Here is a 56112-nt window from a genome sequence, read left to right on the forward strand (position 1 = left end):
TCGGCGTCCCCGACGCCTACGTCCTGGGGATCCCGCCCCTCGTCCTCGTCTTCGCCGCCGTCACCGGCGCCGGATGGCTGCTGCTCAACCGGACCACCTTCGGCCGACGCACGATCGCCGTCGGCGGCAACCCGGAGGCGGCCCGCCTCGCCGGCATCGACGTACGCCGCCAGCGGCTCTTCCTCTATCTGCTCTCCGGGCTGTGCTGCGGCATCGCCGCGTTCCTGCTCGTCGTCCTCGCCGGCTCCGGCCAGAACACCAACGGCAATCTGTACGAGCTCGACGCCATCGCCGCCGCCATCATCGGCGGCACCCTCCTCAGCGGCGGCCGGGGAACCATCGTCGGCTCCGTGCTCGGCGTCCTGGTCTTCACGACCATCACCAACATCTTCGCGCTCAACAACCTGCAGAGCGACGTCCAGCAGATCGCCAAGGGCGCGATCATCGTCGCCGCCGTCCTGGTCCAGCGCCGCACCGTCCGCGACGGCGACGGCTGACCGGACACCCCCGTCCAGAACCCGCCTCACCGCCACCCCTTCACCACCACCCCCTCGGAAGGGATCCACCGCCATGCCCGAAACCAGCCGCAGACACCTCCTCTTCGGCGGCGCGGCCGTCTCCGCCGGCGCCCTGCTGACCGCCTGCACCAGCAACGAGCCCAAGAACCAGGCACCCGTCGCGAGCGCGGCGCCCGCCGCCGACGACAAGCCCGGCACCCCCGTCACCATCGGCTTCGCCGGCCCGCAGGCCGACCACGGCTGGCTCAACGCCATCAACGACAACGCCGAGCGGCGCGCGAAGAAGTACTCCGACGTCACCCTGGAGATCACCGAGGGCTCCAACGACACCGCCACCCAGATCGGCCAGGTCCAGACCCTCATCAACAAGAAGGTCGACGTCCTCGTCATCCTCCCCGCCGACGGCAAGGCCCTCACCCAGATCGGCCTCCAGGCCATGAAGGCCGGCATCCCCGTCATCAACCTCGACCGGATCTTCGCCTCACCGCAGGCCTACCGCTGCTGGATCGGCGGCGACAACTACGGCATGGGCCTCAACGCCGGCAACTTCATCGGCGAACAACTCAAGGACAAGCCCAACGCCACCGTCGTCGAACTCGCCGGCATGGACAGCCTCGAACTCACCAAGCAGCGCACCCAGGGATTCGACGACGCCCTGAAGAACTACCCCAACATCCGCAAGGTCGCCCGCCAGGCCGCCGACTTCACCGTCGAGTCCGGCCAGGCCAAGATGGCCCAACTCCTGCAGGCGCAACCCAAGTTCGACGCCCTGTGGAACCACGACGACGACCAGGGCGTCGGTGCGCTGCGGGCCGTCGCCCAGGCCGGCCGCAAGGACTTCCTGATGGTCGGCGGCGCGGGTGCCAAGGCCGCCATGGACGCCATCAAGGCCGACACCGGCGTCCTCAAGGCCACCGTCCTCTACCCGCCGACCATGGCCGCCTCCGCGATCGACCTCGCCCGCGCCCTCGGCCAGAAGAAGGGGATCGGCGGCATGTCCGAGCTGGAGATCCCCGCCTCGATCACCCTCTACTCGGCCGTCGTCACCAAGGAGAACGTCGACGAGTACCTGCCCACCGGCTTCAGCTGACCGGCCCGAACCCGGGCGGTCCGACCGGACCGGCCCCCGGCGGCCCGACCGCCCCCGGGGAGCAGCACCTCGCCGCACCACGAAACGGAGGAACCGTATGGAACAGACGGAGAGCGGGGCCGCACCGCCGACGCTCGGCATCGGCATGGTCGGCTACGCGTTCATGGGAGCCGCCCACTCCCAGGGCTGGCGCACCGCCGGCCGCGTCTTCGACCTGCCGCTGCGACCCGTCCTCGCCGCCGTCGCGGGCCGTGACGCCACCGCCGTCCGGGCCGCCGCCCGACGGCACGGCTGGGCCGCTGCCGAAACCGACTGGCGCGCCCTGATCGCCCGCGACGACGTCCAGCTCGTCGACGTCTGCACCCCCGGCGACAGCCATGCGGAGATCGCCGTCGCCGCCCTGGAGGCAGGCAAACACGTGCTGTGCGAGAAGCCGCTCGCCAACTCGGTCGCCGAGGCCGAGACGATGGCCGCGGCCGCCGAAGCGGCGGCGGCCCGAGGCCAGATCGCCATGGTCGGCTTCAACTACCGTCGGGTGCCCGCCCTTTCGTACGCACGGCAGCTCGTCGCGGACGGACGGCTCGGCACCCTGCGGCACGTCCGCGTCACCTACCTCCAGGACTGGCTCGTCGACCCCGCGTTCCCGCTGACCTGGCGCCTGGAACGCGAACACGCCGGCTCCGGCGCCCTCGGAGACCTGGGCGCCCACGCCGTCGACCTCGCCCAGTACCTCGCGGGGGAGCCGCTCGTCGGTGTGTCGGCGCTCACCGAGACCTTCGTACGGAAGCGTCCCCTGCTCGCCGGCACCGGCGTCGGCGGACTCGGCGGGGGAGCGGGATCGGAGGCGTACGGACAGGTCACGGTCGACGACGCGGCCCTGTTCACCGGGCGGCTCGCCTCCGGCGCACTCGCCTCCTTCGAGGCCACCCGGATGGCCGCGGGCCGCAAGAACGCGCTCCGGCTGGAGATCAACGGGGAGCGCGGCTCGCTCGCCTTCGACCTGGAGCGGCTCAACGAACTGTCGTTCCACGACCACACCGAACCGGCCGTCTCGGCGGGCTTCCGCCGCATCCTCGTGACCGAACCCGACCACCCGTACCTGGAGGGCTGGTGGCCGCCCGGTCACGCGCTCGGCTACGAGCACACCTTCGCCCACCAGGCCCGCGACCTGGTCCACGCCGTCGCGAGCGGCGTCGCTCCGACGCCCTCCTTCGCCGACGGCCTCCAGGTCCAGCGGGTCCTGGCCGCCGTGGAGGAGAGCGCCCGCGGCAACGCCGTCTACACCCCGGTGCCGATCCCGGCCCCCACCGCCGTCACCGCTCCCGTCCCTTCCCCCTCTCCTTCCCGCGTACCGAGCTAGGAGGCGCCCGACCGTGCCACGACCCTTCACGCTCTTCACCGGCCAGTGGGCCGACCTGCCCCTGGAGGAGGTCTGCCGGCTCGCCCGCGACTTCGGCTACGACGGCCTCGAACTCGCCTGCTGGGGCGACCACTTCGAGGTGGACAAGGCCCTCGCCGACCCGGCGTACGTCAAGGGCAGACGCGAACTGCTCGACGCGTACGGCCTGAAGTGCTGGGCGATCTCCAACCACCTGGTGGGGCAGGCCGTCTGCGACCACCCCATCGACGAACGCCACCAGGCGATCGTGCCCGCCCGCATCTGGGGCGACGGCGACGCCGAGGGGGTGCGGCAGCGGGCCGCCCGTGAGCTCGCGGACACCGCCCGGGCCGCGGCGGCACTCGGTGTCGACACCGTCGTCGGCTTCACCGGCTCCTCGATCTGGCATCTGGTGGCGATGTTCCCGCCGGTCCCCGAGCGCATGGTCGAGCGCGGCTTCGAGGACTTCGCCGAACGCTGGAACCCGATCCTCGACGTCTTCGACGCCGAAGGCGTCCGCTTCGCCCACGAGGTGCACCCCAGCGAGATCGCCTACGACTACTGGACCACCCAACGGGCCCTGGAGGCCGTCGGCCGGCGCCCCGCCTTCGGGCTCAACTTCGACCCGAGCCACTTCGTGTGGCAGGACCTCGACCCCGTCGGCTTCCTGTGGGACTTCCGCGACCGGATCTACCACGTGGACTGCAAGGAGGCCCGCAAACGGCTCGACGGCCGCAACGGGCGGCTCGGCTCCCATCTGCCCTGGGGCGACCCGCGGCGCGGCTGGGACTTCGTCTCCGCGGGACACGGCGACGTGCCCTGGGAGGACGTCTTCCGGATGCTCCGGGCCATCGGCTACGCCGGTCCCGTCTCCGTGGAGTGGGAGGACGCCGGCATGGACCGGCTGACCGGCGCCCCCGAGGCGCTGTCCTTCCTCAAGCGGTACGACTTCGACCCCCCGGCGGCCTCCTTCGACGCCGCCTTCGGGAGCGCCGACTGAGGTGAACGCGCAGGTCCGCGCCTGGCGGCGGTGACGCCGCCGGGCCGGTCCGCGCTGCCCGCGAGAGCCTTTGTCCTCTCGCTGGGAAAAGTTCGACCGTACTGGTGCGCAAGGGCTTTCCGTGGTGGACGAAGCCGACTACGGTCCCTGATGTGTACATGACGTAACTGTGGGACGTAACCGCATGACGCGACCAGCGTGACGGCGCACGCCGGTCCCCGGACAACCCGCACACCCGGCCCGACTCCGGAGGACACCCGTGCACAGAAAACGACTCCGAACCAGGAAGTCGCTCGCCCTGCTCACCATCGGACTACTCGCCCTCGGCACACCCCAGAGCCTCGCCGCCGAACCGGAAACCCCCGCCGCAACCGCCGCCGCCGAAGAGTTCCAGCAGATCACCCTCGCCAAGGGCGGCGAAGAAGTCGGCGAACCCATGTCCCTCGCCGTACTCCCGGACCGCAGCGTCCTCCACACCTCCCGCAACGGCGAACTCCGCCGCACCGACGCCGCCGGCAACACCACCGTCATCGGCACCGTCCCCGTCTACTCCCACGACGAGGAAGGCCTCCAAGGCATCGGCCTCGACCCCGACTTCGCCCGCACCAAGGCCATCTACCTCTACTACGCCCCACCCCTCGACACCCCCACCGGCGACGCCCCCGAGAACGGCACCGCCGCCGACTTCGCGAAGTACGACGGCGTCAACCGCCTCTCCCGCTTCACGCTGAAAGCCGACGGCACCCTCGACAACGCCAGCGAGAAGAAGGTCATCGACATCCCCGCCACCCGCGGCATCTGCTGCCACGTCGGCGGAGACATCGACTTCGACGCCCAGGGCAACCTCTACCTGTCGACCGGCGACGACTCCAACCCCTTCGCCTCAGACGGCTACACCCCCATCGACGAACGCCCCGACCGCAACCCCGCCTTCGACGCCCGCCGCACCTCCGGCAACACCAACGACCTCCGCGGCAAGATCCTCCGCATCAAGGTCGCCGACGACGGCACGTACACCGTCCCCGAAGGCAACCTCTTCGCCCCCGGCACGGACAGGACCCGGCCCGAGATCTACGCCATGGGCTTCCGCAACCCCTTCCGCTTCAGCGTCGACAAGGCCACCGGCATCCTCTACGTCGGCGACTACGGCCCCGACGCCGGCGCCGCCGACCCCAAGCGAGGCCCCGCCGGACAGGTCGAATTCGCCCGCGTCACCAAGCCCGGCAACTTCGGCTGGCCCTTCTGCACCGGCAACAACGACCCCTACGTCGACTACGACTTCGCCACCAAGACCTCCGGCGCCACATACGACTGCGGAGCCCTCAAGAACGACTCCCCGTACAACACCGGACTCGTCGACCTCCCGCCCGCCGAACCCGCCTGGATCCCCTACAACGGCGGCTCCGTACCCGAGTTCGGCACCGGCTCCGAATCACCCATGGGCGGCCCCGTCTACCGCTACGACCCCGCCAACACCTCCCCGGTGAAGTTCCCCGAGACGTACGACGGGGACTTCTTCGCAGGCGAGTTCGGCCGCCGCTGGATCAAGCGGATCGACCAGGACACCAACGGCACCGTCGCCGCCATCAACCCCGTCCCCTGGACCGGCACCCAGATCATGGACATGGCCTTCGGCCCCGACGGAGCCCTCTACGTCCTCGACTACGGCACCGCCTGGTTCGGCGGCGACCACAACTCCGGCCTCTACCGCATCGAGAACGCCACCGGCGGACGCTCCCCGGTCGCCGAGGCAAGCGTGAACAAGACCTCCGGCACGGCACCCCTCAAGGTCGCCTTCTCCTCCGCCGGAACCACCGACGGCGACGGCGACGCCCTCACCTACACCTGGGACTTCGGCGACGGCGGCACCTCCACCACCGCCAACCCCACCCACACCTACCGCAAGAACGGCACCTACACCGCCACCGTCACGGCGAAGGACGCGAGCGGCCGCACCGGCTCCGCCTCCGTCCACATCGTCGTCGGCAACACCGCACCCAAGGTCACCCTCGAACTCCCCGCAGAAGGAGCCCTCTTCTCCTTCGGCGACGACATCCCCTTCAAGGTCACCGTCACCGACCCCGAAGACGGCGCCATCGACTGCGCCAAGGTCAAGGTCACCTACGTCCTCGGCCACGACAGCCACGGCCACCCCGTCACCACCGCCAACGGCTGCACCGGCACCATCAAGACCTCCGCCGACGGCGGACACGACGACGACGCCAACATCTTCGCCGTCTTCAACGCCGAATACACCGACGGCGGAGCCGGCGGCCAGGCCGCCCTCACCGGCAACGACCAGGCCAAACTCCAGCCCCGCCACCGCCAGGCCGAACACTTCGACGCCCAGAACGGCGTCAACCTCTTCGACAAGACCCAGGCCAACGGCGGACGCACCGTCGGCGACATCGACAACGGCGACTGGATCTCCTTCAAGCCCTACAACCTCAGCGGAGCCACCAAACTCACCGCCCGCATCTCCTCCGGCGGCAACGGCGGCTTCCTCGAAGTCCGCACCGGCTCACCCACCGGCCCCCTCCACGGCTCCGCACCCGTCCCCGTCACCGGAAGCTGGGAGACCTTCCAGGACATCGACGTACCCCTGCGGAACCTGCCCCGCAAGACCACCGAACTCTTCCTCGTCTTCAAGGGCGGCACCGGCGCCCTCTACGACGTCGACGACTTCACCTTCTCCAACACCCCGGTCAACCACCACACCAAGCGAGTCCTGGTCTTCTCCAAGACCGCAGGATTCCGCCACGACTCCATCGGCACAGGCATCACCGCCCTCAAGGAACTCGGCACCACCAGCGACATCATCATCGACAGCACCGAAGAACCACGCCAGTTCACCACCAACAACCTCGCCCGCTACGACGCCGTCGTCTTCCTCTCCACCACCGGCGACGTCCTCGACACCGACCAACAGAAGGCCTTCGAGAACTACGTCTCCACCGGCGGCGGCTACATGGGCATCCACGCCGCGGCCGACACCGAATACGACTGGAGCTTCTACGGCGGACTCGTCGGCGCCTACTTCCAGTCCCACCCCCAGATCCAGCCCGCCACCGTCCGCGCCGAAGACCACACCCACCCCGCCACCGCCCACCTCGACGGGCCCTGGCAGCGCACCGACGAGTGGTACAACTACCGCACCAACCCCCGCGACCAGGCCCGCGTCCTCGCCACCCTCGACGAAACCACCTACCAGGGCGGCACCATGAAGGGCGACCACCCCATCGCCTGGTGCCAGACCTACGGCGGCGGCCGCTCCTTCTACACCGGAGGCGGCCACACCAAGGAGTCGTACGCCGAACCCGCCTTCCGCCAACACCTCCTGGGCGGCCTCCGCTACGCCACCGGCCAGGTCAAGGCCGACTGCCGGCCCCAGACCGGCTACCGCGACCTCTTCAACGGCGAGACCCACGAAGGCTGGAAGCAGGCCGGACCCGGCGGCTTCGACATCACCGACCGCGCACTCCACTCCACCGGCGGCATGGGCATGCTCTGGTACCAGGCCAAGGAACTCCGGTCCTACTCGCTCACCCTCGACTGGAAACTCACCGGAGACTCCAACTCCGGCATCTTCGTCGGCTTCCCCGCCTCCGACGACCCCTGGTCCGCCGTGAACAACGGCTACGAGATCCAGATCGACGCCACCGACGCCGCCGACCGCACCACCGGCGCCGTCTACGGCTTCAAGTCCGCCAACCTCAAGGCCCGCGACCAGGCCCTCCGCCCGCCCGGCCAGTGGAACACCTACGAAATCCGCGTCCAGGGCGAACGCCTCCAGGTCTTCCTCAACGGCCTCAAGATCAACGACTTCACCAACACCGACCCCGCCCGCAGCCTCACCAGCGGCCACATCGGCATCCAGAACCACGGAGCCCAGGACCAGGCCGCCTTCCGCGACATCCGCCTCAAGCAACTCCCCACCTCCTGACGGAAGTCCCCCAGCCGACGGTGGGCGGGGCGGCGCCGTACCCCCCGCCCACCGTCACCACCCCCAACCCCCAATCCCCATTCCCCGGATGAGCAGGGAGGCCGACGCCATGACCCCCGCACCCCGCACCGGAATCTGGCTCATCGGCGCGAGAGGCTCCGTCGCCACCACCACCGTGGCCGGCCGCGCCGCCCTCGTCGCCGGACTCCACCCACCCACCGGCATGGCCACCGAAACCCCCGAACTCGCCGACACCGGCCTGCCCCCACTCGCCGACCTCGTCTTCGGCGGCCACGACACCACCGACTGCCCGCTCCCCAAACGAGCCGAACAACTCACCACCGCCGGAGTCCTCCCGTACGGCCTCACCCACGCCGTCACCCGCGAACTCGAAGCCGCCGACCACGAGATCCGCCCCGGCGGACCCACCCCCGGCGACACCCGCACCGACGAACAACTCGTCAAAGCCTTCACCCACGACCTGACGGACTTCCGGGCACGCATTGGCCTGGACCGCGTCGTGGTCGTCAATGTGGCCTCCACGGAGCCGGCGTCGGGGGGCGTCGGGCTCCCACCCAGCACCCTGTACGCCGCCGCAGCACTCCGCGCAGGCTGCCCGTACGTCAACTTCACCCCGTCCACGGGCCTGCGCCACCCCGCCCTCGCCGCCCCGCTCGCCGCGAGCGGACTGCCGCACGCCGGCCGCGACGGCAAGACCGGCCAGACCCTCCTCCGCGCCGTCCTCGCCCCGATGTTCCGCCAGCGCGCCCTGACCGTACGCGCCTGGTCCGGCAGCAACCTCCTCGGCGGCGGCGACGGAGCCGCCCTCGCCGACCCGGCAGCAGCCGCCGCCAAGAACGCCGGCAAGGAACGCGTCCTCACCGACACCCTCGGCACCGGCGTCGAAGGCCAGGTCCACATCGACGACGTCCCCGCGATGGGGGAGTGGAAGACCGCCTGGGACCACATCGCCTTCGACGGCTTCCTCGGCACCCGCATGATCCTCCAGACCCTCTGGCAGGGCTGCGACTCGGCCCTCGCCGCCCCCCTCGTCCTCGACCTGGCGCGCCTCACCGCCCGCGCCCACGAGAGGGGACTCACGGGCCCCCTGGAAGACCTCGCCTTCTACTTCAAGGACCCCGAAGGCACCCCACCGGCCTCCCTCGCGGACCAGTACGAGCGCTTGCTGGCCTTCGGCCGCACGCTGGGGGACCGTCCGGGCACGAGGGACATGGGTACGGAGACCCCCCGATGACCCGGCGACGTACCGGCCGGGCACAGGCCTGGGCGGAACTCCTCCGCGTATCGGCGCTGTTCTCGGTACCCGGCGACGCCCTCGCCGGCGCCGCGGCGACCGGGACCCGCCCCGGCCGGGGCACCCTCTGCGCGATCGGCGCCTCGCTCTGCCTGTACGAGGCGGGCATGGCCCTCAACGACTGGGCCGACCGGACGGAGGACGCCGCCGAACGCCCCCACCGCCCGCTGCCCTCCGGCCGCATCACACCGAGAGCCGCCCTCACGGCCTCGGTGGCCCTGACAACGACGGGCCTGGCACTGGCCTCCCGCGCGGGCCGCCCGTCCCTCGCGGTCGCCACCGCCCTCGCCACCACGGTCTGGGCCTACGACCTCGGCCTCAAACACACGCCGGCCGGCCCCGCCACCATGGCCACGACCCGAGCCCTGGACCTCCTCCTGGGAGCCACGGCCTCGACGAGCGGAAGCGGCAGACCCCACCCCCGCGCCGTCCACGCCCTCCCCTCCGCCGCCCTGCTCGGGGCTCACACCTACGCCGTCACCGCCGTCTCCCGCCACGAGACCCAGGGCGGCTCCACCCGCACCCCGCTCGCCGCACTCGCCGTGACCCTGGCAGTGGCCGGGGCGGTGGCGGTTGCAGGGGCAGGGGCAGGGGCAGGGGCAGGGGCAGGGACCGGGGCAGGGACCGGGGCGGCCTCGGGCGGCGTGACCGGCCGCCGGCCGGCCGGCACCGCCGCTTCCTCCGTCTCCCTCTCCGGGGCCCCCGCCCCCCGCCCCCACCCCGCCCTCCCCACCCGCCTGCCCCTCCCCTCCCGCGGTCTCGGCACCCTCCTCGCCCTGGCCTACGCCCGTACCCCCGCCACCCTCCTCCTCCACGCCGCGCTCAACCCGTCCGCGGCGCTCACCGAGCGGGCCGTCGGTGGCGGGATCCGGGCCACGATCCCGCTCCAGGCCGCGCTCGCCGCCCGCGCCGGGGCACCGGGAACCGCGCTCGCGCTGCTCGGTCTCGTCCCGGCCGCGCGCGCCCTCGCCCGGAAGGTGAGCCCCACATGAGCACCCCGCGTCCCGCCGCCCGCCGCCCAGCCGGTTCCGGCCCCAGGCTCTCCACGCGGCGCACCGACCACCGCGCACCTCACCCCGCGCCTCACCCCACACCCGACCTCGCGGCCCACCCCTCGGCCGGCCCCTCTGCCCGCCCCCGGCTGGGCTACGGCACCAACGGCCTCACCGATCTACGGCTCGACGAGGCACTCGGGCTCCTCGCCGATCTCGGCTATGACGGCGTCGGGCTGACGCTCGACCACATGCACCTCGACCCCCTCGCCCCCGGCCTGGCCGCCCGCACCGCCCAGGTCGCCCGGCGCCTCGGCGCACTCGGCCTCGGCGTGACCGTCGAGACCGGTGCCCGCTACGTCCTCGATCCGCGCCGCAAGCACGGCCCCTCCCTGCTCGACCCGGATCCCGAGGACCGCGCCGCCCGCGTCCGGCTGCTGCTGAGGGCCGTGCGGGTCGCCGCCGACCTCGGCGCCCACGCCGTGCACTGCTTCAGCGGCGTCCTCCCCCACGACACCCCGCCCGACGAGGCCTGGAAGCGCCTCACCTCCTCGCTCACTCCTGTCCTGGAGGCCGCGGAAGCCGCCCGCGTCCCCCTCGCCGTCGAACCCGAACCAGGCCACCTCCTCGCCACCCTCGACGACTTCCACCAGCTGCGCGGACTCATCGGCGACCCCGCACCCGCCGTACTCGGCCTCACCCTCGACATCGGCCACTGCCAGTGCCTCGAACCCCTCCCTCCCGCCGACTGCCTACGCGCCGCCGCGCCCTGGGTGCACCACATCCAGATCGAGGACATGCGGCGCGGCGTCCACGAGCACCTGCCGTTCGGCGACGGTGAGATCGACTTCCCGCCGGTACTCGCCGCCGTCGGCGAACTCACGGCCGCCGGCTATCCCGGGCTGACCGTCGTCGAACTGCCCCGGCACTCCCACGCCGGCCCCGAACTAGCCCGCACCTCCCTCTCCTTCCTGCGCCGGGAGACCCCGCCATGCTGACCGGCACCGCCACCGCCACCATCCGCGCCTGGCTGGACTCCGCCCTCGCCGAGGCCTCCGCCCGGACCCCCGGGTGGGAGGAGCGGTTCGTCACCGCCGGCCGGCACTGCGGTCGCGAGCACGCGGACGAGGCCCGCACCCTTCTCCTCCGGGCGGCCGAGGCCGACCCCGACACCCTCGCCCGCCTCTATCACCACGGCGCCACCGCCGAGCGCCGCGCCGTCCTCCTGGCCCTCCCCGCCCTCGTCACCGGCCCCGAGGCCCTTCCCCTCGTCGAGGACGCCCTCCGCACCCACGACACCACCCTCCTCGCCGCCGCCCTCGGCCCCTACGCCGCCACTCACCTCACCCCCCACACCTGGCGCCACGCCCTCCTCAAATGTCTCTTCACCGGCGTCCCCGTCACGGTCGTCGCCGGACTCGCCGAGCGCGCCGCCGGCGACACCGAACTCGCCCGGATGCTCACCGACCACGCCGCCGAGCGCATCGCCGCCGACCGCGACGTCCCAGCCGACCTGCCCCGCGTCCTCGCCCTCACCGCGCCCGCCGAGGAGTCCTGATGCGCATCTTCGACCCGCACATCCACATGACCTCGCGCACCACGGACGACTACCGGTCGATGTACGACGCCGGTGTCCGCGCCCTCGTCGAACCGTCGTTCTGGCTCGGCCAGCCCCGCACCTCGCCCGCCTCCTTCCTCGACTACTTCGACTCCCTCCTCGGCTGGGAGCCCTTCCGCGCCGCCCAGCACGGCATCGCCCACCACTGCGCCCTCGCCCTCAACCCGAAGGAGGCCAACGACCCCCGCTGCGTCCCCGTCCTCGACGCCCTGCCCCGGTATCTCGCCAAGGACGGTGTCGTCGCCGTCGGCGAGATCGGGTACGACTCCCTGACGCCCGCCGAGGACACGGCGCTCGCCGCCCAGCTCCAGCTCGCGGCCGACCACGGCCTGCCGGCGCTCGTCCACACCCCGCACCGCGACAAGCTCACCGGCCTGCGCCGCACCCTGGACGTCGTGCGCGAGTCCGTGCTCGCCCCGGACCACGTCCTCCTCGACCACCTCAACGAGACGACCGTCAAGGAGGCCGCCGACAGCGGCGCCTGGCTCGGCTTCTCCGTCTATCCCGACACCAAGATGGACGAGGACCGGACGGTCGCGATCCTCAAGGAGTACGGAACCGAACGCGTCCTCGTGAACTCGGCCGCGGACTGGGGCCGCAGCGACCCCCTCAAGACCCGCTCGGTCGCCGAGGCCATGCTCACCGCCGGCTTCACGGACGACGACGTCGACCAGGTCCTCTGGCGCAACCCCGTCGCCTTCTACGGGCTCAGCGGACGACTCCACCTCGACCTCCCCACCCCGCCGGACCTGTATGAGGGCAACTCCGTCCTTCGCGGCGGGGAATGAGGCGCCCCCATGCGCTTCCGGCACCCCGACGGCTCCACCGTCCACCTCGCCTACTGCACCAACGTGCACCCGGCCGAGACCCTCGACGGCGTCCTCGCCCAGCTCCGCGACCACTGCGAGCCGGTCCGCCGCCGCCTCGGCCGCGACCGTCTCGGCATCGGACTCTGGCTCGCCCGGGACGCCGCCCGTTCCCTGACCACCGACCCGGCCTCGCTCCGAGCCCTGCGCGCCGAACTGGATCGACGCGGCCTCGAAGTGGTCACCCTCAACGGCTTTCCGTACGAAGGCTTCGGCGCCGCCGAGGTCAAGTACCGCGTCTACCAGCCCGACTGGACCCGCCCCGAGCGCCTCGCCCACACCACCGACCTCGCCCGTCTCCTCGCCGCGCTGCTTCCCGAGGACGTCACCGAAGGGTCCGTCTCCACCCTGCCTCTCGCCTGGCGCACGGCCTTCGACGCCGATGCCGCCGCCACCGCCCGTACTGCCCTCAGGACGCTCTCCGTCCGGCTCGACGCGCTGGAGGAACTCACCGGGAGAAGCATCCGGATCGGCCTCGAACCGGAGCCGGGCTGCGTCGTCGAGACCGTCGCCGACGCCGTCACCGCACTCACCGCACTCACCGCCGTGCCGAGCCCTCGTCCTGGCCGCACTCCTGACCGCAGCCCGAGCCCGGAACCGATCCCCGGTCCGGTCCCCGGTCCGAGCTCCGCTCCGAGCCTCCGTATCGGTGTCTGCCTCGACACCTGCCATCTCGCGACCTCCTTCGAGGACCCGCGCACCGCCCTGGACTCCCTCGCCGCAGCGGGCATCCCGGTACCCAAGGCCCAGCTCTCGGCCGCGCTCCACGCCGAGCACCCACACCTCCCCGAGGTCAGGGCGGCGCTCGCCGCGTTCGCCGAGCCCCGCTTCCTCCACCAGACCCGCACCCGAACCGCCGCCGGCCTCCGCGGCACCGACGACCTCCCGGAGGCCCTCGGCACCGCCGCCCCGACGGTCCCCGGCCTCCCCGACGCGACACCCTGGCGCGCCCATTTCCACATCCCCCTGCACGCTCCGCCCGCCCCTCCGCTCAGCTCCACGCTCCCCGTACTCCGGGACGCCCTCGCCCTCCTCGTCGGCGGCCCGCACCCGCGCACCCACCACCTGGAGGTCGAGACGTACACCTGGCAGGCCCTTCCGCCCGAGAGCCGACCCCGCACCCGGGCCCGGCTCGCCGACGGCATCGCCGCCGAACTGACCCTGGCCCGCGAGCTGCTGACCGACCTCGGCCTCAAGGAACTGCCATGAACGACACCGCACCCGCACCCGCTTCCACACCCGCGCCCACCCCCCTCCTGGTCCTCGACGTCGTCGGTCTCACCCCACGGCTGCTGCCGCACATGCCCCACCTGGCCGCCCTCGCCCGCAACGGCTCCCAGGCCCCGCTCTCCACCGTCCTGCCCGCCGTCACCTGCACCGCCCAGACCACCTTCCTCACCGGCACCCTCCCGACCGAGCACGGCATCGTCGGCAACGGCTGGTACTTCCGGGACCTCGGCGACGTCCTGCTGTGGCGCCAGCACAACGGCCTCGTCTCCGGAGACCGCCTCTGGGACGCCGCCCGCCGCAGCCATCCCGGCTACACCGTTGCCAACATCTGCTGGTGGTACGCGATGGGCGCCGACACCGACATCACCGTCACCCCCCGCCCCGTCTACTACGCCGACGGACGCAAGGAACCCGACTGCTACACCCGGCCACCCGCCCTGCACGACGAACTCACCGAGAAGTTCGGCACGTTCCCCCTCTTCCACTTCTGGGGACCCGGCGCCGACCTCGTCTCCAGCCGCTGGATCGTCGACGCCACCCGTCACATCCTCCGCACCCGCCGTCCCGACCTCGCCCTCTGCTACGTCCCGCACCTCGACTACGACCTGCAGCGCTACGGCCCCGACGACCCGCGCTCCTTCCGCGCCGCCGCAGCACTCGACACCGTCCTCGCCCCGCTCCTGGCCGAAGCACGGGCCGAGGGCCGTACGGTCGTCGTCCTCTCCGAGTACGGGATCACCCGGGTCGAGCGCCCCGTCGACATCAACCGCGCCCTGCGCCGCGCCGGCCTCCTGGAGGTCCACACCCAGGACGGCATGGAGTACCTGGACCCCATGACCTCCAGGGCGTTCGCCGTCGCCGACCACCAGATCGCCCATGTCTACGTGCGGCGGCCCACGGACCTGCCGGCCGTCCGGGCAGCCCTCGCGGACCTTCCCGGTCTGGAACGGCTCCTCGACGACGAGGGCAAGAAGGAACACGGCCTGGACCATCCGCGCTCGGGGGAGCTGGTCGCCCTCGCCGAGCCCGACGCCTGGTTCACGTACTACTACTGGCTCGACGACGCCCGCGCCCCCGACTTCGCGCAGCTCGTCGAGATCCATCGCAAGCCCGGCTACGACCCCGCCGAACTCCTCATGGACCCCCTCGATCCCTACGTGCGGATCAAGGCAGCCAGGGAGATCGCCCGCAAGAAGCTCGGTATGCGGTACCGGCTGGCGGTCGTCCCCCTTGACCCCTCACCTCTTCGCGGCAGCCATGGCCGCCTTCCCACGAGCGATGACGAAGGTCCGCTCATCCTGTGCTCCACCCCCCGCGCCCTGGACGGCCGCGTCGCGGCCACCGATGTGAAGAACCTGCTGCTCAGGCTGGCCGGAGTCGCCCGAGACGCCTTTCCGAATCCAGCTGAATCCAGTGAAGCAGGCCCCTCCGACAGCCAAGGAGTTATCCACAGATGAGTCGCACCCGCCGTTCCGAAGCCGCCAACGACCCCGAGCTTGTCCACAGGCTCAGCAGGCGGAACATGCTGAGCGTCGCCGCCGGCGCGACCGCCGCCGCCCTCCTCGGCGCCGCGGCCCCCGCGGCCGCCGCGGCCCAGAACGACAGTGAGCGCCACGGCCAGGGCCATGGTCGCCCCGTCCTGCCGCCGGGCCGCCTCGGAATCCAGCTCTACTCGCTCCGCGACAAGGTCGCGACCCTCGGCTTCGCCGCCGTCTTCGCCGAACTGCAGAAGTACGGCTACGACGAGGTCGAGTACGCCGGCTACAGCCAGGGCTCCGCCGGTCCCCTCAGCCTCGCCCAGCTCAAGCGCCTCACCCGCGACCACGGTCTGCGTCCCATCGGCAGCCACGTCGGCTACTACGCCGACGACCCCGGCGCGTACACCTTCGCCCAGAACCTCGACCGCGTCCTCGACGACGCCGCCGCCCTGGGGCTGCCCCACATCGGTACTGCCTCCGGGCCCTGGCGCTACGGCTCCACGGTCGACGGTTGGAAGCGCTGTGCCGAGGAGTTCAACAGGTTCGGCGCCGCGGCGAGGAAGCGCGGCATGAAGTTCTACCAGCACAACCACTCGGAGGAGTTCTCCTTCGCCAGTGACCGCCCCGACGTACGCCTCTACGACGTCCTTCTCGCCGAGACCGACCCCGACCTGGTGCATCTGGAGATGGACATCTTCTGGGCGTACGTCGGCCAGTACCGCTACTCGACCCGCCCGGACGGCACCCCCGCCCCCTTCGACCCGCTCGACTACGTCCTCGCCCAGCCCCACCGCTATCCGCTGTTCCACGTCAAGGACGGCGACCGCGACGACACCGCCGTCCCCTACGGCTACCGGATGACGGACGTAGGGGACGGCGACATCGACTACCGGCGCTTCATCTCGGCGGTGAACCGCACCCACCACGGCAGGAACGCCCATCACTGGCAGACCGAGCGAGACAACCCCGTGGACTCGCTGAGCTTCGCCCGCAGGTCCAGCGCCCACCTCCACTCCCTGCGCGAGAAGGGCCGCTGACCCGTCCCTGTGCGAGAAGGGGCGGCCGACCCGCCGGACGGCTTCGGACCCCCTCGACCGGGGGTCCGAGGCCGCCGGGCATCGCAGCACGGCACTCTGCGTGCGCGGTCCGAGGCGTTCCGTGCGCATGGTCGGGAGATCTGGACTTGATCAAGGACTGCAAGGCGGCTTCACCCCACTGACCACGGAAAACGCTGGTGAAAGGCGCCTGGAACCCCTGGTAGAGTTACATCTGTCGCTGCGAGGGAAACCCCGAATCGACAGACACCTTGTCCGGGTGGCGGAATGGCAGACGCGCTAGCTTGAGGTGCTAGTGCCCTTTATCGGGCGTGGGGGTTCAAGTCCCCCCTCGGACACCAGCGGAAATGCCGGTCGATCTCGTATCGACCGGCATTTCGCGTTGTGCGCGGTGGCCCCCGGCGGGCCCCCCGTGGCCTGGGGTGGCGGGCCGGGAGCCCGCCTATCCTGGGGGAGTGATCGAGAACATTCCCCCCTGTCCCCAGTGCTCCAGCGAGTACACCTACGAGATGAACAATCTGGTGGTGTGCCCCGAGTGCGGCCACGAGTGGGTGCCGGCCGCCGACGGTGCGAGCGGCACCGCCGGTGCGGAGGCGGGCGGGGAGCGCGTGATCAAGGACGCCGTCGGCAATGTGCTCAGTGATGGCGACACGGTGACCGTCGTCAAGGCACTCAAGGTCAAGGGCAACCCCTCCGGGATCAAGGCGGGCACCAAGGTGCGCAACATCCGCCTGGTCGACGGCGTCGACGGACACGACATCGACTGCAGGATCGACGGCTTCGGTGCCATGCAGCTCAAGTCCAGCGTGGTCAAGAAGGCCTGAGCCGCGCGATGGCCGATGCCGTCGTGCGAGTGGCGGAGGCACGCCATGGCCGAAGGAGGGCGCCTACGTCTTCCGGGCCACCACCAGGCGGCACCGCGGGCTGCCGTCGTCTCGGCGACCGAGGGGCTCGATCGGGGTGAAGGAGACCTCGAAGCCCGCGTCCTCCAGTCGGGAGCGGACGTCCGCGAGGCGGAAGGTGCGGTAGTACATGACGAACGGCGGGCGCCAGAGCGCGTTGCGGACGCGCATCGTGGCGTCGAAGCCCCACAGGATCCAGTAGAGCCGGGAGCCGACCGGGGGCGGGGCGGGGACGGGGAAGGCGAACGTGCCGCCGGGGCGGAGCGAGCCGTGGACCTGGGCGAACAGGGTGCGCTGGTCGTCCGGGAGGAAGTGGCCGAAGGCGCCGAAGCTGACCGCCAGGTCGAAGACCGGGGCGAAGGGCAGGGCCAGGGCGTCGGCGCGGACCAGGGTGGCGGTGGGGTGGGCGTCGCGGGCCCGGGTCAGCATGCCCGTACTGAAGTCGACGCCGGTGACCGGGCCCGCGCAGACCGAGCGGAGGACGTCGAGTCCGGCGCCGGTCCCGCAGCAGACGTCGAGCCCCGAGTCGAAGGGGCCGAGGGTCTCCAGGGTGTGGGTGACCGCGGTCAGGAGGCGGTCCGAGGTGCGGAACGGGGTCGCGTCGAACTTGTCCGCGAGCAGGTCGTAGCCGTGCTCGACGGACGAGAGGGCCTGGACGGTCAGCTCGCGGAGGCTGGGACCCTGCGGGGTGAACATGTCCCCGACCCTATGCCGTCACCACCCGTGTGTGGCAGAGCGCCCGGCCTCACGTCAGAGCGCGCTGCGCACCGGAGGCGCGGCCCAGGACGGCGCGATCCCCGTCAGCTGGCAGACCAGCAGGTAGAGGGGGATGGGCGGCGTGTAGGGGGAGGTGCCGTCGGGGTGGTGGATGAGGCGGGGCAGGCGGTCCGGGATCTCGGCGCCACGCGCGTAGCAGGCGGGCAGCGGCCAGGTCACGTCGTGGTCGGAGCCCGCCGGGACCAGCCACCACCACCAGTCGGAGTCGGCGTAGACACAGCCCTTGGCGGGGAGGCGGGAGAGGATCTTGAAGCCGAAGCGGGCGGGGACGCCGACGGCGTCACAGCCGAGGCCGGTGTGGAGTCCGACGGGCACGGCGAGGCGGGTGGCGCCCAGCTCACGGGGGTGGGCGATGCCGGAGGCGCCTCGGGCGTCGGTGCGGGGCTCGGGCGAGCGGCGGGGTTCCGGCACGCGGCCGGTGAGGAGGGACCTGCGGGCCCCGGGGAGCAGCGGGATCATGCGGGTGGCCATGGACCTCAGCATGTTTCCCCCGTGCCGTGGGCCAGCTCGGCCCAGACGACCTGGGCGGTGCCGTGTCCGGTGCGGTCGGCGCCCCAGGCGGTGCACAGCGCGTCGACGATGAGGAGTCCGCGGCCGCGTTCGTCCTCGCCGCAGTCGCGTATCCGGGGGTCCGCCGGGCCGCCCTCGTCGCGCACGGCTATCCGCAGGATGTCCTCGCCCTCGCGGATCTCGCAGATGAAGCGGTCGCTGGCGGTGTGCACCACGGCGTTGGTGACGAGTTCGGAGACGACCAGGGCCACCGTGTCGCGGATGTCGGGGCCGCAGCCCCAGAGAATGAGCCGTTCCTCCGCGAGCCGGCGGGCGCGTGCGACCGACGAGGTGAGGGCGGGGAGCTCGTAGGCGAAGCGGCGGACGCCATCGGTATCGGTCTGGGGCTGTGGGCGCGGGGCCATGACTCGGGGACTCATGAGACCTGAAGGCTGCGCGTTACCAGAAGCCACGACCGGTTCCTCACAACAGTGGGCAGGACTGCCGTACGGCGCTGTCGCCGTGGCCTGGTGGGCGCACGGCGGCAGCGTGTACTGGTTCACCGGAACACTGTCCTCCTGAGTCGGACACTTGGCAAGTGGCACTCTGGAAATTGCAGAGTGCCGTGTTCTCTCTGGCCCGGCTTCGTGGCACACTCGTCGAAACAGTGCGTCGGGGAGGTCTGAGAGTGAGCGAGCCGCGGTCCGCCCCCACGGTGGGACAGGTCGTTCTCGGTAGGCGCCTGCAGGATCTGCGGGAGCGAGCCGGCCTGAAGAGGGAAGAGGCCGCGAAGATCCTCCGGGTGGCCCCGGCCACCGTCCGGCGGATGGAGACCGCCGAGGTCGCACTGAAGATTCCGTACGTGCAGCTCCTGTTGAGGGAGTACGGGATCACGGACTCCGAGGCCGAGGGGTTCATCGCCCTCGCGGAGGAGGCCAACCTCCCCGGCTGGTGGCAGCGGTTCCACGACGTGCTGCCCGGCTGGTTCTCCATGTACGTCAGCCTGGAGGGGGCGGCCGGTCTCATCCGGGCCTACGAGCCCCAGTTCGTCCCCGGTCTGCTCCAGACCGAGGACTACGCCCGCGCCATTCTGCGCAGCGGGGCGGTCGGCGGCGGCAGCGATGCCGCCAAGGACGAGGACACCGAGCGGCATGTAGCCCTACGGATGGAGCGCCAGTCCCTGCTGACCAGGGAAGACGCCCCGAAGTTCTGGGTGATCATGGACGAGACGGTGTTCCGCCGACCGGTCGGCGCCGGGCCCGAAGTGATGCGCGACCAGCTCGACCGGCTGCTCGAAGCGTCGGAGCTGCCGAACGTCACCCTGCAGATCGCGGAGTTCGCGTCCGGCCACCACCCCGGCACCTACGGACCGTTCGTCCTCTTCCGCTTCGCCATGCCCGAACTGCCGGACATGGTCTACAGCGAGTACCTGACCGGCGCCGTCTATCTCGACGCGCGCCCCGAGGTGGCATCCCACCTGGAGGTCATGGACCGCATGGCGGCTCAGGCCGCGACTGCACAACGCACGAAGGAGATCCTTCGGGATCTCCGCAAGGAGCTGTGAATGGATCGCATATACAACGGCATGCCCGCCGCTGAGCTCGGTGCCGAGGGTTGGCACAAGCCCTGGAGCGGCGGGAACGGGGGCAACTGCGTGGAGGCCATGAAGCTGGCCGACGGCAGAGTCGCCGTGCGACAGTCCGCAGACCCTGAAGGACCCGCGCTCATCTACACCCACGGGGAGATCGCAGCTTTCATCCAGGGGGCCAAATCCGGTCAGGCTGACTTTCTGCTCACCTGACCCCTTCCGTCACGCCCCTACCGTCGCGTAACTCTTGCTGTAGCGCCACTCGTTCATCCCGACCAGGAGAGCCGATGACCCAGGACCCCGCATCCCCGCGGAGTGAGATACGCATCGACACCAGCACGCCGCATCCGGCACGCATGTACGACTGGTTCCTGGGCGGCAAGGACAATTACCCGGTCGACGAGGCGATGGCGCGCCAGCTGCTCACCGTCGACGCCCGGGGCCGGGACATGGCCCGCGTCAACCGGGCCTTCATGCACCGCGCCATCCGCTGGCTCAGCGCCCACGGCGTCCGCCAGTACCTGGACGTCGGTACGGGCATCCCGACCGAGCCCAACCTGCACCAGATCGCGCAGGGGGCCGCGCGGGACTCCCGGATCGTCTACTGCGACAACGACCCGATCGTGCTCGCGCACGCGGCCGCCCTGCTGCGCTCGACCCCGGAAGGGGCCACCGAGTACATCCAGGCGGACGCCCGCGAACCCGAGATCATCCTTGAAAGGGCCGGAAAGGTCCTTGATTTCGATCAGCCCATCGCACTGTCGATGCTCGCCCTGCTGCACTTCGTGGGGGACGAGGACGGCGCGTACGAGCTGGTCCGCAAGCTCGTGGACCAGTTGGCGCCGGGCAGTTACCTGGTCCTCTCCCATGTCACCGGGGACTTCAACCCCGAGGGCGCGGCGGAGGCGGTCGCGATGTACAAGGCGCGCGGGCTGACCCTGCGGCCCCGCTCGCGGGACGAGCTGGCCGCGTTCTTCGACGGCATGGAGTTCGTCGAGCCCGGCGTCTCCCTCACCGCCGAGTGGCACCCGGAGCTGGGTGAGCCGGTCCCGGTGCCGGGCGACGAGCCCATCCCGGGATGGGCCGCGGTGGCCCGCAAGCTCTGACGGGAACAGCGCGAAGGAGGCCCGCCGACATGTCGTCGGCGGGCCTCCCTTCGTTCTACGGCTCCACCAGCGTCACCCGGAAGCTCCGCGCCGGGCCGACGTTGCCGGCCGCGTCGATCGTGCGGTACTCGATCGTGTGCGTGCCGTAGTCGGGGGTCGCGTCGTCCCACGGCACCGCGCGGCTCCGGCCGAGCTTCCCGTACACGAGGTCGTCGATCACCGTGCCGCCCGGTGTGAAGCGGAACGGCGCGTCCGCGTCCGTCGGCCAGCCGTAGTACGTGTACCAGCCGTCGCCGTCGACCCGGAACTGGCTCACCACCGCGCCCTCCTGATCGTCCCGCGCGGTCAGCCGCATCGTGAACGGGCCGTCGTAGACGTACTCCACGGGGCGCCCCGGGCGCCGTACCGTACGCAGCGGATCCGACAGCTCGTACGACGCCGAGGCCGCGCGGGCGTCCACGGTCCAGCTCAACGTCTCGCCCGTGCCCGCGAGACGGGCCGTCAGGGTGTGGGTGCCAGGAGTGAGACGGAACGAACGCAGGTCCACATCACGGTCGTTGGGACCGGTCGCGACGGGCCGGCCGTCAAGGTGCCAGCGCACGGCAGGGGTTCGGTCCACCGCGTGGGTGGTGTCCGCGTGGACGACCGACCGGGCACCGACGGGTGAGCCGGTGGGCGTGTGGCCGGTGAACGCGGCACCGGTTCCGTCGCGCATGGTGGTGAGCGACGGGTCGATCGTCCAGCCGACGGTCCGGGTGAGCGCCTCCGAGGCGCGGACCGCCGGGTCGCGGACGAAGGGTGTCGGGTCGGTGACCGTCGCCGTGAGCGTGTGCGCGCCGGGGGTGAGTCGCAGTGTCCGCAGGTCGACCGTGCGAGCGCCGCGCGTGGGCAGGGTCCGTCCGTCAAGCCGCCAGGTCACGGCGAGCGCGCCGCCGACCGGGTGCAGGGTGTCCACCCACACCGTCCGGTCCGCCCCGATCGGTGCGGTGGCCGGAGTGTGGTCCTGGATCAGGTTCACCTTGGCGGAGATGGCCTGGACCATCACCTCGCGCTCCACCTGGTCGAAGGCGTAGCCGAGGGTCTTCATCAGGGAGTGGCGGCTCGGTCGCCAGACACCCTTGGTGCTGTACATGCCGCCCTCGAAGCGGCCGATGACGCCGCCCGACTCGCTCTCCTCGCCGAGCCAGCGCCACCACTTGGCCCGCTGCTCCAGCATCTGGCGCTCCGTCAGGAGCGTGTGATGGGTGGAAGAGGGCTCGGGGCCGGAGTACGCCCCGCCCGGCACCCCTCGCCCGTAGTAGTCGTACTCGTCCTGGAGGCCGCCGAGCGAGTGACCTATCTCGTGCGGGGTGATGAGCGACGAGAGCGCGTTGCCGCCGGACGCGGTGGCGTAACTGCCGCCCGCGCCACCGTAGGTGGAGCTGTGCGCGAGGGCGACGATCTGCCGGTTGGCGCGGCTCGTGCCGGGGACGAGATCGGCGAGCGCGCCGGCCTTGCGGCTGTCGACGGTCAGCAGCCGCTGGACACTGCCCGGGTTGCAGCCGCCCCAGAACCCCATGTCGAGCGCGGTGTCGCGGACGGGGGCGTCGAGGCCGGGATCGCAGTCCACGCCCGACTCGGCCGAAGGGGCCTCCACCGCCCAGACGTTGATGTACGAGCGGTACGAGGCGAAGGGCTCGATGCTCCACAGGGTGTACAGATGTCGTTCCAGGTCCGCGCGGAACGCGGGCATCTCCGCCGCGGTGTAGCCGTCGCCCATGAACACCAGGTTGAACCGCCGGTCCGCCGGCCCTGTGGTCTGGACGGGGACGACGGCCGGACCGTCACCGTTCGCGGGTGTCTCCGCCGCCGCCGGTATGGTTCCCACCAGGCCGACGGCCAGCAGGCAGACCGCGACGAGACGGGCCACCTCTCGCCGAACTCCCTTGTTCTGTGAGGTCATGGGGCGCGAGCCTAGGCCGCGCCCCCGGTCCCGTAAAGATGTTCGTCAGCCGTACAAGCGGGTGTCGATTCAGTGCCGCAGATACGCCAGGCCCGCGTGCTCCGCCGTGTAGCCCTCCACCAGCCGGCGGGCCACCGTCACCGAGTCGACCAGCGGATGGAGGGCGAAGGCCTTGACGGCGGTCGCCCGCGAGCCGCTCTCCGCCGCCGCGAGGACCTCCCGCTCCACCGCCTTCACCGCGGTCACCAGGCCGACCGCGTGGTACGGCAGCGGGGACACCGACACGGGATGGGCGCCGTTCGCGTCGACGAAGCAGGGCACCTCGATCACCGCGTCCGCGTCGAGCGCGGCCAGCGTCGTGCCGTTGCGGACGTTGAGGATCAGGGTGGCCCGCTCATTGCGCGCGACCGCCCGCATGAGGGCGAGCGCCACCTTCTCGTAGCCGCCCGACTCCAGGTCCTCCTCGTCGCGCTCCCCGATCCCGGCGGCCTCCCGGTTGGCCGCCATGTAGGTGGCCTCACGGTCGGCGAGCGTACGGTGCCAGGCGTCGAGGGCGCCGGTGTCGGGCTTCCCCATCTCCTCGTAGAAGCCGGCCTGTTGGTCACGGAGATAGGCGCCGCGCGTCCGCTCCGCGGTCCGGTAGGCGTGCACGGCCTCCCGGTTGAAGTAGTAGTAGTGCAGATACTCGTTGGGGATCGCGCCCAGCGAGCGCAGCCACTCCGGGCCGAACAGCCGACCCTCCTCGAAGGAGCCGAGCGCCTCCTCGTCGGCGAGCAGCCGCGGCAGCTCGTCCCGGCCGGCGATCCTCAACCCCCGCAGCCAGCCCAGGTGGTTGAGGCCCACGTAGTCGATCCAGGCCTCGTCCGGGTCGGCGCCCAGGATGCGGGCGACCCGGCGGCCCAGGCCCACGGGGGAGTCGCAGATGCCGACGACCCGGTCGCCGAGGATCCGGGACATCGCCTCCGTGACCAGGCCCGCCGGGTTGGTGAAGTTGATGACCCAGGCGTCCGGGGCGAGTTCGGCGATCCTGCGCGCGATGTGCACGGCGACGGGAACGGTCCGCAGCCCGTACGCGATACCGCCCGCGCCCACCGTCTCCTGGCCGAGCACGCCCTCGGCGAGCGCGATCCGCTCGTCGGCGGCCCTGCCCTCCAGACCCCCGACCCGGATCGCGGAGAACACGAAGTCGGCCCCGCGCAGCGCCTCGTCCAGGTCCGTCGTCGCCGTGACGCCGGGTGCGTCCCGCACGCCCTCGCCTTGCTCCGCGAGGACCCTGGCGATGGCCGAGAGCCGTCCCTCGTCGAGGTCGTACAGGGTGACATGGGTGACCCGCCCCTCGGCGTGATCGCCGAGGAGAGCGCCGTACACCAGCGGCACCCGGAACCCGCCGCCTCCGAGAATCGTCAGTTTCATGCTCGTACGCTACTCGGACGCACCCTCTGAGCAGCGGGATTCCGCCCCGGCGTCCACGCGGCCGTCCACATGCCGGGCGCCGACGCCGCCCACCCGGTGGGGGACAATGGCGGCATGTCCCGACGCAAGACCCGCCCGCGCACGTCCGCCCCTCGCCCGTCCGCGTCCGCCGTGACGGCGGAATCTCCCTGCCCGTGCGGCCTCGACGCCCCGTACGGCGCGTGCTGCGGCCGGTTCCACACGGGTACGGGCGGCACGGCGCCCACCGCAGAGCTGCTCATGCGCTCCCGTTACTGCGCCTTCGTCGTCCGTGATGAGGCGTATCTGCTGCGCACCTGGGCGCCGGAGACACGGCCCGCCGAGGTCGACTTCGACCCGGGGATGCGCTGGACCGGCCTGGAGATCGAGTCGGCCACCGTCGGCACCGCGTTCCACCAGCACGGCACCGTCACCTTCACCGCGCGCTACGTCCACGGCGGCGAGCCCGGCGCGATGCACGAACGGAGCCGCTTCGCCCGCGACGAGGGCGCGTGGGTGTACGTGGACGGCGACGTCACCGTCTAGGACTTGTCCGTCGTGTTGCAGCGCCCACCCGACAGGGTTTCCCCCGCTGTGCATACGTCCCCCCTGTGATCTCCCTGCTGTCCGGAACCGGCGCAGGCCGCTGGCTGCGCACGTGATCGCCCGGACAGGACCTGGCCGGGAGCCGGTAGACCGGCAGCCGGCGGGACGGGGCCCGAGGCCCCCCGCGGTCCCGGGTCAGACGCCGGTGGTCCTGCTCAGGGCGCGACCGCCGTCGCCGTCGAGCGACCGGTCGGGGAGGCCGTTCGCCAGGTCCTCGGCGACGACCTTCTTGGCGATGGCGTCCGTCGCCACCCGCAGTTCGGGGCCGCTGGGCCGACCGCTCTCCTGCTCGACGCGGTCCGAGAGCCAGTCGCCCCACGCGTGCGTGATCACGTCCGCCTCGCGCTTGCCCGCCTGGGTGTGGGAGAGCAGATGGCCGTCACGGGTCAGGAAGCCCTCGTCGACCATCCGGTCGAAGACCGGCAGCAGCACTTCGGGCGGGACCCGCCGCCCCGCCGAGATCAGTCCCAGGCTCGCGTGGCCGACCGTCCGCGTGTAGAGCTCGACCTGCATCACCGCCCACGCCCCGGCCGTGTCGAGCCGTGTGTCGGAGGTATCGAGGATCCGCCGTGCGGTGGTGAGGTCGATCCGGCGCATGATCCTGCCCACGGCCAGTTCCAGGTGCTGGGCGGAGTCGCCCGACGAGGTGGGGGAGGCGAAGCCCTCGCCCATGTCGGGGGCGGCGGCGCGCGCCGAGTCGCGGAGGGTCACCTGCTTGAGGAAGAGCGCGACGACGAAGCCGACGGCGGCGACCGGCACCGTCCAGAGGAAGACGGTGTGGAGGGTGTCCGCGTAGGCGTTGACGATCGGTTCCGCCACCTGGTCCGGCAGGCCGTGCACTCCGGCCGGGCTCTGCGCGGCCTGCGCGAGTCCCGACGGATCCACGCCGAGGCTCTCGGCGACGGCCGTGGCCTCGCCGACCCCCGCCGCGAGGTTGGGGGTGAGGGCGTTGACGTAGATCGTGCCGAAGACGGCGGTGCCGAAGGAGCTGCCGAGGGTACGGAAGAAGGTGACGCCGGAGGTGGCGGTGCCGAGGTCGGCGTAGTCGACGGTGTTCTGCACGGCGATGGTGAGGACCTGCATGCACAGGCCGATGCCGACGCCGAGCACGAACATGTACAGCGACGCCAGCCAGGTGCTGGTGCCCGGCTCCATCAGCGACAGCAGATAGAGCCCGAGCCCCATCACCAGACAGCCGACGATCGGGAAGATCCGGTAGTGCCCCGTCTTGCTGACCACGTTGCCGCTGAAGATGGACGCGATGAGCAGGCCGACGACCATGGGCAGGGTGCGGATGCCGGAGACGGTCGCCGAGTCCCCGTCGACGTACTGGAGGTACGTCGGCAGGAAGGTCATCGCGCCGAGCATGGCGAAGCCGACGACGAAGCTCAGCACGGAGCAGACGGTGAAGACCGGATTGCCGAACAGCCGCATGGGCAACATGGGTTCGTCCGCACGGGTCTCCACCCAGCAGAACAGGGCGAGCGCGATGAGACCGCCGGCGAAGAGGCCGATGATGACCCCGGAGGTCCAGGCGTACTCGTTGCCGCCCCAACTGGTCGCCAGGATCAGGGCGCTGGCTCCGGCGGCGACCAGCGCGATGCCGGCGTAGTCGATGATCGGCTTGCTCGCCGACCGTACGGAGGGGATCGTGCGGGCGGCGGCGATGACGACCAGGATCGCGATGGGCACATTGACGTAGAAGGCCCAGCGCCAGCTGAGATGGTCGGTGAACAGACCGCCGAGCAGGGGGCCGATGACGGTGGAGACACCGAACACCGCCCCGATCGCGCCCTGGTACTTGCCGCGTTCGCGCAGCGGGATCACATCGGCGATGAGCGCCATCGAGGTGACCATGAGGCCGCCCGCGCCGATGCCCTGGAGGCCGCGCCAGACGATCAGCAGCGTCATGTTCGTGGCGAGTCCGCAGAGGAACGAGCCGGTGATGAAGACGATCGCCGAGATCTGGAAGATCACCTTGCGGCCGAACAGGTCGCCGAACTTGCCGACGAGGACGGTCGCGACCGTCTCGGCGAGCAGGTACGCGGTGACCACCCACGACATGTGGGCGGCGCCCCCGAGATCCGAGACGATCGTGGGCAGGGCGGTGCCGACGATCGTCTGGTCGAGGGCGGCGAGGAGGACACCCAGCATGATCGTGCCGAAGACGATGTTGCGGCGGCGGCTGTCGAGCACGGGTGGCTCGGTGGCGGCCGGGGGCGCGGGCGCTGCGTCGCTGGTCGTGGTCACTCTCGCAGCGTCACATCGGCCCCGACCAGGTGCATGCGGGGGACGGCCGAACGGGCGGACCGGTGAGGCGTGGTCCGGCCGGACCGTCAGGGTGTGACCGGCAGCTTCGGGTGGTGCTTGGCGAGGATCTTGTTGGCACGTGCGAGCGCGGCGAGGGCGTGCTCACGGTCCGCCCGGTCCTCCGCGCACAGGGGTCCCCGGAAGCGGTACACCTCGCGCGCCGCGCAGTCCGCGTCGACCTCGGCCTGGAGGACGTGCAGCGGCAGGCAGGAGCCGATCAGCGCGGCGACACGGTCGGGGATCGGGACGGGTACGAGGCGCGAGGGCGAGGTGATCACGGGTCAGTCCTAGTGGGTCCGGGAAGCGTACGGAAGGGTCTGCTCTCCATACGTACCGGATCGCCGTACGGGTTCCGGCACGGCGATGTCGCGGTGGGGCAACGACGCGACGGCGCTCCGGAGGCGCGCGCGGGTATCCGGGCGGGCGAGCGGGTACGGTCGCCGGATGCTGCCGGGGGCGTTCTCGCAGGTACGGGCCCGGGCGGTCGCCGCGGGATTGTTCACCGTCCCTGCGTATCGTCCGTACGTACGACGAACGCATGCTCGATGAAGGGGTGTTGGGGCCGACGGGGCGCTCGTCGAATGTGAAGCATCTCACTCGGCGGATCGGCGTCCTCCGGACGCGGTCCGGACGCTACGTCAGGATCTCGGACAGGTCGTACGAGACGGGCTCGTCCAGCTGCTCGTATCCGCAGGACTCCGGAGCCCGGTCCGGGCGCCACCGTTTGAACTGCGCCGTGTGCCGGAAGCGGTCGCCCTCCATGTGGTCGTACCCCACCTCGCAGACCCGCTCGGGCCGCAGCGCCACCCACGACAGGTCCTTCTTCCCCGACCAGCGGCTCGGCGCACCCGGCAGCCGCGCACCCGCGTGCGCGGCCTCCTCCGCCCAGGCCGCCCACGGGTGCCCGTCCGGAGGGTCCATCCGCAGCGGCTCCAGCTCCTCGATCAGCTCGGCCCGCCGCTGCGCGGTGAAGGCCGCGCACACCCCGACGTGCTGGAGGGCGCCCTTGTCGTCGTGCAGGCCGAGGAGCAGCGAGCCGACCACCGGGCCGCTCTTGTGGAAGCGGTAGCCGGCCACCACGACGTCGGCCGTCCGCTCGTGCTTGATCTTGTACATGAGGCGGGCGTCCGGCCGGTACGGCAGGTCGAGCGGCTTGGCGATCACCCCGTCGAGGCCCGCCCCCTCGTACTGCTCGAACCAGCGGGCGGCCAGCTCGGCGTCCCGGGTCGCCGGGGCCAGATGGAGCGGCGCGTCGACGCCGTCGAGCATCCGCTCCAGGGCCTCCCGGCGCTCGCTCAGCGGGGTGTCGAGCAGTGAGGTGTCGCCGAGCGCCAGCAGGTCGAAGGCCACGAACAGCGCCGGGGTCGTCTCCGCCAGCATGCGGACCCGGGAGTCGGCCGGATGGATCCGCTCGCTGAGCCGGTCGAAGTCGAGGTGGCCGCCGTGCTCGATGACGATCTCGCCGTCGACCACGCAGCGCTCCGGCAGCCGGGTGGCGAGCGCCTCGACCAGCTCGGGGAAGTAGCGGGTGAGGGGCTTGCCGGTGCGGCTGCCGATGACGAGCTCCGGCCCGTCGCGGTGCACGATCGCGCGGAAGCCGTCCCACTTCGCCTCGTACTGCATCCCGGGCGGGATCCGCTTGACCGACTTGGCGAGCATCGGTTTCACGGGCGGCATCACCGGAAGATCCATGAGGTGATTGTCAGGTATGCGGGACTTGTCGGCGAGCCCTAGGCTGACCGGCATGGCAGGCAAGGCGGCAGCGGTGGAACTGGAAGTCGGCGACCGGACCGTACGCGTGTCCAATCCGGACAAGGTGTACTTCCCCGAACCCGGCTACACCAAGCTCGACATGGTCAGCTACTACCTGGCCGTGGGCGACGGCATCACGCGCGCCCTGCGCGACCGCCCCACCACCCTGGAGCGTTACCCCGACGGGGTGACCGGCGAGTCGTTCTTCCAGAAGCGCGCCCCGAAGTACCTGCCCGACTGGATCCCGACCGCCCACATCACCTTCCCCAGCGGCCGGTCGGCCGACGAGATGTGCCCCACCGAACCCGCGGCCGTGCTCTGGGCCGCAAACCTCGGCGCCGTCACCTTCCATCCCTGGCCGGTACGGCGGGAGGACACCGACCACCCCGACGAACTCCGCATCGACCTCGACCCACAGCCCGGCACCGACTACTCGGATGCCGTCCGCGCCGCCCATGAACTGCATGCGGTCCTCGACGAGCACGGGCTGCGCGGCTGGCCGAAGACCTCCGGCGGACGAGGACTCCACGTCTTCGTGCCGATCCTGCCCAACTGGACGTTTACGCAGGTCAGACGTGCGGCCATCGCCTGCGGCCGGGAGCTGGAGCGGCGGATGCCGGATCAGGTCACCATCAAGTGGTGGAAGGAGGAGCGCGGCGAGCGGATCTTCGTCGACTACAACCAGACCGCCCGGGACCGCACGATCGCCTCCGCCTACTCCGTACGTCCGCGACCGCACGCCCCCGTGTCGGCGCCACTGCGGTGGGACGAGATCGACGACGCCGTTCCGCTGGACTTCGACATCAGGACGATGCCGGTCCGGTACGCCGAACTGGGCGACGTCCACGCCGGCATGGACGAGGAGCGGTTCAGCCTGGAGCCCCTGCTCGAACTGGCCAGGCGGGACGAGGCGGACCACGGCCTCGGGGACCTGCCCTATCCGCCGGAGTATCCGAAGATGCCGGGCGAGCCGAAGAGGGTGCAGCCGAGCCGGGCGAAGAAGGAGCCGGCGGACGAGGCGGATTGACGGGACGGATCGGATCGGCCGGTCGGATCGGCCGGTCGGAGTGACGGGTCGGAGTGGCGGGTCGGGCTGGCGGGTCAGAGGCGGGCCGGTGCTTCCGGGTGGGCGCCGGCCCGCCTCCTTTTCGAGCCTAAAACAACACGAACGATCGTGCTAGCATTTTTATGGATCCAAGACGTGGATCCAAGACGTGGACCGAGGACGACCGAGGAGAACCCGGCATGTACCCGATGGCTCCGCTCATCCGCACCGCCCTGAACGCCACCGCCCGGGTCGCCCCCGGAGCGGCCGGCCGCTGGGCCTTCCAGCTCTTCGTCCGCCCGCTCGGCCGAGCGAGGGTGAAGCCCGAGGAGCAGGCGCTCTTCGCCGCCGCCCGGACCGGGCGCCTCCAGATCCGGGGCAAGGGCGTCGTCACGTACGCCTGGGGTGACGGCCGCCGGCCCGTCCTGCTCGTCCACGGCTGGTCCTCGCGCGCCTCGCGGCTCACCGCCTTCGCGGAAGCGTTGCTCGCCCGCGGCTACAGCCCCGTCGCCTTCGACGCGCCCGGCCATGGCGATTCCCCGGGGCGGGCCGGCAACATCGTCGAATACCGGGAGATCATCCGGGAGTTGCACGCCCGGCACGGCGACTTCGACGCCGTCGTCGCCCATTCCTTCGGCGTCCTCGCCTCCCTCTTCGCCCTCCGGGACGGCGTCCGCACGGCCCGCTTCGTCGGGCTCGGCGGCGTCGGCTCCTTCGACCTGCTGGTCAGGGGCTTCCAGGACGGGCTCGGCGTGGACGATCGGATCGTCCGGTGCATGCGCGGTCACGTGGAGCGGCGGATCGCGCCCGATGAGCCCGGCATCTGGGACCGCTTCGACGCGGACCGTGCCGCCGGTGAACTCGGCGCGCCCGTCCTGCTGTTCCACGACGAGAGCGACGACATGGTGCCGCCCGTCCAGTCGCGGCGGCTCGCGCGAGCCCATGGCGACCGGGCCAGGCTCGTCGAAACCCGGGGGCTCGGCCACCGCCGCATCCTGCGCGACCCGGCCGTCGTGGCGGAGGCGGTGGAGTTCGTGACGGCGCCTGCGGGCGAACCGTCGGAGCGCCGGGTGGTCGCGGGCTGAGGGGGCGGGGAGGGGTGCTACTCGGCGTCGAGGCCTTCCCGGCCCCGGTCCGTGGCCGAGGCGCGCAGCCGGGAGGCGATGCCCCGCTCGGCACGGTCGTACGCCCTGGTGTCGCCCAGCAGGACGGACTGCGCGTTGGCCGCCTCCATGAGGGCGATCACCTCGAAGGCCAGCTGCTCCACATCCAGGTCCCCGGTGAAATCCCCGACGGTCTGAGCCTCCGTCAGGGACCGTTCCATGTAAGTGGTCCAGTCGATGCGGGTCTGCGCGACGGCGTCGTGGACCGGACCCGTACGGGCGTCGAACTCGGCCGTGACCGCGTGGAAGAAGCAGCCGCCCGCGAAGACCCGGCCCGAGGAGTACACGAGCCACTTCCGGCACAGCTCGCGCACGCGCCGGGCGCCCGGCGGCACGTCCTTCAGGGGGGTGAGGACCTGGTCGGTGAAGACGGCGACGGCGGCCCTGACCGTGGCGAGCTGCAGCTCCTCCTTGGAGCCGAAGAGGGCGAAGACGCCGCTCTTGCTGAGCTGTAGCTCGGTGGCGATCCGCCCCAGGGAGAGGCCTTCGAGCCCCTCGACGGAGGCGATGTCCATGGTCCGGCCGAGCACGAGCCGTCGGGTCTGGTTCCCGCGCTCGACGCGTCCGTCCGTCTTGGTCCCGCTGCCGCTCATGGCCCCATCTTACTGAACGCACGACCGTGCGGGAACTTTCCGCCCGCCGCCCCCGCCGCCCCGCCACCCCCTCGGTCCGGCCGCCGCCCTGCCCCGCCCCGCGTAGGCCGTCCGCCACCCGCCCGCGAGCTACCCGGTCCGCTCGCCGGGGTCGCGTCGTTCCGCCGGAGCGAGCAGCAGGACCTCCAGGGCGCGGGCGCAGGACCGGGCCTGCGCCAGGTACCAGTCGAGCCGCGCGTCCGTGATCAGGTGCGGGGTCGCACGGACCGCGAGAGCGAAGCGCGCGTGCCCCGCCCGCTCCAGGACCGGCACGGCCAGGGTCCGCACCCCGTGGGCGGACTCCCCGTCGTCGATGGCGTACCCCGCCTCCCGTACCCGTGCCAACTCGACGGCGAGAGCGGGAGGTTCGACAAGGGTCCGCTCGGTGAGGGCGTACAGCGGCGGAAGCGAGCGGGGGCCGGCCTCGCCCGCCCGGGGCCAGGCGAGCAGCACCTTTCCGAGCGCCGTCGAGTGCAGCGGCCGGCGCAGCCCCACCTTGGGGGTCACCGAGCCGCCCGCCACGATCACCACGTGCGGACCGCTGCGCAAGGCCAAGTCTGCGGTTGCGCCCGTCCGTTCGGTCAGATCGGCCAGCTCGGGCGCGGCCAGGTGGAGCCCCCGCTGGTGGTACGAGAGCCGTCCCAGCTCCGTCATCGCCGGGCCCAGCCGGTAGCGGGCGGTCCGGACGTCCTGCTCCAGGAAACCCGCGCCGAGCAGGGTCCGGGCGAGCCGGTGCGCGGTGGACGTGGAGAGCCCGAGCCGCCGCGCGAGGTCGGAGGCGCTCAGGTCGGGCCCGTTGTCGTGGAAACAGTGCAGTACGTCCAGTGCACGGCGGACCGCCTGGGCGCCCGCCGGGGGTCGGACGATGCCGGCCTCGGTCGTCATAGGTTCGCTCCCCGTGGGTGATCGGGCTCCCACGCTGCCACATGGCGGGAGCCGAATCATGGGTCGGGCGAGGTAGGAAACACGCCGTTCATGCGCCACGCACGACGTACCGGGTGGCGCACGCCCACCGTCTCTCCTGGACGTGGATACTGCTCCCGTGCCCGACGGTCCGGCGGCGCCCCAGGGGGTTGCCGTCGGGGCGAGTGAGGCGGACGGACCCCGCCGGGTTCGACGGTGGTCTGGGTGAGTTCGCCGCGGGCGAGCCGGTCCGCGTCCTCGCCGTACCCGCCGAAGAAGGCGACCCGGTCCCCGTGGACGGCCACCGCCTCTGCGCCCCGCACGGAGTTGGCGCGCGCCCGCACGGGCCGGCCGGGGTGGATCTCCAGGAGCGGGAAGTCGGTGTACGGGCAGGCCCAGGCAACGCCCGATGTCCGGCGGCGCGGCAGAGGCTTTCGGCGAGCCGCTTTGCAAACGGCGGCGAACGTCGCATTGATCGAACGTTGATGGCGCGTTTACGGCCCTCCGGCAGCGTGTACCGCATGCAGACCGACACGATCGTACTGACCGCACCGGAGCCCGACATGACCTGGCAGGAGAACGCGCTGTGCGCCCAGGCCGGCCCGGAGTTCTTCTTTCCGGCGCCCGGCTCCTCGACCCGCGAGGCGAAGCAGCTCTGCGGGGCCTGTGAGGGGCGGGTGGCCTGCCTGGAGTACGCGCTGAAGCACGACGAGCGCTTCGGGGTGTGGGGCGGGCTCTCGGAGAAGGAGCGGTTCCGGCTCAAGCGCCGACAGGGCTGAGCGACAGCGGACGCCTCGGCGCGGGGGTACGAGGGGTCCGGGTGCGGAGCGACACGGGCGCGGCAGGCTGATCAGCCTGCCGCGCCCGTGTCGTCGGTCGTGTTCGGAGCGGGTGTCGAACCGGTAGCTCAGCCGGCGGCGCGCGCGGCCATCCGGGCCTTGCGGGCGGCGAGCTTCTCGTCGAACTTGCTCGCCTCGGAGTCCAGGCCGTTCATGTACAGGCCCAGCTCCTCCTGGGCCTGCAGCCCTTCCGGCCCGAGGCCCTCGATCTGGAGGACCTTGAGGAAGCGGAGGACCGGCTGGAGGACGTCGTCGTGGTGGATGCGCATGTTGTAGATCTCGCCGATCGCCATCTGCGCCGCCGCCCGCTCGAAGCCGGGCATGCCGTGTCCGGGCATCCGGAAGTTGACCACGACGTCCCGCACGGCCTGCATGGTCAGGTCGGGGGCCATCTCGAAGGCCGCGCCCAGCAGGTTGCGGTAGAAGACCATGTGCAGGTTCTCGTCGGTGGCGATACGGGCCAGCATCCGGTCGCAGACCGGGTCACCGGACTGGTGGCCGGTGTTGCGGTGCGAGATGCGGGTGGCGAGCTCCTGGAAGGCGACGTACGCCACGGAGTGCAGCATCGAGTGCCGGTTGTCGGACTCGAAGCCCTCGCTCATGTGCGACATCCGGAACTGCTCCAGCTTGTCCGGGTCGACGGCGCGCGAGGCGAGCAGGTAGTCGCGCATCACGATGCCGTGGCGGCCCTCCTCGGCGGTCCAGCGGTGCACCCAGGTGCCCCAGGCGCCGTCGCGGCCGAAGAGGCTGGCGATCTCGTGGTGGTAGCTCGGGAGGTTGTCCTCGGTGAGCAGGTTGACCACGAGGGCGATCTTGCCGATGTCGGTCACCTTGGACTGCGCCGGGTCCCAGGCTTCGCCGTCCTCGAAGAAGCCGGGGAAGTTGCGGCCGTCGGACCAGGGCACGTACTCGTGCGGCATCCAGTCCTTGGTGACCTTGAGGTGCCGGTTGAGCTCCTTCTCCACGACCTCTTCCAGCGCGTAGAGCAGCCGCGCGTCGGTCCACCCTGTCGAGCTGCCGAGGTGGGGAGAGGTGAGCGTCACGGGGACTCCTGGGGACGGAGAAGGGCATACGGGCATACCTACGGATTCGTAGGTTACGAGACCGTAGGTTAAGGCTCCGTAAGGCGTCGGCCAAGCCCGTCCCGGCGATGTCCGGTTACGTTCCGTTATGTGCGCTGCTCGGGTGGGGCGCCGGAGATGCAGGTCACGTCCCGGGTACCCGGTATCGGTCATGAGAAAAACTACGGAGAGCAGATGCCCGGCCGCGCGGTGCAGTCGGCCGGCGGCCCGAAGCGGATGGCTGTCCGGTGCCGGAGCAGCGGACGGCCGTCCGGTCAGAGCAGGTGGTCGGCGGCGCCGGCCTTCACCGCGCAGATCAGCGCCCGGAGCGCCTCCACCGAGTCGCTGACGTACGCGCCCGGGGTCAGGGTCGAGCCGATATACGCCCGGCCCGTGTCGTCGAGGCCGAACCGGAAGCAGTTGGCGCCCTCGCTGCAGAAGGCCTCGTCCCAGTCGATCTCGACGGCGGCGGTGGCGACGGCGGGCCGGGTGGCGACGGGGCCGGCGGCGGTGGTGGTCGCGGCGGCGCCGGTGGCGGCGGTCCTGGGGTTCATCGTGTGGGGGGTCCTTCACAGTTCCTGGGCGACGGTGCGGACGAACGTACGTGACTCGTCCGTTCCCGCTAGAGACGGCGCTCGGTCCGTCCCGCCGAGGACGCGGCCTGCCGAGGCCGCGACCCTACCGAGGACTCGACGCCGTCCCCCGCACCTCCTCCACCGTCGTCGGCCGCAGCTCACCGTCGAGCAGCAGCCAGCGGGTGATCCCCAGCGACTCCAGGAACGTCACGTCGTGGCTCGCCACGATCAGCGCCCCTTCGTACGCGTCGAGGGCCGCCGTCAGCTTCCGTACCGACGCCATGTCCAGGTTGTTCGTCGGCTCGTCCAGCATCAGCAGTTGTGGAGCCGGCTCCGCGAGGAGTAGCGCCGCGAGCGTCGCCCGGAACCGCTCTCCGCCCGACAGGGTGCCGACGGGCTGATCCGCCCTCGCGCCCCGGAACAGGAACCGTGCAAGCCGCGCCCTGATCGCGTTCCCCGTCGCCGTGGGCGCGAACCGGGCCACGTTCTCCACCACGCTCAACCCGTCGTCGAGGACATCGAGCCGCTGCGGCAGGAAGCGGAGCGGCACCCGCGCGTCCGCCTCGCCCGACAGCGGTTCGAGGTCCCCGGCGATCGTCCGCAGCAGCGTCGTCTTCCCGGCGCCGTTCCTGCCGACCAGCGCGATCCGCTCCGGACCTCGCAGCTCGAACTCACCCGCCACCCGGGCCCCGTACCGCAGCTCCAGCTCCCGCAGGAACAGCACCTCGCGTCCCGGCGGCACCGAGGTGCGCGGCAGCTCGACCCGGATCTCGTCGTCGTCCCGCACCGCCTCCACGGCCGCGTCGAGCCGTTCCCGCGCCTCCGAAAGCCGCTCCGTGTGCAGCGCCCGGTGCTTGCCGGCCGAGACCTGGGCCTCGCTCTTGCGGTTGTTCGCCACGATCTTCGGGACGACCTTGTTCTCGAAGCTCTTCTGCGCGTAGCGCTTCCGGCGGGCCAACTTCATCTGGGATTCGGAGAGTTCCCGCTTCTGTCGCTGAACGTCGGCCTCGGCGACCCGCACCATCCGCTCCGCCGCGTCCTGTTCGGCGGCGAGCGCGGCCTCGTAATCGGACCAGGCGCCGCCGTACCAGGCGACGGAGCCGTCCCGTAGATCGGCGATCTGGTCGACGAGCTCCAGGAGTTCACGGTCGTGGCTGACCACGACCAGGACGCCGGACCAGTTCTCCACCGCCTCGTACAGCCGCGCGCGGGCGTGCCGGTCCAGATTGTTGGTCGGCTCGTCGAGCAGCAGGACGTCGGGGCGGGCGAGCAGCAGCGCGGCGAGCCGCAGCAGGACGGACTCGCCGCCCGAGACCTCGCCGACGGTCCGGTCGAGGCCGACGGCACCGAGCCCGAGCTGGTCGAGGGCGGCGCGGGCCCGCTCCTCCACGTCCCAGTCGTCGGCGAGGGCGGTGAAGTGCTCCTCCGCCGGGTCGCCCGCCTCGATGGCGTGCAGGGCGGCCCGCTTCGCCGCGATGCCGAGGATCTCGTCCACCCGCCGGGACGTGTCCAGAACCAGGTTCTGGGGCAGGTAGCCGAGCTCGCCGGTGACCCGGACCGTGCCGGAGGCCGGGGTCAGTTCGCCCGCGAGGAGCTTCAGGAGCGTGGACTTGCCGGAGCCGTTGAGCCCGACGAGCCCGGTGCGGCCGGGGCCGACCGCGAGCCGGAAGTCGTCGAGGACCTCGGTGCCGTCGGGCCAGGAGAAGGAGAGAGAGGTGCAGGTGATGAAAGTGGGGTGATGCGCCATAGGGGCCTCCCGGATGCGTGAGCGCAGGCGTGACGTGATGCGACGCGTGGAGACACCGGGGCGCGGGCTGTCTGTCGTAAGAACGGCTCGTACGCCGAGGTCGAGAACGGCACACGCGGCACAGGGGGCACGCGCGGCACGGTGTCTCGCAACCTCAGACGAGCAACGTCCTTCTCCGATCAGACGACGACCAAGACGAGAGCAACGGTACGCCGGAGCGCGGAAGGGCGGCAAACGATTTACGGGGTGACCCGTGAGGTGGCCCGTGGGGCGCCCCCGGGAACGGAAGCTACGGGCGCTCGCGCAGCAGCTCCGCCAGGTTCTGGTCCCAGTCCAGGTACTGGTGTTCGCGCCCCGCCGGCACCAGGTGCTGCGAGCGCTCCAGGAAAAGGCGCAGCTCCGAGGTCCGGACATGGACCATGGCCACCCCCTCCGGGGCGTGGAACTCGACCACCGTGCGGTCGTACCCGTACGGACGGAGGCGTACGTCCCCCACCCCGGCCGGGCGCTCGACGCCCTGGACGAGCAGCTCGCGGGCGAAGGCCCAGGAGACCTCGACGCCTTCCAGGGTCGCCGGGGGCGGGAAGGCCATGCTCACGGCGTACGGGTCCTCGCGGTCGTATCGCAGGGTGGCGGGGACGGTCTCCATCCGAGGAGCGGATGCGACCAGACGGGCCTGGACGGCCTGCTCGATGACGGCGGACAAGGACCGGCTCCTTTCACGCGGGCTTCGGATCCTGTGCGTCTCCCCGACACCAGGGCACCTGACACCTGACAAGACGAGCGGAGCGGGCGGAACGTGCACTCCGGATGTACGTGACCTGCGTCACCGCCGGCCCCCGGCGGCACGCTGAGCAGATCGGCGCAGGTCAGCGCAGGTCAGCGCTGGTCGGGGATGTCGTCGTCCGGTTCGGCGCAGGGGCCCGAGTGGTCGCAGTACGGCTGGTTTTCCGAGGCTCCGCAGCCGCAGAGCATCACCCGGGTCTCGTGCCGGTCGCCGTGCGCGCCGGTCACGAGCAGGTCCCCGCGCATCACGAGCTGGCCGGAAGGCGTACGGCGCACGGACGTGGGGGAGTCCGGGTGTTCGACGGAGCCGTCCGCCGGGTGGTACTGGAGCGCACCCGAAGGGCAACGGCGGACGACCTCCGCCACCAGACCGGCCTCGGCGGCGTCGGGCTGCACCCACGGACGCCGAGAGAGGTCGAAGACCTCGGGCAGCCCGTGCACGCACTCGGCCGCGTGCAGACACCGGCGCGGCTCGAAAGTGACGGTGATGCCCTCGCCCTCGTACTCCTTGAGCTTCGGCTTCTCGTCGGGCCCGCGCTCGCTCGTGCGGTCGGTCATGACACCAGCCTAGGAACGCCCGGCGGGGGACGCACCCTGGACGGGGAGCGGTCGGGGGTACTAGCTTCCGGCGCCATGACGTCCATGGGGAAGACGAGACGAATGATGTCGGTGGGGCTGATCGGGGCGGCGCTTGCGCTGACCCTGGCTGCCCCTGCGCGAGCCGGGGAGACCCCCGCGGCAGCGACCGAGACGAACGCGGCGGGCTGGCAGCTGACACCGACCGGTGCCGACGCCCGCTTCCGGGGGCTCGCCCCCGTCGACCGCCGGACCGCCTGGGCCGCCGGCTCCAAGGGCACGGTGCTGCGGACCACCGACGGCGGCCGGAGCTGGCGAAACGTCTCACCGCCCGGCGCGGCCGAGCTGGAGTTCCGCGACGTGGAGGCCTTCGACACCCGCCGGGCCGTCGTCCTCGCCATCGGCGAGGGCGAGGCCTCGCGCGTGCTGCGCACCGAGGACGGCGGCGCCACCTGGACCGAGTCCTTCCGCAACACCGATCCGCGCGCCTTCTACGACTGCATGACGTTCTTCGACCGCCGGCACGGACTCGCGATGAGCGACCCCGTCGACGGGAAGTACCGCATCCTCTCCACCCGCGACGGCGGCCGCTCCTGGCAGGTCCTGCCGAACGCCGGGATGCCGGACGCGCTCCCCGGCGAGGCGGGCTTCGCGGCGAGCGGCCAGTGCCTGGTGTCGGCCGGTCCGCGCGACGTGTGGCTGGCGACGGGCGGCGGGGCCACCGCGCGCGTGCTCCACTCCACCGACCGGGGGCTGACCTGGACCGCCACCGTCTCCCCGATCCCGGCCGGGGACCCGGCCAGGGGCGTCTTCGGCCTCGCCTTCCGCGACCGCGCGCACGGCATCGCCGTCGGCGGCGACTACCGCAAGGACCAGCCGTCCCCGCAGGCCGGCGCGGTCACCGGCGACGGGGGCCGCAGCTGGCGCGCCTCGGCCACGCCACCGCCCGCCTACCGCTCCGGCGTCGCCTGGCTCCCGCACAGCAGGCACGCGGCGCTCGCCGTCGGCCCGACGGGCACGGACCTCACCACGGACGGCGGCCGCACCTGGCGCACGATCGACACCGGCTCGTACGACACGGTGGACTGCACGCCCGACGGCTCCTGCTGGGCCTCGGGCGAGAAGGGCAGGATCGCCCGGCTCGGCCGGTAGCCGGCCCTAGGGGAGCTGCTCCCGGAACGCGGCGAGCCCCTCGGCCGTCTTGGTCGCGTAGAACTCCGTGATCCGGTACGCACACACGCCCTCGACGCTGAACGGGTCGGCCGCCGCGATCTTCTCGATCTCCGCGCGGTCGACCCCGGCGGCGAGGATCACTCCGCCGTCACGCGGGTTCTTCCGCCCCGAGGCGACGAACACCCCAGCGGCGTACTGCGCGTCGAGCCACTCGATGTGCGCGTCGAACAGCGCGTCCACCCGCTCGACGGGCGCGGTGTAGGTCAATTCCAGTACGAACATGATCGCCAGGCTACCGGGCGAGGCCCGGACCCCGGCGGTCCGTCCCAGCCCCCGGACGCCGTTCGGAGCGCGCTGTCCCGCGCGCTTCACGCTTTCCGTGACACGGGGCTGGGAGCCGCTCGGCGGTCGAACATAGGGTGACTCGCATCATGACGATCATCGAGATTCCGGCGGGCTGGCCCGCCGACGAGACCGCCGCCCGGGCAGTCCAGCAGGAGCTGCGCGGACGCCTCGTACGGGACGAGGAAGGACCGGCGGTCGGCGAAGGGCACGTCACGGGGCTCGACGTGGCCTATGACGACGAGCGCGATCTCGTCGCGGCGGCGGCCGTCGTCCTCGATGCCCGGACCCTGGAGGTGGTGGAGGAGTCCACGGCGGTCGGCCGGGTCTCTTTCCCGTACGTCCCCGGGCTGCTCGCCTTCCGGGAGATCCCGACGGTCCTCGCCGCGCTCGACCGCCTGACCGCGGACCCCGGACTGCTCGTCTGCGACGGCTACGGCGTCGCGCACCCCCGCCGCTTCGGGCTCGCCAGCCACCTCGGAGTGCTCACGGGCCGGCCGTCGATCGGCGTCGCGAAGAACCCGTTCACCTTCACGTACGAGCAACCCGGCCCGGCGCGCGGCGACTTCGCCCCGCTCCTGGCGGGCGGCGAGGAGGTGGGACGGGCGCTGCGCACGCAGGCCCGGGTGAAGCCGGTGTTCGTCTCCGTCGGCCACCGGGTCTCCCTCGCCCGCGCGTGCGCCCACAGCCTCCACCTCAGCCCGCGCTACCGCATCCCCGAAACGACCCGCCACGCGGACTCCCTGTGCCGCCGCGCGCTGAAGGCCGCCCTCGACGAGGCCTGACCGACGAGCCGGCCGAGACGCCCCGGGCGCTGCACGGCCTCGACCCGGCCGTCACCGAGGGGCGCGGTCGCCCGCGCCCCCTTGGGTTGTGCCGGCCTTCGCGTACGGCTCACGGCAAGCTGAGTACCTGTACGGATACCGGCTCGTGCGGAAGCCCGGCAGAGTGGTCGGCATGACAACACCCCTTTCCGTTTCGTCGCGTTCCACGGGGCGCGGCCCGAACTTGATCCTCGTCGGGGCCGTTTCGGTCGTCCCGGCCCGGGTTCGCGCCCTGCCGTACGTTCTCGCCGACGGGGCCTCGGTGTGATCGGGCGTCTGCGGTGCCTCGTTCTGGACTGTCCCGACGCCTGGGAACTCGCCGAGTTCTACCGGCAGTTGATCGGCGGCGAGGTGGAGAGCCCCGAACCCCGGTGGGCCGTCGGTGAAGGGTCCGCCGTGTTGCGCGGTGACGGCGGTCCCGTCCTCGCCTTCCAGAGCGTGGCCGATCACCGGCCGCCCGTCTGGGGCGCGCCCGAGCAGCAGTTCCACCTCGACGTGCGGGTCGACGACCTGGACCGCGCCCATGAGGCCGTCCTCGCGCTCGGGGCCGAGCCCCTCGACGACGGCGGTGGCGACGCGGCCTGGCGTGTCTATGTCGACCCGGCCGGTCACCCCTTCCGTCTCGTACGGCCCTGAGCCCTCCCGCGAGGGGTCCTGAGCCCTGCCGAACGGACCTCATTCCTCCCGTACAGCCCTGATTCCGCCCGTACCGCCGGCCCGCGCCGCTCAGCCCCGGTGCGCCACCCGGAAGCGGATGCCCGCCGCCTGCAGCCGCTCGATGAGCGCATCGCCCATCGCCACCGCCGTCGTCACCTGGCCCGAGGTCTTCGGGAGCGGGTCGAAGGCGAGGCAGAGGGCCGACTCGGCGAGCATCTTGGCCGTCTCGTCGTACCCCGGATCGCCGCCCGAGACCTCGGTGAAGACCCGGCGTCCGCCACCCTCCCCGACGAAACGCACCGAGAACCAGCTGCGCGCCCGACGCTCGGCGGACGGGCCCTGGCCCGCCTGGTACCGCTCCATCAACCAGGAACGCACGGGCGGAAGTTGGGCCGCGACCACGCTCGCTCCGACGGCTGCCGCGCCCCCGAGGGCCATCGGGAGCGTCTTCACGGAGGCGTAGTGCCGGTAGCGGAAGTCGGGTCCGTACCGGTCGAGTGCCGCCGCCGAGCGGGCCACGACCTGCGGGTCGAGCGTCGGCAGCGGCAGCGCCCAGGTCCCGGTCTCCCGGCTGAACCGCGGTCCGCCCAGCGGTGCTCGGGCCCGACGGGACACCAACCGCGGTTCGTGCAGGCGCCGTTCATGCGCGGCCCGCAGAATCTCCCGACCCCGGCCGAACGCCGTGAGCGCGGAGGCGAAGGTGCCACCGGAGAACTGTGCCCCGGCCCGCACGAAGCCGTCCACTCGGAGCGGTACGCCCTCCGGGAGCTGCTGGACGGTGAAGTACGCGCCCAGGTCGTGCGGGACGGAGTCGAAGCCGCAGGCGTGCACGATCCGGGCGCCGGTCTCCCGGGCGCGCGCGTCGTGCCGTACGTACGTCAGGTCCACGAACTCGGCCTCGCCGGTGAGGTCCAGATAGTCCGTGCCGGCCTCCGCGCAGGCGCCGACGAGCCCGTCGCCGTACCAGACGTAGGGGCCGACGGTCGTGGCCAGCACCCGTGCGGACTCGGCGAGTTCGCGCAGCGAGCCGGGGTCGGCGGCATCGGCGACGACGAGCGGCACCTCGGCGCAGTGCGGCCACCGGGCGGCGAGCCGCTCGCGCAGGGCCGTGAGTCCGGCCCGGTTGCGGCCCGCGAGTGCCCAGCGGCACTCCGCCGGGGCGTGCTCGGCCAGATACTCGGCGGTGAGCTCGCCCACGAATCCGGTCGCCCCGAAGAGGGCCACGTCGTACGGCCGGGCCCCGGGTCCCCGCTGGGCACGGGCGTCCGCCTCGACGTCCCGCCCCGTCCCGGTGGCCTCCGCTCCGGCTTCCCCGCCCGCTCCGGCCTCGCGCCCCACGCCCGCCCCTGTGTCCATCCAGACCCTCATTTCGGCCGTACCGCGCCGCCGTGCGCGGTTGTCGCGGTTGTCGTCGTCGGCGGAGGATAGCGGGTCCCGCGCCGTCCCCCGATGGCGCCCTACCCCCGGTTACCCCACCCGCCCCGCGAGCGACCCCTTCAGGTAATTTCCAAGCGCTTGCTCGGCCGGGGGGCTTGTGCCGAGTGGAACACGTTCCTAGCATCTCTGGTGTTACATCATTGGTGTCACACATGCCTGGGGGCTCGATGAGCACGACGCACACCGCGGGGAACGGCCCGCTCACCGGGGTACGCGTGGTCGAACTCGCCGGCATCGGCCCCGGTCCCTTCGCCGCGATGCTCCTCGCCGACCTCGGCGCCGACGTCGTCCGCGTCGACCGACCCGGCGGTTCCGGCCTCGGCATCGACCCGGCCCGCGACCTCACCAACCGCAACAAGCGCTCCGTCCTCGTCGACCTGAAGGCGGCGGACGGCCCCGCCGTCGTCCTCGACCTGGTCGACCGCGCCGACATCCTCATCGAGGGCTACCGCCCCGGCGTCGCCGAACGCCTCGGGGTCGGCCCCGACGCCTGCCTCGCCCGCAACCCGCGCCTCGTCTACGGCCGCATGACCGGCTGGGGCCAGCACGGGCCGCTCGCCACGACCGCCGGACACGACATCGGCTACATCGCGATCACCGGCGCGCTCGGCATGATCGGCCCCGACCCGGACGGCCCGCCCACCATCCCCGCCAACCTCGTCGGCGACTACGCGGGCGGCTCCCTCTACCTCGTCATCGGTGTCCTCGCCGCCCTCCAGCACGCCCGCGCGCACGGCGAGGGCCAGGTCGTCGACGCGGCGATCGTCGACGGCACCGCCCACCTCACCACCATGATCCACGGCATGCTCGCCGCCGGCGGCTGGCAGGACCGCAGGGGCGTCAACCTCCTCGACGGCGGCTGCCCCTTCTACGGCGTCTACGAGACCTCCGACGGCGGTCACATGGCGGTCGGCGCCCTGGAGGAGCAGTTCTACGCGGAGTTCGTCCGCCTCCTCGGCGTCGAGGAGGTCGCTCCCGCCCGCCGCGACCTCGGCCGCTGGCCCGAACTCCGCAAGGCCGTCGCCGACCGTTTCCGCAGCCGTACCCGTGAGGAGTGGACCGCGGTCTTCGAGGGCAGCGACGCCTGCGTCGCCCCCGTCCTCTCGCTGCGCGAGGCCCCGTCCCACCCGCATCTCGCCGCCCGCGGCACCTTCGCCGAGCACGGCGGAATCGCCCAGCCCGCCCCGGCCCCCCGATTCTCCGCCACGCCAGGCACCCTCCGTACGGGCCCCGCCCTGCCCGGTGCCGACACCGCCGAGGTCGCCCGCGACTGGGCCGTACCCAGCCTTGAGAGCCCGACCCAGACCGAGGAGTCCGACGCGTGAACCGCCGGACCCGGACCCAGGAGGCCGACGCATGAAGCGCCAGCTCTACACCGCCGACCACGAGGCCTTCCGGGCCACCGTCCGCACCTTCCTCGACAAGGAGGTGCTGCCCCACTACCCGCAGTGGGAGAAGGACGGCATCGTCGCCCGCGAGGCCTGGCTCGCCGCCGGACGCCAAGGACTGCTCGGCCTCGCCGTCGACGAGGAGTACGGCGGCGGCGGCGACCAGGACTTCCGCTACGGCGCCGTCCTCGCCGAGGAGTTCACCCGCGCCGGCGCCCCCGGACTCGCCATCGGCCTGCACAACGACATCATCGGCCCGTACCTCACCGCGCTCGGCACCGAGGAGCAGAAGCGGCGCTGGCTGCCCGGCTTCTGCTCCGGCGAGATCGTCACGGCCATCGCGATGACGGAACCCGGCGCCGGTTCGGACCTCCAGGGCATCCGTACGACCGCGGAGGACCACGGCGACCACTGGATCCTCAACGGCTCCAAGACCTTCATCTCCAACGGCATCCTCGCCGACCTGGTGATCGTCGTCGCCCGCACCACCCCCGAGGGCGGCGCGCACGGCCTCTCCCTCCTCGTCGTCGAGCGCGGCGCCGAGGGCTTCGAGCGGGGACGCAATTTCGACAAGATCGGCCAGAAGGCCCAGGACACCGCCGAACTCTTCTTCAAGGACGTCCGCGTCCCCAAGGAGAACCTGCTCGGCGAGCTCAACGGCGCCTTCCTGCACCTCATGACCAACCTCGCCCAGGAGCGGCTCGCCATCGCCGTCGCCGGCATCGCGGGCGCGGAGCACCTCCTGGAGATCACCACCCGGTACGTCAAGGAGCGCGAGGCCTTCGGCCGCCCGCTCGCCCGGCTCCAGCACGTCCGCTTCGAGATCGCGGAGATGGCCACCGAGTGCGCCGTCACCCGGACCTTCGTCGACCGCTGCATCGAGGAGCACTGCGATCCGGACGGAGCCGGCCTGGACGCCGTCCACGCCTCCATGGCCAAGTGGTGGGCGACCGAACTCCAGAAGCGGGTCGCCGACCGCTGCCTGCAACTGCACGGCGGGTACGGCTACATGAGCGAATTCCCGGTCGCCCGCGCCTACATCGACGGCCGGATCCAGACCATCTACGGCGGCACCACCGAGATCATGAAGGAGATCATCGGCCGTTCCCTCCTCGGCTGACGTCCTCCCTCTCCCGCTCGACCGCCCTCACCCCTCTGCTCGACCACCCTCATCGCGAAAGGCTTTCCGTGAGCACCGAAGCGTACGTGTACGACGCGATCCGCACCCCGCGCGGACGCGGCAAGGCCAACGGCTCCCTGCACGGCACCAAGCCCATCGACCTGGTCGTCGGCCTCATCCGGGAGATCCAGACCCGGAACCCCGAGCTCGACCCGGCCGCCATCGACGACATCGTCCTCGGCGTCGTCGGTCCCGTCGGCGACCAGGGCTCCGACATCGCCCGGATCGCCGCCATCGCCGCCGGACTCCCCGACACCGTCGCCGGCGTCCAGGAGAACCGCTTCTGTGCCTCCGGTCTCGAAGCGGTCAACATGGCCGCGATGAAGATCCGCTCCGGCTGGGAGGACCTCGTCCTCGCCGGCGGCGTCGAGTCCATGTCCCGGGTGCCGATGGCCTCCGACGGCGGCGCCTGGTTCGCCGACCCGATGACCAACCTGGACACCAACTTCGTCCCGCAGGGCATCGGCGCCGACCTCATCGCCACCATCGAGGGCTTCACCCGCCGCGACGTCGACGAGTACGCAGCCCTCTCTCAGGAGCGCGCCGCGGCCGCCGTCAAGGACGGCCGCTTCGCCCGGTCGATCGTCCCCGTCAAGGACCGCGCGGGGCTGACCGTCCTCGATCACGACGAGTTCCTGCGGCCCGGCACCACCGCCGACTCCCTCGCCCGGCTCAAGCCCTCCTTCGCCGACATCGGCGAGCTGGGCGGCTTCGACGCCGTCGCCCTGCAGAAGTACCACTGGATCGAGGAGATCGACCACGTCCACCACGCCGGCAACTCCTCCGGCATCGTCGACGGCGCCTCCCTCGTCGCCATCGGCTCCAAGGAGGTCGGCGAGCGGTACGGACTGACCCCGCGCGCCCGGATCGTCTCGGCCGCCGTCTCGGGCTCCGAGCCGACCATCATGCTGACCGGCCCCGCCCCGGCCGCCCGCAAGGCCCTCGCCAAGGCCGGCCTCACCATCGACGACATCGACCTGATCGAGATCAACGAGGCCTTCGCGGCCGTCGTCCTGCGCTTCGTCAAGGACATGGGCATCACCCTGGACAAGGTCAACGTCAACGGCGGCGCCATCGCGCTCGGCCACCCGCTCGGCGCCACCGGCGCGATGATCCTCGGCACCCTCGTCGACGAGCTGGAGCGGCAGGACAAGCGCTACGGCCTGGCCACCCTCTGCGTGGGCGGCGGCATGGGCATCGCCACCATCGTCGAGCGCGTCTGACCGTCCCGTCCGAACCCCTCTTCACGTCCACGGAGAAGCAGAGACATGAGCGAGAGCACCACCATCCGCTGGGAGCAGGACGAGACCGGGATCGTCACCCTCGTCCTCGACGACCCGAACCAGTCCGCCAACACCATGAACCAGGCCTTCCGGGCCTCGATCATCGCGATCGCCGACCGCGTGGAGGCCGAGAAGGACTCCATCCGCGGCATCATCTACACCTCCGCGAAGAAGACCTTCTTCGCGGGCGGCGACCTCAAGGACATGGTCCAGGCGGGCCCCGAGCACGCCCGGGACATCTTCGAGGGCGCGCTGGAGATGAAGCGGGCGCTGCGCCGCATCGAGACCCTCGGCAAGCCTGTCGTCGCCGCGATCAACGGCGCCGCGCTCGGTGGGGGCTACGAGATCGCCCTCGCCTCCCACCACCGCGTCGCCCTCGACGCCCCCGGCTCCAAGATCGGCCTGCCCGAGGTCACCCTCGGCCTGCTGCCGGGCGGTGGCGGCGTCGCCCGTACCGTCCGCCTCATGGGCATCACCGACGCGCTGCTCAAGGTGCTGCTCCAGGGCACCCAGTACGCCCCCAAGCGCGCCCTCGACAACGGCCTCGTCCACGAGGTGGCCGCCACCCGCGAGGAGATGATGGCCAAGGCCATCGCCTTCATCGACGCCCACCCCGAGTCCCGCCAGCCCTGGGACGTCCCCGGCTACCGGATCCCCGGCGGCACCCCGTCGAACCCCAAGTTCGCGGCCAACCTGCCCGCCTTCCCCGCCAACCTGCGCAAGCAGCTCAACGGCGCGCCCTACCCGGCGCCCCGGAACATCATGGCCGCGGCCGTCGAGGGCTCCCAGGTCGACTTCGAGACCGCGCTCACCATCGAGAGCCGCTACTTCACCGAGCTGGTCGTCGGTCCGACGGCGAAGAACATGATCCAGGCGTTCTTCTTCGACCTCCAGGCCGTCAACTCCGGCGCGAGCCGCCCGAAGGGCATCGAGTCCCGCCCGGTCCGCAAGGTCGCCGTCCTCGGCGCGGGCATGATGGGCGCCGGCATCGCGTACTCCTGCGCCCGCGCCGGGATCGAGGTCGTCCTCAAGGACGTCTCCGCCGAGTCCGCCGCGAAGGGCAAGGCCTACTCCGAGGCCCTCTGCGCCAAGGCCGTCTCCCGCGGCCGTACGACCCAGGAGAAGGCCGACGCGCTCCTCGCCCGCATCACGCCGACCTCCGAGGTCGGGGACCTGGCGGGCTGCGACGCGGTCATCGAGGCCGTCTTCGAGGACACGGCGCTCAAGCACAAGGTCTTCCAGGAGATCCAGGACGTCGTCGAGCCCGACGCGCTGCTCTGCTCCAACACCTCGACCCTGCCGATCTCCGTCCTCGCCGAGGGTGTGGAGCGCCAGGGCGACTTCGTCGGTCTGCACTTCTTCTCGCCCGTCGACAAGATGCCGCTCGTCGAGATCATCAGGGGCGAGCGGACCGGCGACGAGGCGCTCGCCCGCGCCTTCGACCTGGTCCGGCAGATCAACAAGACGCCGATCGTCGTCAACGACTCGCGCGGCTTCTTCACCTCCCGGGTGATCGGCCACTTCATCAACGAGGGCGTCGCCATGGTCGGCGAGGGCATCGAGCCCGCCTCCGTCGAGCAGGCCGCCGCGCAGGCCGGCTACCCGGCCAAGGTCCTCTCGCTGATGGACGAGCTGACCCTGACCCTCCCGCGCAAGATCCGCAACGAGACGAAGCGGGCGATCGAGGAGGCCGGCGGCACCTGGGTCGGCCACCCGGGCGAGGCCGTCATCGACCGCATGGTCGACGAGTTCGGGCGGCCCGGCCGCAGCGGCGGCGCGGGCTTCTACGAGTACGGCGAGGACGGCAAGCGCGGGAAGCTCTGGCCCGGCCTGCGCGAGCACTTCGCCAAGCCCGGACACGAGATCCCCTTCCGCGACATGCAGGAGCGGATGCTCTTCGCCGAGGCCCTGGACACCGTCCGGCTCGTGGAGGAGGGCGTCCTGACCTCGGTCGCCGACGCCAACATCGGCTCCATCATGGGCATCGGCTTCCCGGCCTGGACCGGCGGCGTGCTCCAGTACATCAACGGTTACGAGGGCGGTGTCGCCGGATTCACGGCACGCGCGCGTGAGCTGGCCGCGACGTACGGCGAGCGGTTCACCCCGCCGGCGCTCCTGGTGGAGAAGGCCGAGCGGGGCGAGGTTTTCACCGACGCCTGAGCGGTGCCGCTCGGCGAAGGGGCCGGTGTCCGTGCGGTGCGGGGGCCGGCTCCGGAGCGGTGTGCGGGGCCGGCTCCGGGGGCCGGCCGTCCGGGTGGTGCCGGGGGCCGGTTCCCGGCCGGCCCTCTCACCGAGTCCTGAACGCCGTCCTCAGCTCCTCGCTCAGCGAGCGCTGGAAGGCCGTGAGGAGGGCCTGGACCACCATCGGCTGCATGTGCGCCGAGAGCGACTTCATCGCGCTCAGGTGGTCCGGGTCCTCCCCGCTCTCCCGGTACGGGCTCCACACCTCGTCCCGGAACAGCCGGGACAGCTCCTGGGCGGCAGCGCGCGCGTGCTCCAGGAGAACGGTGCGGGAGGCGAGGATCGTCTCGTGCTCGATGGGCACGTCGAGCAGCTCGACGCCGAGCCGCAGCAGGGAGCCGTCGAGCCGGAAGGTGTCGTCCTCGGCGGTCCGGTCGAGCACCCCCATCGCGGCCAGCCGGTCCACGTCCCGCCCGGTCAGCGCCCGCCCGGCCCGCCGCTCCAGCTCGCGCCGGGTGATGGACTCGGCGGACTCCGGCGCCCAGGAGGCCACCAGGGCCCGGTGGATCGCCAGGTCCTGCGCGCTGAGGTCGGGCGGCAGCTGCTCCAGGTACCGCTCGATCGCGGCCAGCGTCATCCCCTGCCGCTGGAGCTCCTCGATGAGCGCCAGCCGGGACAGATGGCCCTGCCCGTAGTGCCCGACCCGCCGCGCCCCGATGACGGGTGGCGGAAGGAGTCCGCGGGTCCCGTAGAACCGCACGGTCCGCACCGTGACCCCGGCCCGCGCGGCCAGCTCGTCGACGGTGTAGCTGGGCCCGCCCTCCTCGTCGCTCCCGACGCCCATCCGAGGTGCCTCGCTTCCGCTGCCGTCGACCGGCCGGTCCCGGTCGCTTGAACAGTATTGCTGTCTCACCAGCGCTGTAAAAGAGCACGCGCACTGTCAGTGGTGCCCCGTAGCGTGATCGTCATGAACGCCATCACGAGCGGCATCACGTATGTGCGGGGGGACGCGACCGCGCCACGGGGCGAGGGCGTCAGGATCATCGCCCACGTCTGCAACGACATCGGTGCCTGGGGCAGGGGCATCGTCCTGGCGATCTCACGCCGCTGGCCCGCGCCCGAGGCCGCCTTCCGGCAATGGCACCGCGAGCGCGAGCGGAACGACTACGGGCTCGGCGCGGCCCAGTTCGTGCGGGTCGAGCCCGAACTGTGGGTGGCCAATCTGGTCGGCCAGCGGGGGATACGCACCGTGCGTGACACGGCCGTACCCGTGCGGTACGAGGCGATCGACGCCGCGCTCGGACTGCTCGCCGACAGGGCGACCGGGCTGGGGGCCTCCGTGCACATGCCGCGCATCGGCTGCGGGCTCGCGGGAGGCTCCTGGGAGCGGGTCGAGCCCCTCGTCGTGCGACGCCTGGTGGACCGGGGGATACCGGTCACGGTGTACGACTTCGACGCTTAAGGGGCGCGGGGGCGGGGCGTCGCGGGGGCCGACGGGGGCGGCGGCTAGAGTCTGCGGCTGTTCGAACTGGGGGAACGGGAACAGGGGAGTCAGATGTACACGCAACTCAGGGAGACGGCGCAAGAGTTGGCCGGAGTCCTGTGGCGGGAGCACACCGTCTACCGGGAGCGGGGCGGCGGTGTGGTGATTCGGGGCGAGCATGTGGGCCGCTGGATAAGCCTCGGCCCGACCGGGGGCAAGGACCAGGCGCTGCTGCGTGCCGGGCGGCTTCTCGACGGGGGCACCACGGCCCCGGCCCGTTCCGAGGTGGTCGTCGACCTGACGGCCGGGACGGCGGAGCTGGCGGCGGTCTGCCGGAGCCTGCTCGCCGACGTCGCCGCGGTCGCCGAGCCCGCTCCGGCAGGGGCGAGGAAGCGGGGCGGACCGGAGAAGAAGGCGAAGCCGGGTCGGACGGCGCGTGCCGCCCGACCCGGCAGGCCCCGTAAGGAGCGGCACACGAGCTTCGGGTCCTTCGTCGTGCTGCTCTGTGTCGCAGGGGTGCTCGGGGCCTGGCTCTACAGCCTCTTCGGCGGCGGGTACGGGTACTGACGCCCGCCTCCGTCTGTCGGTCGGCTCAGAAGCCGGTGACCGGGTAGTGGTCGGAGAGGTTGGTGTACGTGTAGCTCGTGCCCCAGCTGGAGACCGTCCACGGGGCGCTCTTCTCCAGGACCACGTGGTTGGTCCAGTTCGCGGGCCGGGCGTTCCCCGAGCGGTAGAGGACGTAGTCGAGGTCCTCGCGCGGGTCGTCCGGGTAGCGCTCGGAGGCGATCGAGTTCAGGTCGGTGTCGAAGGAGTACGGGTGGCCGGTGCGGGCGTCGGCCCCCGTCAGGCCCGCGTCGGCGAGCATCGTTCCGTACTCGGGGGTGTGCGAGTCGACGTTCATGTCACCGGCGACGATCACCTGCTCGTTCGCCGGGATGTTCTTGGCGTCGAGGAAGGCGTCGATCGCCTTGAACTGACGGCTGCGCATCTGCGCCGCCTCGCCCGCCGAGCAGCCCGGGTCGGTGGACTGGGCGTGGGTGCCGACGACGTGGACCTTGCTGCCGTTGACGTCGAGCACGGCGTACGCGAAGCCCTTGTTCGACCACCAGTCGGCGCCGCAGGCGTCCTTGTAGACGTGCTGCTCCTTGCGGATGATCGGCCACTTGCTGAGGATCGTCACCCCGCCGTCCTCGGGGGTGGTCGCGGAGTAGGAGCCGCCGGTGGCGTCCCAGCCGCTCTTGCTGCGGCCCACGATCGGGGTCTGGTACGGGTACTGGCCGGCGGAGTTCGCCTTGAGGGCGTCCGAGGCGGAGTTGTCGAAGGCCTCCTGGACGACGACGACGTCCTGCCCCTGGTACCAGGGGGCCGCGGGGATCGCCTTGGCCCGGTGGTCCTGGCCCCAGTTCGGGTAGAGCGTCTTCGAGAACAGGAACGTGTTGTACGTCAGCACCTTCAGCCGCGGGGCCTCGGCGGCCGCCCCGGCGGAGGCGGCGGTCGCGCCCGGAGCGGTCGCGGCCAGGGTGGCGGCCGCGAGGGCCAGGGAAAGGGCGGCGCCGGGGGCGCGGCGGAGCGCGGCGAACGACACGGGAACTCCCATGAGGGTGTGGGGGGTTGTGCTGGCGCGGCACATACAATCAGCCGGAGTTACCTTCCGGTAGCCTTTGGGTGCCGGGAATCTGGCCGGACTCGCACGAAAGCGACAACTCTCGCCAGGGAGCCCGAAATGTCGCTTTTTCTAGCAGGTAGAATGCGCGCATGACCCTCGCTTCGAACTCGACTGTCTTCAACATGGACCTCGGTCCGCTCAACCCTGTCTGGGCGGAGCTCATCCTCGGCCTGGTGCTGTTCGCCCTCACCTTCCTCATCCTGGCGAAGGGCATCCTGCCGAAGATCCGGCGCACCCTCGACGAGCGCGAGGACGCCATCGACGGCGGCACCGGGCGCGCCGACGACCTGCGCGCCGAGGCCACCCAGATCCGTGAGCAGTACGAGGCCGAGCTGGCCGAGGCCCGCCACGAGGCCGCCCGTATCCGCTCCAAGGCCGTCGAGGAGGGCTCGGTGGCCATCGCCGCCGCCCGCGCCGAGGGCAACGCCGAGCGTGAGTCGATCATCGCCGCCGGTTCCGTGAAGATCGCCGAGGAGCGCGCCGCCGCCGAGCGCGAGCTCAACGCCGATGTCGACGCCTGGGCCCACGCCCTCGCCGCCCGCATCGTCGGCGAGCCGGTCGGCGCCGACCGCGGCTGACCCGTACTCCCCGGAAGGGGCCGTCACCAGGGGCCGAAACGCCCGGGTGACGGCCCCTTCGTCGTGGGTGCAGCCTGGAGTGTGAGGAGAGAGCCCCATGGAGCATGTGACGTCAGGCGAGCAGGTCCCCGTCGGCGGCGATCCGCTGCCGCCGCCGGTCGGCGGCGTGCTGTGGAGCGTGGCCGGCGACATCCGGGCGCTCCTGATGCTCCCCGCCGCCCTCACGATGCAGGTCGCCCACCCCGCCATCGGCGCCGGCGTCGACGCCCACTCGGTCTTCCGCACCGACCCCTGGGGCCGGGGCGAACGCTCCCTGCGCTCGGTCCAGCTGTGGATCTACGGCGGCGAGGACGCCGCGCGGGAGGGGCGCCGCCTCCGGCAGCTGCACCGCGACATCCAGGGCACCGACGCCCATGGGCGCCGCTACCACGCACTGACCCCCGCCTACTACTCCTGGGTGCACGCGACCGGCTTCCCCGTCTACGCCCACGGCCTCCGGCTCCTCGCCCGCCCGCTCACCGAGGCACAGGAACGGCAGCTGTACGCCGAGTGGCTCCAGGTCGGCAGGATCCTCGGCATCCACGACCGGGACATGCCACAGACGATCGAGGAGTTCTGGCCGTACTACCGGAAGGTCCTCGCGGACGAGCTGGAAGCGACCGTCGTCGTCCGCGAGCTGCTCGACCCCGACCAGCCCGTCCCCGCCCCCGACCGGGGTCCGCTGCCGGTCCGGCTCGCCCTCCGGCTGCTCTGGCCGGCCCTGCGCCGTCCGTTCCTGCGGCTGCGTGCCTTCCTCACCGTCGGCATGATGCCGCCGGACGCCCGGGAGGCCATCGGGCTCGCATGGACGGACGAGCAGGAGCGCGCGCTGCGCCGGTTCGCCCGGGTGGTCCGGGTGGTGGTCCCCGTCCTGCCGGAGCGGCTGCGCTATCTGCCACTGGCCCGGAAGGCCCGCGAGGCCGCCCGCCGCGCTGCGCGCTGACGGACGGCCCCGCTGACGGACGGCCCCGGTGAAGGACGGCTCCCATGACCGTACGGCTCCGGTGACCGTACGGTTCCGGTCACCGCTCGGCTGATCAGTGCCTGCCGGGGTGCTCCGTCTCGTGGACGGTGTTCGTCGCCGCGATCTTCTTCCAGGACTTCGGCTGGACCGGCTTCGGCTGCGCGGCCCTCGGAGCGGCCGAGCGGGCGGACGAGGTGCCGGACGCGGGCGCCGCGGGCGCCGCCGCGGACAGGCCGACCGCGGCCGCCGTCGACGCGGAGGGCTTCGACGGCTGGTACAGCCAGGTGTCGAAGAGCTCGGCCAGCGGCTTGCCGGAGACCTTCTCGGCGTACCGCACGAAGTCGGCGACCCGCGCGTTGCCGTACGCGAACTGCTGCGGCCAGCCCTTCAGGATCGCGAAGAAGTCCTCGTCGCCGATCTCGTTGCGCAGCGCCTGGAGGGCCAGCGCGCCCCGGTCGTAGACGGCGATGTGGAACTGGTTCTCGGCGCCCGGGTCACCCGGCTTCACCGTCCAGAACGGGTCCTCGGCCGTCCGGGTGGCGTACACGTAGTCCGCCAGCTCCTGGGCCGTCCCCTCGCCCTCCTTCTCCGACCACAGCCACTGGCTGTAGCGGGCGAAGCCCTCGTTGACCCAGATGTCCTTCCAGTCGCGGACGGACACGCTGTCGCCGTACCACTGGTGCGCCAGCTCGTGCACGACCACCGACACGTTCGCGCCGTTGGCGAACTGCCGCGGGCTGTAGAAGGGCCGGGTCTGCGTCTCCAGGGCGAAGCCGCTGGTCACGTTCGGCACGTACCCGCCGAGGGAGTTGAACGGGTACGGCCCGAAGACCCCCTCCAGCCACTCCGCGACCTCGGTCGTGCGCTCGATCGAGGCGCGCGCGGCGCCGTCGTTGTCGCCGAGGTCCTTGCTGTACGCGTTGAGGACGGGCAGCCCGTTCGCCGTCTTGTCCGTCGTGATGTCGAACTTGCCGACGGCGAGCGTGGCCAGATACGTCGCCTGCGGCTTGTTGGAACGCCAGTTGAAGCGGGTCCAGCCGAGGCGAGAGGACTGCGACTGCAGCACGCCGTTGCTGATGGCCTGGGTGCCGTCCGGCACCGAGACGGAGACGTCGAAGGTGGCCTTGTCCAGCGGGTGGTCGTTGGACGGGAACCACCAGACGGCCGAGTCCGGCTCCTGCGCGGCGACACCGCCGTCCGGGGTGCGGGCCCAGGCCGACCAGCCGTCGATCTTCACCTCGGAGGGCTTGCCCGCGTAACGGACGACGATCGAGATCGCCTTGTTCTTCTCCAGCGGCGCGGCCGGGGTGACCTCCAGCTCGTGGGCGCCCGAAGCGGTGAACTTCGCGAGGCGGCCGTTGACCCGGACCTCGCTGACCGTCAGGCCGAGATCGAGGTTGAACCGGGAGAGGTTCTGCTTGGCGGTGGCGACGATCGTCGCCGTGCCCTCCAGCAGGTCCGTGGCGGGCTGGTACTTCAGGCGCAGGTCGTAGTGGGAGACGTCGTATCCGCCGTTGCCACTGGTGGGGTAGTAGGAGTCGCCGATGCCCGGGGCCCCAGGAGTGAAGTCGGCCGCCGATGCCGGGATCGCCAGCAGCAGGGAGGCCGCGAGGGCGCTCGGAACGATGATTCTGCGGTGCACAGGTGCTCCCCAAGTCATAAGAAACGTAAGACGCGCGGGTGGTCGTCGGTCCTTAGCCAGGACACTATTCAGAGCCCCGACGCACCGTCACGTCCAGAGGACCCGCTGCCACACGATCGCCATGTGGCCGACATGAACCCATCAGTCTCAGGAGTGACTTGAATCCGCCCTGGTCCTGGGCCCGCCCGGACCTACGGGGTGGGTGAAGGCGTGGCGCACGGACGAAGGACCATCAAGGAGTCCTCCAAGGCCGCCACCATGGCGAAGGGGAACCGGTCGAGGTCGAGACAGAGTTCGACGTCATCGGCATGGACGCCTCGGCGCACACCCGATGTCAGTTCGAAGGCGGCGCGGGACTCGCCGGCGCGGCGGAGGAAGTCGGCCGGATCCGTTCCTTCTCCGGCTGCCCTCCGGGCGATGTACTGGGCGCACGCCAGGTCTTCATCGGCCCGACCGTCCTCGCCGGTGACCACGAACGTGACGCCGTCAGCGTCGCGTGTCCGCAGGAGCCGGGCCGTCGCCTCCGCCACCACGAAAGCGGCGCACAGCACGAGCGACGCCT

At 71.7% G+C, this 56112-nt stretch carries 53 protein-coding genes and 1 tRNA gene (2 of these 54 running past the window's edge); 33 read left to right on the top strand and 21 right to left on the bottom strand.

Annotated elements, in window-relative coordinates; translation table 11 throughout:
* The 15 genes from OG514_RS25765 to OG514_RS25835 all read left to right on the top strand — a co-directional run.
* Nucleotides 1-497: the final stretch of an ABC transporter permease gene (locus tag OG514_RS25765; RefSeq protein ID WP_266898725.1), read on the top strand. The gene continues 505 nt to the left of window position 1, outside the view; the window shows 497 of its 1002 coding nt (coding positions 506-1002); its start codon lies beyond the left edge, outside the window; its stop codon occupies nt 495-497.
* A 73-nt stretch (nt 498-570) separates the two neighbouring features.
* Nucleotides 571-1608 carry a substrate-binding domain-containing protein gene (locus tag OG514_RS25770; RefSeq protein WP_266898727.1) on the top strand — a complete coding sequence of 346 codons (1038 nt, stop codon included), beginning with the start codon at nt 571-573 and terminating at the stop codon, nt 1606-1608.
* 97 nt (nt 1609-1705) lie between these two features.
* Entirely contained in the window at nt 1706-2968 is a 1263-nt protein-coding gene (locus OG514_RS25775) for a Gfo/Idh/MocA family protein (RefSeq protein ID WP_266898729.1), read from the top strand.
* 13 nt (nt 2969-2981) lie between these two features.
* Nucleotides 2982-3986 (top strand): sugar phosphate isomerase/epimerase, encoded by a 1005-nt coding sequence (locus tag OG514_RS25780; protein WP_266898731.1) that lies wholly within the window; start codon nt 2982-2984, stop codon nt 3984-3986.
* A gap of 259 nt (nt 3987-4245) precedes the next feature.
* Entirely contained in the window at nt 4246-7929 is a 3684-nt protein-coding gene (locus OG514_RS25785; protein WP_266898733.1) for a ThuA domain-containing protein, read from the top strand.
* 109 nt (nt 7930-8038) lie between these two features.
* Nucleotides 8039-9184, top strand: coding sequence for an inositol-3-phosphate synthase (locus OG514_RS25790; RefSeq protein ID WP_266898735.1), 1146 nt, complete (start codon nt 8039-8041; stop codon nt 9182-9184).
* Entirely contained in the window at nt 9181-10236 is a 1056-nt protein-coding gene (locus OG514_RS25795; protein WP_266898737.1) for an SCO3242 family prenyltransferase, read from the top strand. The genes OG514_RS25790 and OG514_RS25795 overlap by 4 nt, the downstream gene beginning before the upstream one ends.
* Nucleotides 10233-11234: a sugar phosphate isomerase/epimerase gene (locus OG514_RS25800; RefSeq protein WP_266898739.1), complete on the top strand. Its 1002-nt coding sequence runs from the start codon at nt 10233-10235 to the stop codon at nt 11232-11234. Before OG514_RS25795 ends, OG514_RS25800 begins: the two co-directional genes overlap by 4 nt.
* Entirely contained in the window at nt 11228-11794 is a 567-nt protein-coding gene (locus OG514_RS25805) for an EboA domain-containing protein (protein ID WP_266898741.1), read from the top strand. Before OG514_RS25800 ends, OG514_RS25805 begins: the two co-directional genes overlap by 7 nt.
* A complete protein-coding gene (locus OG514_RS25810) occupies nt 11794-12642 on the top strand; it encodes a TatD family hydrolase (protein ID WP_266898743.1) in 849 nt (282 codons plus the stop codon). The genes OG514_RS25805 and OG514_RS25810 overlap by 1 nt, the downstream gene beginning before the upstream one ends.
* A 9-nt stretch (nt 12643-12651) precedes the next feature.
* A complete protein-coding gene (gene eboE, locus OG514_RS25815) occupies nt 12652-13929 on the top strand; it encodes a metabolite traffic protein EboE (protein ID WP_266898745.1) in 1278 nt (425 codons plus the stop codon).
* Complete coding sequence (locus OG514_RS25820) at nt 13926-15407, top strand: nucleotide pyrophosphatase/phosphodiesterase family protein (RefSeq protein ID WP_266898747.1); 1482 nt, start codon at nt 13926-13928, stop codon at nt 15405-15407. Before eboE ends, OG514_RS25820 begins: the two co-directional genes overlap by 4 nt.
* A complete protein-coding gene (locus OG514_RS25825; protein ID WP_266898749.1) occupies nt 15404-16465 on the top strand; it encodes a sugar phosphate isomerase/epimerase in 1062 nt (353 codons plus the stop codon). Before OG514_RS25820 ends, OG514_RS25825 begins: the two co-directional genes overlap by 4 nt.
* Nucleotides 16466-16736: 271 nt before the next feature.
* Nucleotides 16737-16824: transfer RNA gene (locus OG514_RS25830), tRNA-Leu, on the top strand.
* Nucleotides 16825-16938: 114 nt separating this feature from the next.
* Nucleotides 16939-17307, top strand: coding sequence for a zinc ribbon domain-containing protein YjdM (locus tag OG514_RS25835; RefSeq protein WP_323181604.1), 369 nt, complete (start codon nt 16939-16941; stop codon nt 17305-17307).
* A 63-nt stretch (nt 17308-17370) separates the two neighbouring features.
* Here OG514_RS25835 and OG514_RS25840 read toward each other — a convergent pair whose 3' ends face one another.
* From OG514_RS25840 to OG514_RS25850, 3 genes are read right to left on the bottom strand one after another with little or no spacing between them, the layout of a single operon-like run.
* Nucleotides 17371-18081, bottom strand: coding sequence for a class I SAM-dependent methyltransferase (locus OG514_RS25840; protein ID WP_266898751.1), 711 nt, complete (start codon nt 18079-18081; stop codon nt 17371-17373).
* A 54-nt stretch (nt 18082-18135) separates the two neighbouring features.
* The gene (locus tag OG514_RS25845) at nt 18136-18633 is read right to left on the bottom strand and encodes a hypothetical protein (RefSeq protein ID WP_266898753.1); all 498 of its coding nucleotides are present in this window, start codon (nt 18631-18633) and stop codon (nt 18136-18138) included.
* A 5-nt stretch (nt 18634-18638) separates the two neighbouring features.
* Nucleotides 18639-19091: an ATP-binding protein gene (locus OG514_RS25850; protein ID WP_266898755.1), complete on the bottom strand. Its 453-nt coding sequence runs from the start codon at nt 19089-19091 to the stop codon at nt 18639-18641.
* A gap of 248 nt (nt 19092-19339) precedes the next feature.
* On the opposite strand from OG514_RS25850, the gene OG514_RS25855 reads away from it, so the two are divergent.
* From OG514_RS25855 to OG514_RS25865, 3 genes are all read left to right on the top strand, one after another.
* A complete protein-coding gene (locus OG514_RS25855) occupies nt 19340-20215 on the top strand; it encodes a helix-turn-helix transcriptional regulator (RefSeq protein ID WP_266898757.1) in 876 nt (291 codons plus the stop codon).
* Nucleotides 20216-20452, top strand: a complete 237-nt coding sequence (locus OG514_RS25860; RefSeq protein WP_015037566.1) for a DUF397 domain-containing protein — start codon at nt 20216-20218, stop codon at nt 20450-20452.
* 74 nt (nt 20453-20526) lie between these two features.
* Nucleotides 20527-21345, top strand: coding sequence for an SAM-dependent methyltransferase (locus OG514_RS25865; RefSeq protein WP_266898769.1), 819 nt, complete (start codon nt 20527-20529; stop codon nt 21343-21345).
* 55 nt (nt 21346-21400) lie between these two features.
* Here the strand turns inward: OG514_RS25865 and OG514_RS25870 are convergent, their stop codons facing one another.
* Nucleotides 21401-23287 (bottom strand): M64 family metallopeptidase, encoded by a 1887-nt coding sequence (locus OG514_RS25870; protein ID WP_266898771.1) that lies wholly within the window; start codon nt 23285-23287, stop codon nt 21401-21403.
* Nucleotides 23288-23356: 69 nt separating this feature from the next.
* Nucleotides 23357-24700 carry a 6-phospho-beta-glucosidase gene (locus OG514_RS25875; protein ID WP_266898773.1) on the bottom strand — a complete coding sequence of 448 codons (1344 nt, stop codon included), beginning with the start codon at nt 24698-24700 and terminating at the stop codon, nt 23357-23359.
* A gap of 114 nt (nt 24701-24814) precedes the next feature.
* Here OG514_RS25875 and OG514_RS25880 point away from each other — a divergent pair, with 114 nt between their 5' ends.
* Nucleotides 24815-25264, top strand: coding sequence for a YchJ family protein (locus OG514_RS25880; protein ID WP_266898775.1), 450 nt, complete (start codon nt 24815-24817; stop codon nt 25262-25264).
* 195 nt (nt 25265-25459) lie between these two features.
* Here OG514_RS25880 and OG514_RS25885 read toward each other — a convergent pair whose 3' ends face one another.
* The 3 genes from OG514_RS25885 to OG514_RS25895 form a co-directional block, all read right to left on the bottom strand.
* The gene (locus OG514_RS25885) at nt 25460-27574 is read right to left on the bottom strand and encodes an MDR family MFS transporter (RefSeq protein ID WP_266898777.1); all 2115 of its coding nucleotides are present in this window, start codon (nt 27572-27574) and stop codon (nt 25460-25462) included.
* Nucleotides 27575-27660: 86 nt separating this feature from the next.
* Nucleotides 27661-27909: a hypothetical protein gene (locus OG514_RS25890; RefSeq protein WP_189835599.1), complete on the bottom strand. Its 249-nt coding sequence runs from the start codon at nt 27907-27909 to the stop codon at nt 27661-27663.
* Nucleotides 27910-28267: 358 nt separating this feature from the next.
* Nucleotides 28268-29326 carry an ATP-dependent DNA ligase gene (locus OG514_RS25895; RefSeq protein ID WP_266898779.1) on the bottom strand — a complete coding sequence of 353 codons (1059 nt, stop codon included), beginning with the start codon at nt 29324-29326 and terminating at the stop codon, nt 28268-28270.
* Between the two features lie 52 nt (nt 29327-29378).
* Between OG514_RS25895 and ligD the strand changes: the two genes are divergently transcribed.
* Both ligD and OG514_RS25905 read left to right on the top strand, forming a co-directional pair.
* Nucleotides 29379-30413: a non-homologous end-joining DNA ligase gene (gene ligD / locus OG514_RS25900; protein WP_266898781.1), complete on the top strand. Its 1035-nt coding sequence runs from the start codon at nt 29379-29381 to the stop codon at nt 30411-30413.
* Between the two features lie 218 nt (nt 30414-30631).
* The gene (locus OG514_RS25905; protein WP_266898783.1) at nt 30632-31516 is read left to right on the top strand and encodes an alpha/beta hydrolase; all 885 of its coding nucleotides are present in this window, start codon (nt 30632-30634) and stop codon (nt 31514-31516) included.
* A gap of 17 nt (nt 31517-31533) precedes the next feature.
* Here OG514_RS25905 and OG514_RS25910 read toward each other — a convergent pair whose 3' ends face one another.
* Nucleotides 31534-32187, bottom strand: coding sequence for a TetR/AcrR family transcriptional regulator (locus tag OG514_RS25910; RefSeq protein WP_266898785.1), 654 nt, complete (start codon nt 32185-32187; stop codon nt 31534-31536).
* A gap of 129 nt (nt 32188-32316) precedes the next feature.
* Nucleotides 32317-33111, bottom strand: coding sequence for an IclR family transcriptional regulator (locus OG514_RS25915; RefSeq protein WP_266898787.1), 795 nt, complete (start codon nt 33109-33111; stop codon nt 32317-32319).
* 539 nt (nt 33112-33650) lie between these two features.
* On the opposite strand from OG514_RS25915, the gene OG514_RS25920 reads away from it, so the two are divergent.
* A complete protein-coding gene (locus OG514_RS25920) occupies nt 33651-33908 on the top strand; it encodes a WhiB family transcriptional regulator (protein WP_266898789.1) in 258 nt (85 codons plus the stop codon).
* A gap of 128 nt (nt 33909-34036) precedes the next feature.
* Here the strand turns inward: OG514_RS25920 and OG514_RS25925 are convergent, their stop codons facing one another.
* From OG514_RS25925 to OG514_RS25945, 5 genes are all read right to left on the bottom strand, one after another.
* Nucleotides 34037-35011, bottom strand: coding sequence for an acyl-ACP desaturase (locus tag OG514_RS25925; protein ID WP_266898791.1), 975 nt, complete (start codon nt 35009-35011; stop codon nt 34037-34039).
* A 293-nt stretch (nt 35012-35304) separates the two neighbouring features.
* Nucleotides 35305-35583 (bottom strand): hypothetical protein, encoded by a 279-nt coding sequence (locus OG514_RS25930; RefSeq protein WP_323181608.1) that lies wholly within the window; start codon nt 35581-35583, stop codon nt 35305-35307.
* 124 nt (nt 35584-35707) lie between these two features.
* Nucleotides 35708-37351, bottom strand: coding sequence for an ABC-F family ATP-binding cassette domain-containing protein (locus tag OG514_RS25935; RefSeq protein ID WP_266898793.1), 1644 nt, complete (start codon nt 37349-37351; stop codon nt 35708-35710).
* A gap of 289 nt (nt 37352-37640) precedes the next feature.
* On the bottom strand, nt 37641-38057 hold the full coding sequence (locus tag OG514_RS25940) for an SsgA family sporulation/cell division regulator (protein WP_266898795.1): 417 nt from the start codon (nt 38055-38057) through the stop codon (nt 37641-37643).
* A 173-nt stretch (nt 38058-38230) separates the two neighbouring features.
* Nucleotides 38231-38695: a (4Fe-4S)-binding protein gene (locus OG514_RS25945; protein ID WP_266898797.1), complete on the bottom strand. Its 465-nt coding sequence runs from the start codon at nt 38693-38695 to the stop codon at nt 38231-38233.
* 75 nt (nt 38696-38770) lie between these two features.
* Between OG514_RS25945 and OG514_RS25950 the strand changes: the two genes are divergently transcribed.
* Complete coding sequence (locus OG514_RS25950; protein ID WP_266898799.1) at nt 38771-39865, top strand: oxidoreductase; 1095 nt, start codon at nt 38771-38773, stop codon at nt 39863-39865.
* Between the two features lie 6 nt (nt 39866-39871).
* Here OG514_RS25950 and OG514_RS25955 read toward each other — a convergent pair whose 3' ends face one another.
* Nucleotides 39872-40168, bottom strand: a complete 297-nt coding sequence (locus tag OG514_RS25955) for a YciI family protein (RefSeq protein ID WP_266898801.1) — start codon at nt 40166-40168, stop codon at nt 39872-39874.
* 149 nt (nt 40169-40317) lie between these two features.
* On the opposite strand from OG514_RS25955, the gene OG514_RS25960 reads away from it, so the two are divergent.
* Together OG514_RS25960 and OG514_RS25965 are read left to right on the top strand one after the other, a co-directional pair.
* Nucleotides 40318-41013, top strand: coding sequence for an endonuclease V (locus OG514_RS25960; protein ID WP_266898803.1), 696 nt, complete (start codon nt 40318-40320; stop codon nt 41011-41013).
* 303 nt (nt 41014-41316) lie between these two features.
* Nucleotides 41317-41688, top strand: a complete 372-nt coding sequence (locus OG514_RS25965) for a VOC family protein (protein WP_266898805.1) — start codon at nt 41317-41319, stop codon at nt 41686-41688.
* A gap of 90 nt (nt 41689-41778) precedes the next feature.
* Here OG514_RS25965 and OG514_RS25970 read toward each other — a convergent pair whose 3' ends face one another.
* Complete coding sequence (locus OG514_RS25970) at nt 41779-43065, bottom strand: trans-acting enoyl reductase family protein (RefSeq protein WP_266898807.1); 1287 nt, start codon at nt 43063-43065, stop codon at nt 41779-41781.
* A gap of 248 nt (nt 43066-43313) precedes the next feature.
* Between OG514_RS25970 and OG514_RS25975 the strand changes: the two genes are divergently transcribed.
* The 4 genes from OG514_RS25975 (at nt 43314) to OG514_RS25990 (ending at nt 49157) form a co-directional block, all read left to right on the top strand.
* Entirely contained in the window at nt 43314-44471 is a 1158-nt protein-coding gene (locus OG514_RS25975) for a CaiB/BaiF CoA-transferase family protein (protein WP_266898809.1), read from the top strand.
* Between the two features lie 31 nt (nt 44472-44502).
* The gene (locus tag OG514_RS25980) at nt 44503-45654 is read left to right on the top strand and encodes an acyl-CoA dehydrogenase family protein (RefSeq protein ID WP_266898811.1); all 1152 of its coding nucleotides are present in this window, start codon (nt 44503-44505) and stop codon (nt 45652-45654) included.
* Between the two features lie 68 nt (nt 45655-45722).
* Nucleotides 45723-46937, top strand: coding sequence for an acetyl-CoA C-acetyltransferase (locus OG514_RS25985; protein ID WP_266898813.1), 1215 nt, complete (start codon nt 45723-45725; stop codon nt 46935-46937).
* 45 nt (nt 46938-46982) lie between these two features.
* Entirely contained in the window at nt 46983-49157 is a 2175-nt protein-coding gene (locus OG514_RS25990) for a 3-hydroxyacyl-CoA dehydrogenase NAD-binding domain-containing protein (RefSeq protein WP_266898815.1), read from the top strand.
* 127 nt (nt 49158-49284) lie between these two features.
* Here the strand turns inward: OG514_RS25990 and OG514_RS25995 are convergent, their stop codons facing one another.
* Entirely contained in the window at nt 49285-50022 is a 738-nt protein-coding gene (locus OG514_RS25995; protein WP_266898817.1) for a MerR family transcriptional regulator, read from the bottom strand.
* Between the two features lie 123 nt (nt 50023-50145).
* Between OG514_RS25995 and OG514_RS26000 the strand changes: the two genes are divergently transcribed.
* Both OG514_RS26000 and OG514_RS26005 read left to right on the top strand, forming a co-directional pair.
* Nucleotides 50146-50640 carry a macro domain-containing protein gene (locus OG514_RS26000; protein ID WP_266898819.1) on the top strand — a complete coding sequence of 165 codons (495 nt, stop codon included), beginning with the start codon at nt 50146-50148 and terminating at the stop codon, nt 50638-50640.
* A 93-nt stretch (nt 50641-50733) separates the two neighbouring features.
* On the top strand, nt 50734-51228 hold the full coding sequence (locus OG514_RS26005; protein ID WP_266898821.1) for a hypothetical protein: 495 nt from the start codon (nt 50734-50736) through the stop codon (nt 51226-51228).
* Between the two features lie 25 nt (nt 51229-51253).
* Here OG514_RS26005 and sph read toward each other — a convergent pair whose 3' ends face one another.
* The gene (gene sph, locus OG514_RS26010; RefSeq protein WP_266898823.1) at nt 51254-52258 is read right to left on the bottom strand and encodes a sphingomyelin phosphodiesterase; all 1005 of its coding nucleotides are present in this window, start codon (nt 52256-52258) and stop codon (nt 51254-51256) included.
* Between the two features lie 158 nt (nt 52259-52416).
* On the opposite strand from sph, the gene OG514_RS26015 reads away from it, so the two are divergent.
* Together OG514_RS26015 and OG514_RS26020 are read left to right on the top strand one after the other, a co-directional pair.
* Nucleotides 52417-52905: a hypothetical protein gene (locus tag OG514_RS26015; protein WP_266898825.1), complete on the top strand. Its 489-nt coding sequence runs from the start codon at nt 52417-52419 to the stop codon at nt 52903-52905.
* Nucleotides 52906-53002: 97 nt separating this feature from the next.
* A complete protein-coding gene (locus OG514_RS26020) occupies nt 53003-53887 on the top strand; it encodes an oxygenase MpaB family protein (protein ID WP_266898827.1) in 885 nt (294 codons plus the stop codon).
* A 94-nt stretch (nt 53888-53981) separates the two neighbouring features.
* Here OG514_RS26020 and OG514_RS26025 read toward each other — a convergent pair whose 3' ends face one another.
* Nucleotides 53982-55550, bottom strand: a complete 1569-nt coding sequence (locus OG514_RS26025; protein WP_266898829.1) for a M1 family metallopeptidase — start codon at nt 55548-55550, stop codon at nt 53982-53984.
* A 191-nt stretch (nt 55551-55741) separates the two neighbouring features.
* Nucleotides 55742-56112: the 3' portion of a 2-phosphosulfolactate phosphatase gene (locus tag OG514_RS26030; RefSeq protein ID WP_266898831.1), read on the bottom strand. The gene runs 319 nt beyond the window's last position; the window shows 371 of its 690 coding nt (coding positions 320-690); the start codon falls outside the window, past its right edge — the gene reads right to left on this strand; its stop codon occupies nt 55742-55744.

Source organism: Streptomyces sp. NBC_00572, assembly GCF_026341815.1.
In the GTDB taxonomy this organism is placed as follows: domain Bacteria; phylum Actinomycetota; class Actinomycetes; order Streptomycetales; family Streptomycetaceae; genus Streptomyces.

What these genes read in the sequence shown, in the direction of transcription:
- OG514_RS25975 (WP_266898809.1), top strand. Translation starts at nt 43,314, where the DNA reads ATGAGCACGACGCACACCGCGGGGAACGGCCCGCTCACCGGGGTACGC.
- OG514_RS25875 (WP_266898773.1), bottom strand. Translation starts at nt 24,700, where the DNA reads ATGAAACTGACGATTCTCGGAGGCGGCGGGTTCCGGGTGCCGCTGGTG.
- OG514_RS25895 (WP_266898779.1), bottom strand. Translation starts at nt 29,326, where the DNA reads ATGGATCTTCCGGTGATGCCGCCCGTGAAACCGATGCTCGCCAAGTCG.
- OG514_RS25840 (WP_266898751.1), bottom strand. Translation starts at nt 18,081, where the DNA reads ATGTTCACCCCGCAGGGTCCCAGCCTCCGCGAGCTGACCGTCCAGGCC.
- OG514_RS25770 (WP_266898727.1), top strand. Translation starts at nt 571, where the DNA reads ATGCCCGAAACCAGCCGCAGACACCTCCTCTTCGGCGGCGCGGCCGTC.
- OG514_RS25910 (WP_266898785.1), bottom strand. Translation starts at nt 32,187, where the DNA reads ATGAGCGGCAGCGGGACCAAGACGGACGGACGCGTCGAGCGCGGGAAC.
- eboE (WP_266898745.1), top strand. Translation starts at nt 12,652, where the DNA reads ATGCGCTTCCGGCACCCCGACGGCTCCACCGTCCACCTCGCCTACTGC.
- ligD (WP_266898781.1), top strand. Translation starts at nt 29,379, where the DNA reads ATGGCAGGCAAGGCGGCAGCGGTGGAACTGGAAGTCGGCGACCGGACC.
- OG514_RS25945 (WP_266898797.1), bottom strand. Translation starts at nt 38,695, where the DNA reads ATGACCGACCGCACGAGCGAGCGCGGGCCCGACGAGAAGCCGAAGCTC.
- OG514_RS25810 (WP_266898743.1), top strand. Translation starts at nt 11,794, where the DNA reads ATGCGCATCTTCGACCCGCACATCCACATGACCTCGCGCACCACGGAC.
- OG514_RS25960 (WP_266898803.1), top strand. Translation starts at nt 40,318, where the DNA reads ATGACGATCATCGAGATTCCGGCGGGCTGGCCCGCCGACGAGACCGCC.
- OG514_RS25950 (WP_266898799.1), top strand. Translation starts at nt 38,771, where the DNA reads ATGACGTCCATGGGGAAGACGAGACGAATGATGTCGGTGGGGCTGATC.
- OG514_RS26015 (WP_266898825.1), top strand. Translation starts at nt 52,417, where the DNA reads ATGACCCTCGCTTCGAACTCGACTGTCTTCAACATGGACCTCGGTCCG.
- OG514_RS25990 (WP_266898815.1), top strand. Translation starts at nt 46,983, where the DNA reads ATGAGCGAGAGCACCACCATCCGCTGGGAGCAGGACGAGACCGGGATC.
- OG514_RS25995 (WP_266898817.1), bottom strand. Translation starts at nt 50,022, where the DNA reads ATGGGCGTCGGGAGCGACGAGGAGGGCGGGCCCAGCTACACCGTCGAC.
- OG514_RS25880 (WP_266898775.1), top strand. Translation starts at nt 24,815, where the DNA reads ATGTCCCGACGCAAGACCCGCCCGCGCACGTCCGCCCCTCGCCCGTCC.
- OG514_RS25800 (WP_266898739.1), top strand. Translation starts at nt 10,233, where the DNA reads ATGAGCACCCCGCGTCCCGCCGCCCGCCGCCCAGCCGGTTCCGGCCCC.
- OG514_RS25980 (WP_266898811.1), top strand. Translation starts at nt 44,503, where the DNA reads ATGAAGCGCCAGCTCTACACCGCCGACCACGAGGCCTTCCGGGCCACC.
- OG514_RS26005 (WP_266898821.1), top strand. Translation starts at nt 50,734, where the DNA reads ATGTACACGCAACTCAGGGAGACGGCGCAAGAGTTGGCCGGAGTCCTG.
- OG514_RS25790 (WP_266898735.1), top strand. Translation starts at nt 8,039, where the DNA reads ATGACCCCCGCACCCCGCACCGGAATCTGGCTCATCGGCGCGAGAGGC.
- OG514_RS25935 (WP_266898793.1), bottom strand. Translation starts at nt 37,351, where the DNA reads ATGGCGCATCACCCCACTTTCATCACCTGCACCTCTCTCTCCTTCTCC.
- OG514_RS25870 (WP_266898771.1), bottom strand. Translation starts at nt 23,287, where the DNA reads ATGACCTCACAGAACAAGGGAGTTCGGCGAGAGGTGGCCCGTCTCGTC.
- OG514_RS26020 (WP_266898827.1), top strand. Translation starts at nt 53,003, where the DNA reads ATGGAGCATGTGACGTCAGGCGAGCAGGTCCCCGTCGGCGGCGATCCG.
- OG514_RS25970 (WP_266898807.1), bottom strand. Translation starts at nt 43,065, where the DNA reads ATGGACACAGGGGCGGGCGTGGGGCGCGAGGCCGGAGCGGGCGGGGAA.
- OG514_RS25860 (WP_015037566.1), top strand. Translation starts at nt 20,216, where the DNA reads ATGGATCGCATATACAACGGCATGCCCGCCGCTGAGCTCGGTGCCGAG.
- OG514_RS25865 (WP_266898769.1), top strand. Translation starts at nt 20,527, where the DNA reads ATGACCCAGGACCCCGCATCCCCGCGGAGTGAGATACGCATCGACACC.
- OG514_RS25775 (WP_266898729.1), top strand. Translation starts at nt 1,706, where the DNA reads ATGGAACAGACGGAGAGCGGGGCCGCACCGCCGACGCTCGGCATCGGC.
- OG514_RS25795 (WP_266898737.1), top strand. Translation starts at nt 9,181, where the DNA reads ATGACCCGGCGACGTACCGGCCGGGCACAGGCCTGGGCGGAACTCCTC.
- OG514_RS25845 (WP_266898753.1), bottom strand. Translation starts at nt 18,633, where the DNA reads ATGGCCACCCGCATGATCCCGCTGCTCCCCGGGGCCCGCAGGTCCCTC.
- OG514_RS25930 (WP_323181608.1), bottom strand. Translation starts at nt 35,583, where the DNA reads ATGAACCCCAGGACCGCCGCCACCGGCGCCGCCGCGACCACCACCGCC.
- OG514_RS25820 (WP_266898747.1), top strand. Translation starts at nt 13,926, where the DNA reads ATGAACGACACCGCACCCGCACCCGCTTCCACACCCGCGCCCACCCCC.
- sph (WP_266898823.1), bottom strand. Translation starts at nt 52,258, where the DNA reads ATGGGAGTTCCCGTGTCGTTCGCCGCGCTCCGCCGCGCCCCCGGCGCC.
- OG514_RS25805 (WP_266898741.1), top strand. Translation starts at nt 11,228, where the DNA reads ATGCTGACCGGCACCGCCACCGCCACCATCCGCGCCTGGCTGGACTCC.
- OG514_RS25825 (WP_266898749.1), top strand. Translation starts at nt 15,404, where the DNA reads ATGAGTCGCACCCGCCGTTCCGAAGCCGCCAACGACCCCGAGCTTGTC.
- OG514_RS26000 (WP_266898819.1), top strand. Translation starts at nt 50,146, where the DNA reads ATGAACGCCATCACGAGCGGCATCACGTATGTGCGGGGGGACGCGACC.
- OG514_RS25850 (WP_266898755.1), bottom strand. Translation starts at nt 19,091, where the DNA reads ATGAGTCCCCGAGTCATGGCCCCGCGCCCACAGCCCCAGACCGATACC.
- OG514_RS25955 (WP_266898801.1), bottom strand. Translation starts at nt 40,168, where the DNA reads ATGTTCGTACTGGAATTGACCTACACCGCGCCCGTCGAGCGGGTGGAC.
- OG514_RS25905 (WP_266898783.1), top strand. Translation starts at nt 30,632, where the DNA reads ATGTACCCGATGGCTCCGCTCATCCGCACCGCCCTGAACGCCACCGCC.
- OG514_RS25915 (WP_266898787.1), bottom strand. Translation starts at nt 33,111, where the DNA reads ATGACGACCGAGGCCGGCATCGTCCGACCCCCGGCGGGCGCCCAGGCG.
- OG514_RS25920 (WP_266898789.1), top strand. Translation starts at nt 33,651, where the DNA reads ATGCAGACCGACACGATCGTACTGACCGCACCGGAGCCCGACATGACC.